Annotated in this window: 41 protein-coding genes; 3 read left to right on the forward strand and 38 right to left on the reverse strand. The window is 39.6% G+C overall.

The annotated features are described in order from the left end of the window. From N178_RS22610 to N178_RS22680, 15 genes are all read right to left on the reverse strand, one after another. On the reverse strand, positions 1–747 hold a 747-nt coding region (locus N178_RS22610; protein WP_045295065.1), incomplete at its 3' end, for an amino acid ABC transporter ATP-binding protein. After that, positions 740–1,399 carry an amino acid ABC transporter permease gene (locus N178_RS22615; RefSeq protein ID WP_013059114.1) on the reverse strand — a complete coding sequence of 220 codons (660 nt, stop codon included), beginning with the start codon at positions 1,397–1,399 and terminating at the stop codon, positions 740–742. The genes N178_RS22615 and N178_RS22610, both read right to left, overlap by 8 nt. A gap of 31 nt (positions 1,400–1,430) precedes the next feature. Further along, the gene (locus N178_RS22620; protein ID WP_372451795.1) at positions 1,431–2,234 is read right to left on the reverse strand and encodes a transporter substrate-binding domain-containing protein; all 804 of its coding nucleotides are present in this window, start codon (positions 2,232–2,234) and stop codon (positions 1,431–1,433) included. 281 nt (positions 2,235–2,515) lie between these two features. Then, positions 2,516–2,953, reverse strand: coding sequence for a BrxA/BrxB family bacilliredoxin (locus tag N178_RS22625; RefSeq protein WP_013084970.1), 438 nt, complete (start codon positions 2,951–2,953; stop codon positions 2,516–2,518). A 193-nt stretch (positions 2,954–3,146) separates the two neighbouring features. Next, on the reverse strand, positions 3,147–4,142 hold the full coding sequence (gene meaB / locus N178_RS22630; protein ID WP_045295069.1) for a methylmalonyl Co-A mutase-associated GTPase MeaB: 996 nt from the start codon (positions 4,140–4,142) through the stop codon (positions 3,147–3,149). 16 nt (positions 4,143–4,158) lie between these two features. Continuing rightward, positions 4,159–6,309 (reverse strand): methylmalonyl-CoA mutase, encoded by a 2,151-nt coding sequence (gene scpA, locus N178_RS22635; protein ID WP_045295071.1) that lies wholly within the window; start codon positions 6,307–6,309, stop codon positions 4,159–4,161. Then, complete coding sequence (locus N178_RS22640; protein WP_045295073.1) at positions 6,302–8,338, reverse strand: acyl-CoA mutase large subunit family protein; 2,037 nt, start codon at positions 8,336–8,338, stop codon at positions 6,302–6,304. Before N178_RS22640 ends, scpA begins: the two co-directional genes overlap by 8 nt. Before the next feature lie 158 nt (positions 8,339–8,496). Continuing rightward, the gene (locus N178_RS22645) at positions 8,497–9,756 is read right to left on the reverse strand and encodes a dihydrolipoamide acetyltransferase family protein (protein ID WP_045295075.1); all 1,260 of its coding nucleotides are present in this window, start codon (positions 9,754–9,756) and stop codon (positions 8,497–8,499) included. A 15-nt stretch (positions 9,757–9,771) separates the two neighbouring features. Further along, entirely contained in the window at positions 9,772–10,755 is a 984-nt protein-coding gene (locus N178_RS22650) for an alpha-ketoacid dehydrogenase subunit beta (RefSeq protein WP_045295076.1), read from the reverse strand. A 12-nt stretch (positions 10,756–10,767) separates the two neighbouring features. Continuing rightward, on the reverse strand, positions 10,768–11,760 hold the full coding sequence (locus tag N178_RS22655) for a thiamine pyrophosphate-dependent dehydrogenase E1 component subunit alpha (RefSeq protein WP_013084976.1): 993 nt from the start codon (positions 11,758–11,760) through the stop codon (positions 10,768–10,770). A gap of 20 nt (positions 11,761–11,780) precedes the next feature. After that, entirely contained in the window at positions 11,781–13,202 is a 1,422-nt protein-coding gene (gene lpdA / locus N178_RS22660) for a dihydrolipoyl dehydrogenase (protein ID WP_045295077.1), read from the reverse strand. 28 nt (positions 13,203–13,230) lie between these two features. After that, positions 13,231–14,310 carry a butyrate kinase gene (gene buk, locus N178_RS22665; RefSeq protein ID WP_375156313.1) on the reverse strand — a complete coding sequence of 360 codons (1,080 nt, stop codon included), beginning with the start codon at positions 14,308–14,310 and terminating at the stop codon, positions 13,231–13,233. Between the two features lie 96 nt (positions 14,311–14,406). After that, positions 14,407–15,510, reverse strand: coding sequence for a branched-chain amino acid dehydrogenase (gene bcd, locus N178_RS22670; protein ID WP_013059125.1), 1,104 nt, complete (start codon positions 15,508–15,510; stop codon positions 14,407–14,409). Between the two features lie 12 nt (positions 15,511–15,522). After that, positions 15,523–16,434: a phosphate butyryltransferase gene (gene yqiS / locus N178_RS22675; protein WP_045295079.1), complete on the reverse strand. Its 912-nt coding sequence runs from the start codon at positions 16,432–16,434 to the stop codon at positions 15,523–15,525. 238 nt (positions 16,435–16,672) lie between these two features. After that, entirely contained in the window at positions 16,673–18,742 is a 2,070-nt protein-coding gene (locus N178_RS22680) for a sigma-54 interaction domain-containing protein (protein WP_045295080.1), read from the reverse strand. 176 nt (positions 18,743–18,918) lie between these two features. On the opposite strand from N178_RS22680, the gene N178_RS22685 reads away from it, so the two are divergent. Next, positions 18,919–19,170: a DUF2627 domain-containing protein gene (locus N178_RS22685; RefSeq protein ID WP_045295081.1), complete on the forward strand. Its 252-nt coding sequence runs from the start codon at positions 18,919–18,921 to the stop codon at positions 19,168–19,170. A gap of 12 nt (positions 19,171–19,182) precedes the next feature. On the opposite strand, the gene N178_RS22690 is transcribed toward N178_RS22685, so the two are convergent. Next, on the reverse strand, positions 19,183–19,911 hold the full coding sequence (locus tag N178_RS22690; RefSeq protein WP_045295082.1) for a glycerophosphodiester phosphodiesterase: 729 nt from the start codon (positions 19,909–19,911) through the stop codon (positions 19,183–19,185). A 124-nt stretch (positions 19,912–20,035) separates the two neighbouring features. On the opposite strand from N178_RS22690, the gene N178_RS26420 reads away from it, so the two are divergent. Together N178_RS26420 and N178_RS22695 are read left to right on the forward strand one after the other, a co-directional pair. Then, positions 20,036–20,188 (forward strand): YycC family protein, encoded by a 153-nt coding sequence (locus tag N178_RS26420; RefSeq protein WP_080564743.1) that lies wholly within the window; start codon positions 20,036–20,038, stop codon positions 20,186–20,188. Between the two features lie 313 nt (positions 20,189–20,501). Then, positions 20,502–21,833, forward strand: a complete 1,332-nt coding sequence (locus N178_RS22695; protein WP_045295083.1) for a peptide MFS transporter — start codon at positions 20,502–20,504, stop codon at positions 21,831–21,833. A 390-nt stretch (positions 21,834–22,223) separates the two neighbouring features. Here the strand turns inward: N178_RS22695 and spo0A are convergent, their stop codons facing one another. From spo0A to N178_RS22805, 22 genes are all read right to left on the reverse strand, one after another. Next, entirely contained in the window at positions 22,224–23,012 is a 789-nt protein-coding gene (gene spo0A, locus N178_RS22700) for a sporulation transcription factor Spo0A (protein WP_013084985.1), read from the reverse strand. A 228-nt stretch (positions 23,013–23,240) separates the two neighbouring features. Continuing rightward, the gene (spoIVB, locus tag N178_RS22705) at positions 23,241–24,521 is read right to left on the reverse strand and encodes a SpoIVB peptidase (RefSeq protein ID WP_028411587.1); all 1,281 of its coding nucleotides are present in this window, start codon (positions 24,519–24,521) and stop codon (positions 23,241–23,243) included. A 182-nt stretch (positions 24,522–24,703) separates the two neighbouring features. After that, positions 24,704–26,431 (reverse strand): DNA repair protein RecN, encoded by a 1,728-nt coding sequence (recN, locus tag N178_RS22710; protein ID WP_045295084.1) that lies wholly within the window; start codon positions 26,429–26,431, stop codon positions 24,704–24,706. A gap of 16 nt (positions 26,432–26,447) precedes the next feature. Then, complete coding sequence (ahrC, locus tag N178_RS22715; RefSeq protein ID WP_013059136.1) at positions 26,448–26,897, reverse strand: transcriptional regulator AhrC/ArgR; 450 nt, start codon at positions 26,895–26,897, stop codon at positions 26,448–26,450. Between the two features lie 161 nt (positions 26,898–27,058). After that, positions 27,059–27,886 carry a TlyA family RNA methyltransferase gene (locus N178_RS22720; RefSeq protein WP_029714773.1) on the reverse strand — a complete coding sequence of 276 codons (828 nt, stop codon included), beginning with the start codon at positions 27,884–27,886 and terminating at the stop codon, positions 27,059–27,061. Then, positions 27,883–29,784, reverse strand: a complete 1,902-nt coding sequence (dxs, locus tag N178_RS22725; RefSeq protein ID WP_045295086.1) for a 1-deoxy-D-xylulose-5-phosphate synthase — start codon at positions 29,782–29,784, stop codon at positions 27,883–27,885. The genes N178_RS22720 and dxs overlap by 4 nt, the downstream gene beginning before the upstream one ends. A 320-nt stretch (positions 29,785–30,104) precedes the next feature. Next, positions 30,105–31,001, reverse strand: a complete 897-nt coding sequence (locus tag N178_RS22730; protein WP_045295088.1) for a polyprenyl synthetase family protein — start codon at positions 30,999–31,001, stop codon at positions 30,105–30,107. Next, a complete protein-coding gene (locus N178_RS22735) occupies positions 31,001–31,234 on the reverse strand; it encodes an exodeoxyribonuclease VII small subunit (RefSeq protein ID WP_045295090.1) in 234 nt (77 codons plus the stop codon). The genes N178_RS22730 and N178_RS22735 overlap by 1 nt, the downstream gene beginning before the upstream one ends. A gap of 3 nt (positions 31,235–31,237) precedes the next feature. Continuing rightward, positions 31,238–32,578, reverse strand: coding sequence for an exodeoxyribonuclease VII large subunit (gene xseA, locus N178_RS22740; protein ID WP_045295092.1), 1,341 nt, complete (start codon positions 32,576–32,578; stop codon positions 31,238–31,240). 84 nt (positions 32,579–32,662) lie between these two features. Next, a complete protein-coding gene (gene nusB / locus N178_RS22745) occupies positions 32,663–33,055 on the reverse strand; it encodes a transcription antitermination factor NusB (RefSeq protein ID WP_045295094.1) in 393 nt (130 codons plus the stop codon). Positions 33,056–33,276: 221 nt separating this feature from the next. Next, positions 33,277–33,678 carry an Asp23/Gls24 family envelope stress response protein gene (locus N178_RS22750; RefSeq protein WP_045295095.1) on the reverse strand — a complete coding sequence of 134 codons (402 nt, stop codon included), beginning with the start codon at positions 33,676–33,678 and terminating at the stop codon, positions 33,277–33,279. Positions 33,679–33,707: 29 nt separating this feature from the next. Continuing rightward, on the reverse strand, positions 33,708–35,060 hold the full coding sequence (gene accC / locus N178_RS22755; protein WP_045295097.1) for an acetyl-CoA carboxylase biotin carboxylase subunit: 1,353 nt from the start codon (positions 35,058–35,060) through the stop codon (positions 33,708–33,710). A gap of 12 nt (positions 35,061–35,072) precedes the next feature. Next, positions 35,073–35,579, reverse strand: a complete 507-nt coding sequence (gene accB, locus N178_RS22760; protein WP_029714777.1) for an acetyl-CoA carboxylase biotin carboxyl carrier protein — start codon at positions 35,577–35,579, stop codon at positions 35,073–35,075. Positions 35,580–35,931: 352 nt separating this feature from the next. After that, positions 35,932–36,582, reverse strand: coding sequence for a SpoIIIAH-like family protein (locus N178_RS22765; RefSeq protein ID WP_224357768.1), 651 nt, complete (start codon positions 36,580–36,582; stop codon positions 35,932–35,934). A gap of 7 nt (positions 36,583–36,589) precedes the next feature. Further along, positions 36,590–37,252: a stage III sporulation protein AG gene (gene spoIIIAG, locus N178_RS22770; RefSeq protein ID WP_013084996.1), complete on the reverse strand. Its 663-nt coding sequence runs from the start codon at positions 37,250–37,252 to the stop codon at positions 36,590–36,592. After that, the gene (spoIIIAF, locus tag N178_RS22775) at positions 37,249–37,869 is read right to left on the reverse strand and encodes a stage III sporulation protein AF (RefSeq protein ID WP_045295099.1); all 621 of its coding nucleotides are present in this window, start codon (positions 37,867–37,869) and stop codon (positions 37,249–37,251) included. Before spoIIIAF ends, spoIIIAG begins: the two co-directional genes overlap by 4 nt. 5 nt (positions 37,870–37,874) lie before the next feature. Then, on the reverse strand, positions 37,875–39,059 hold the full coding sequence (gene spoIIIAE / locus N178_RS22780) for a stage III sporulation protein AE (RefSeq protein WP_013059149.1): 1,185 nt from the start codon (positions 39,057–39,059) through the stop codon (positions 37,875–37,877). A 24-nt stretch (positions 39,060–39,083) separates the two neighbouring features. Continuing rightward, the gene (gene spoIIIAD / locus N178_RS22785; protein ID WP_013059150.1) at positions 39,084–39,467 is read right to left on the reverse strand and encodes a stage III sporulation protein AD; all 384 of its coding nucleotides are present in this window, start codon (positions 39,465–39,467) and stop codon (positions 39,084–39,086) included. A 20-nt stretch (positions 39,468–39,487) separates the two neighbouring features. Beyond that, positions 39,488–39,694 carry a stage III sporulation protein AC gene (spoIIIAC, locus tag N178_RS22790; RefSeq protein ID WP_013059151.1) on the reverse strand — a complete coding sequence of 69 codons (207 nt, stop codon included), beginning with the start codon at positions 39,692–39,694 and terminating at the stop codon, positions 39,488–39,490. Positions 39,695–39,713: 19 nt separating this feature from the next. After that, a complete protein-coding gene (gene spoIIIAB / locus N178_RS22795) occupies positions 39,714–40,226 on the reverse strand; it encodes a stage III sporulation protein SpoIIIAB (protein WP_028411597.1) in 513 nt (170 codons plus the stop codon). A gap of 6 nt (positions 40,227–40,232) precedes the next feature. After that, positions 40,233–41,180, reverse strand: a complete 948-nt coding sequence (gene spoIIIAA / locus N178_RS22800) for a stage III sporulation protein AA (protein WP_045295101.1) — start codon at positions 41,178–41,180, stop codon at positions 40,233–40,235. Between the two features lie 65 nt (positions 41,181–41,245). After that, positions 41,246–41,527: a YqhV family protein gene (locus N178_RS22805; RefSeq protein WP_028411599.1), complete on the reverse strand. Its 282-nt coding sequence runs from the start codon at positions 41,525–41,527 to the stop codon at positions 41,246–41,248. Positions 41,528–41,624 lie beyond the last annotated feature (97 nt).

Raw genomic sequence — 41,624 nt, forward strand, 5'->3', positions numbered from 1 at the left:
ACTTCTTTCTGCACTTTTTTTTATTATAAAAATCTTTTCTAAGAAATCTTTAGCACGCTTGCTTTTAGGCGCTGAGAAAAATTCCGCCGGAGGCGCATCTTCAACAAGCACACCGCCGTCTAAAAACAGCACACGATCCGCTACTTCTCGTGCAAATCCCATTTCATGCGTTACAATGACCATCGTCATTCCTGTTTCCGTTAGCGACTTCATTACATCTAGTACTTCTTTTACCATCTCTGGATCCAATGCTGAGGTTGGTTCGTCAAACAGCATCACTTTCGGCTCCATTGCCAATGCTCTTGCAATAGCTACACGCTGCTTTTGACCGCCCGATAAGCGATTTGGAAACTCGTTGGCTTTTTGAGCAAGTCCAACTTTTTGAAGTAATTCTTTGCCTTTAGCAACAGCTGTTTCTCTTGACACGCCTTTTACCGTCATCGGAGCATACGTCAAATTTTCAAGCACGGTCATATGTGGAAACAAGTGAAAATGCTGAAATACCATTCCTACATTTTCACGCACACGCATAATGTTTGTTTTTTTATCTGTAATCACTTGACCGTTAATTGAAACTAATCCGCTCGTCGGTTCTTCAAGCAGGTTCATACAGCGTAAAAAAGTAGATTTACCAGAACCAGAAGGGCCAATAACGGCTACGACTTCTTTTTCCTTAATCGTAGTTGAAATACCTTTTAAAACTTCATTCTTACCAAATGATTTGTGTAAATTTTCAACGTTAATCACCTTTTCTCATTCTCCTCTCGACTGCTTTACCAAGGAGCGTTAAGCCCATTACCATTACATAATAAATCAACCCTGCAAAAATTAACGGTTCAAGGTAGGCGAATTTTTCTCCCCCTACAATGTAAGCACGGCGCATAATGTCGAGTGCTCCAATAACTGTAACGATAGCTGATTCCTTTGTTAATGTAATGAACTCATTCATTAAAGCAGGTAAAATATTTTTAAGTGCCTGTGGCAAAATAATTTGTCCCATCATGCGGCGATAAGGAATTCCTAACGCTAATGCCGCTTCACGCTGTCCTTTATCAACAGCTAAAATACCAGCGCGAATAATTTCAGATATATATGCTGCAGAGTTTAGCCCGAACGCAGCAACGGCCGCTGGAAACGGGGCAATATCAAACCCAAGCAGCTGAGGCAACCCAAAGTATATTAATAATAATTGCAGTACAAGCGGTGTTCCGCGAAACACGGACGTATATGCATCCGCAAACCATTGAAGAGGTTTATTGCGGCTGATTTTACATAATGATAAAATAACTCCCAGCACAAACCCTAAAATTGCTGAAGCTAGGACTATCTGTATCGTTACCCCTATCCCTTTTAAAATATAAGGCATAGAAGGCACGATTTGCGAAAAATCCAAATTCATGCCTAGTTCCATTCCTCTCTAACTGTCATTCTTATTTTTGATCGTCAAACCACTTAACGATTAATTTATCTAATTCACCATTTTCTTTCATTTTCTTTAATTCACGGTTAAAGTCATTCGTTAGCTTGCTGTCTTTAGGAAACGCAATTGCTGATCCTTTGTTTGAATCTGAGCGTCCTGTCTCAGACATTTGCAAGCTTTTGTCTTTGTTCACATACCCTTTTGCTACTGTATCTTCAATAATCGCTGCATCAATACGATTTGATTTCATTTCTTGAATTAGTTCTGGAATACGGTCACGCGTTGTTACATTTACTCCGTCAACTTCTTTTGCAATTTCTTTTGCTTCGTCTGCTTGAATAGAAGAAGTTTGTACACCGACTGTTTTTCCTTTTAGTTCTTCTGCATTTTTAATTGGCGCATCTTTCTTCGATACAATCATGTTTTTTGCTTCATAGTATACGTCTGAGAAGTCCACGTTCTTTTTACGTTTTTCAGTTGGCGTCATACCGGCTAAAACTAAATCGACTTTATTAGATTGTAAAGCTGGAATTAATCCGCCAAATTCCATATCCTTTACCTGTACGTCATAGCCTAACTTTTTACCGATTGTTTTTGCTAAATCTACGTCAAATCCGATTGCTTCACTATCACCTTTTGCCGTATCAATATATTCAAATGGTGGGTAATCCGCTGATGTTCCCATTACGAGTACTTTTTTATCTTTGCCGTCGCTGCTTGCTCCGCCGTTAGACGTTCCTTCTCCTGCTCCGCATGCAGCTAAAACGCCTGCTGTTAAGAGACCAATTGCCGTTACTGATAACCACTTCTTCAATTTCATCTTCGTTCCCCCTAGTTTATTCTTTACGTTATTTTTTAAAAATTAATAATATTATGAAATAAGTTTTTTGCTATTGCAAGTAAATGTCGAAATTTAAATATATATTCATATAAATGTATTTTAACACAACATTATAAATATGCAATATCTTTTTTAAATATAAGTTTCACTATTTGAAAATACCTTTTCTCAACATTTTCCACTCGTTAGAAAGTCTGCATAAAAATAGGTAAAAAAATGCATAAAAAAAGAAGCCGTTCAAAACGGCTTCTCTCTTACACTTCTTCACAGTGCTGTTCGAATGCTTCTTGCAGCTTCATCACAACTGACATTGGCTCATGGCCTTCAATTTCGTGACGCTCTACCATTGTGATAATTTTTCCGTCTTTTAATAAGGCGAAAGACGGCGATGAAGGCGGATAACCTTCAAAGTATTCGCGTGCACGTGCAGTTGCTTCTTTATCTTGCCCAGCAAATACTGTAACCAAGTTTGTTGGACGTTTATCATAATGTACAGCGTGCGCTGCAGCAGGTCTTGCAATACCTCCTGCACAACCGCAAACTGAATTCACCATTACAAGCGTTGTACCAGGCTGTTTAAACGTTTCATCTACCGCTTCAGCCGTCGTTAATTCTGTATAACCAGCAGCTGTAATTTCTTTGCGGGCTTGACGAACAACGTCGTTCATAAACAAGTTAAAATCGATATTCATTTTCATACCTCCCTTTTGCTATCTATTCTTTATCATAGCAAACGAAAACTAAAAAGGCGATTGCTTTGACTCATTTTTTCTTGGTAATCAAGATTAAACAAGAAAAGAAATGGCAATACTATTTTTACAGCTAGAAAACCATACTCTTAACTCCCTAGTGTAGAAGGATCCGTATAAAGTGCAGGATCCTTTTTTATATTTCTTTCATCGCCTGCTGATAGATTTTAATCAAGTGTTCGAAAGCTTCAGCCATTGTGGCATCTCCCGTCATCATTTGTTTTTCAACATCCCCTAATGTTTGCTTAACTAAAGGATGTTCATAAAATGATTCTTGCAAATATTCATTAACACTTGCCTGTAACCATGCCTTCATTTGCTTTTGTCTTACTGCATAAAACAGATCTTTTTTATTCATCCATTCCTTATAGTCACAAATTATCTTCCACAAGTTTTGAAAGGATGCTTCTTCATAAGCAGAAGTTGTGATGACCTGTGGTTTCCATCCTCCGGAATGACCATGAAGAAAACCGATGACACTTTTGTATTCTTTTGCAGTCACTTCTGCTTTTAGGCGGTTATCTCCGTCTGCTTTATTTACACAAATCAAATTAACCCATTCAAGCAGCCCTTTTTTAATTCCTTGCAAATCATCTCCTGCTCCGGTTAAAGCAAGCAGAACAAAGAAGTCTACCATCTCTTTTACTATCATTTCACCTTGGCCAACACCCATCGTTTCGACAAATATGATGTTATACCCAGCCGCTTCACAAAGAAAAATGGCTTCTCTCGTTTTAAGATGAACACCTCCAAGCGTCCCTTGAGAAGGTGAAGGACGGACAAAAGCGTTCTCTTGTTTGGCAAGCAGCTCCATTCTGGTTTTATCTCCTAAAATACTTCCTCCAGACAAGGTACTGCTTGGATCGACTGCCAAAACTGCAACGGAATAGCCATTTTTGCATAGGTACGATCCAAATTTGTCAATCAGCGTACTTTTTCCTGCTCCTGGTACACCTGTAAAACCAATGCGCACTGAATGCCCCGTATGAGGATAGATTTCTTTAATCAGCTGTTGTGCTATTGCTTTATGCTTCAGCGCTTTACTTTCAATTAAAGTAATGGCTTGAGCTAACGCTGTTCTTTTCCCTTCAAGCAGCCCTTGTTTATAATCTTGTACCGTTTTTAATTTCACCAATTGTCTTCACCAACTATTCTTCTAACCGTTTCTTTATTTCATGTAAGACGGAAACGGCCGCTTTTGGGATTACTGTTCCAGGTCCAAAGATTGCAGAAGCGCCGTGTTCTAAAAGAAATGAATAGTCTTGTTTAGGAATAACGCCTCCGACAATAACAACGATATCGTCGCGCTCTAATTTCTTTAACTCATCAACAAGCTGCGGCAGTAACGTTTTATGCCCGGCTGCCAAAGAACTTATGCCAATCACATGTACGTCGTTTTCTACAGCTTGCCTTGCTGTCTCTTCAGGCGTTTGAAATAAAGGACCAATATCCACATCAAATCCAAGGTCAGCAAAGGCTGTTGAAATCACTTTCGATCCTCTATCATGACCGTCTTGCCCCATTTTCGCAACTAAAATTCTTGGGCGTCTTCCTTCTTCCTCTAAAAATTCAGCCGTGAGCTCTCGAACTTCTTCGATTTGATCTCGATGCACAAACTCCGCACTGTATACACCGCTCACTGACTTAGAAGTAGCCTGATGTCTTCCAGCCACTTTCTCAATAGCTTCTGAAATTTCACCTAGTGTAGCTCTAGCTCTTGCAGCTTCAACCGCAAAAGCAAGGAGATTTCCTTCACCTGTTTTGGCACAAGTGGTCAGTCGATTAAGCGCTTCGATTACCGCTTGTTCGTTACGTTCACTGCGTATTTTCTTTAACTTTTCCAGCTGCTTCATTCGAACTGCTGTGTTATCAATATCAAGAATATCAAGCGGTTCTTCTTGCTCCGGCTGAAACTGATTCACACCTACAATAATTTCTGCCTGGGAGTCTATTCTTGCTTGTCTGCGCGCAGCTGCTTCTTCTATTTTCATTTTAGGTACGCCTGCTTCTATTGCTTTTGTCATTCCGCCGAGCTGCTCTATTTCTTCAAGGTGCTTCCACGCTTTTATCATTAATTCATTCGTTAATGATTCCACGTAATAAGAGCCTCCCCAAGGATCAATAACGGAACAAATCTCCGTTTCATTTTGCAAATAAAGCTGCGTATTTCGGGCAATTCTAGCTGAAAAATCAGTTGGAAGAGCAATTGCCTCATCCAATGCGTTTGTGTGAAGCGACTGCGTATGACCTGACACTGCAGCCAAAGCTTCTACGCATGTTCTAATAATATTATTAAATGGATCCTGTTCCGTTAAGCTCCATCCGGACGTTTGAGAATGCGTTCTAAGAGCTAGAGATTTAGGATTATCCGGCTCAAACTGCTTCATTAGTTTTGCCCACAGCAGCCTCCCTGCTCTCATTTTCGCTACTTCCATAAAATAGTTCATTCCAATTGCCCAGAAAAAGGATAGCCTCGGAGCAAATGCGTCGATTGTAATTCCCGCTTTCAAGCCGGTTCGTACATATTCAAGTCCGTCTGCAAGCGTATAAGCAAGCTCTAAGTCTGCTGGAGCACCTGCTTCTTGCATATGATAGCCTGATATACTGATACTGTTAAATTTCGGCATGTACTCCGCTGTATATTTAAAAATATCCGCAATGATTCGCATTGACATCTCAGGAGGATAAATATACGTATTGCGCACCATATATTCTTTTAAAATATCGTTTTGAATGGTTCCAGCCAGCTTTTCTTTTTTTACGCCTTGTTCTTCAGCTGTTACGATGTAGAAAGCTAAAATAGGAAGCACCGCCCCGTTCATCGTCATTGACACGGACATTTGATCAAGCGGAATCCCTTCAAACAGCTGCTTCATATCAATCATTGAATCAATTGCCACGCCTGCTTTCCCTACATCTCCCACAACTCTTGGATGATCAGAGTCATAGCCGCGGTGGGTAGCGAGGTCAAAAGCAACAGACAGCCCTTTCTGTCCAGCAGCTAGGTTTCGGCGGTAAAAGGCATTGCTTTCCTCCGCCGTTGAGTACCCTGCATACTGTCTAATAGTCCAAGGCCGATTCACATACATCGTTGCATACGGTCCTCTCACAAAAGGCGGAATACCAGGTGCAAAGTGAATAAAGTCGAGGTTATCTCTGTCTTTTTTTGTATATAATGATTTTAATTCAATTTGTTCATTTGTTTGAAAAGCAGTGAATGAACTTTGAGTCACGTCATCTTCTCTTTGCTGCTTTGAAAATGATAATGGAATATTAGAAAAAGAAGGCTTTTTATACATGAACTTCTACCTCCAAAGCACATAATAACTTCTTAACGCATTGAATAACATTCGTCTTAGGATGTATGACGCTCATTACACCTTTTTGCTGCCACTGCGTTTTGCGTGATACATGTTCTTCTCCCACTACGTACACATAAACCGAATCTTCCTCAAAATAAGCCATCGCTTTTGTTAAGAGCTTTTCTACGAGTTCATCACTTCCACAGATCACATATGCTTCGTGCTTTTGTTCATTCATCCAATCTGCTATCTCGACATAGGAATCTATGTTTTTAATTGTTTCACACGCAAAGCCTGCGCTTTCAAATAAAGACCGGGCAATCTCAGATTTTTTACGGCTGCTAGGATCGGTGAGCTCCATAATGCCAATGCTCATTCCCTTTGTATAAACCCGTATTTTTTCAAACTTCTCTGCTGCTCTCCACTTAGTGAGCGGCACAACACTGTCAGGCTGTGACTGCTTCGCCATTTGTTTTAGCATCCATCCTGCTGTTACCCCTTTGGATGCTAGCTTTGTATAGTCCTCTAGCAAAAGATTTGATGAGAATTCCGAAGCGTTCTGGTCGCTGTATTTGTTCATTTTTCTTTCTTCTTTTTTAGACAGAGTGTTTTTTATCTCTTCGGATGCAACGTGTTGCTTAGGAGCATAGTGGGTGACTCCGATCAAGCGCTCAATTCGGCACTCTATATCTCCTTGTCTTTTTACTCTCATTTGTTCAACTTCATCTTGAATTCGCCCTTGTTTTAAAGCTTCTTCCATTCCGCCGTGGTCTTCAATGTTGCCAAATAACTCCCAAGCTTTTGTCATTAATTCATGTGTGTAAGCTTCAACGTACCAAGAGCCTCCGGCAGGATCCATTACTTTTGATATATGTGTTTCGTGCTGCAAAATTAAGTGAGTATTACGAGCAAGGCGATGAGCGAACTGAGAAGATGAGGATGTGACGGAATCATATGGTTCAATATGCAGACTATCCGCTCCTCCTACAATAGAAGCAAATGCTTGAACCGTGCTCCTTAATGCATTTGTATACATGTCTTCTTTAGACTGTGTAAGATGTGACGTTTCCGTATGAATAAACGGCACTGAAACGGCCGTGTCATCAAAAGCACGAACCACATTTGCCCAAAGCATACGAAAAGCACGAAGTTTTGATATTTCCATAAATAAATGTGAACTAACTGAAAAAGAAAAGGTCATGTGAGGTAAAACTTGATGCAAGGACAAACCGCGTTTCATGCATTCATCAATATACTGCACTCCTGTAGCAAGCATATAAGCTAGTTCTTGAACAGCATTTGCCCCGCTGTTATGGTAAGGAATGCTTGATACAATGATTGTTTTGAGCTCTGGAACATTACTGTGAGCCAAACGTGTTGCGTAAGCTAAATGATCGTATAAATCTCGAGTAGAAAGTGGAACTCTCCCGTATTCAGCAAGGGTGCCGAGCGGATCCATTCCAACTGTACCTGTTAGCTGTCTCATATCAAAGTTATGATCAACACAGTATGCTTTTAGAAACGAAAGAAGTGGAACAGATGTACATCCCGTATTTAAAAATAAAGGCACAGCTTCAAGAGCTACATGCTGAAACAAATGAGCAACATCCTCTAAAGTAGAAATTGTAGCGCCTGAGGCTACTTCAGCTTCAGTTGCTTCATCCACGTCTTTTCCTTGCCTCATTGCTTCACTGCACGTAAAAGCGGCCGTATTTTGTCCATTTTTCAAACTGTGTAAAAGAAGTTTATTGCTTTCTTTAATAGAAGGTAAGTCGATTTTTTGGGTGATTTCCCATTCCCCTAGTATGTATGATTCTTTACCGGCTCCTCTTAAATAATCTATTCCCGTCGGACTCTGCTGCAAGTAGTCTAAATGTGCCGTATCACTTTCAAAATAAAGCGGTTTCAAAAAGATGTTTTCTAACGTTTCTTTTGAGCCGAGCGCGGTGTTTTTGCTAACTTCCTGTGCCCAATCTTCTTTAGGTGTACGTGTAAATTCATGAAATGATAATGTATTTGTTTTCATTTCCATGCCCCTTTACAGTTAATAGCTGCCTGCTAGACCTAGATGATTACACTTTGAAGTTTGATGATTCTTCTTTTATTTTAATACATCTTTTACAAATTGTTCAATCATTGCTTCAAAATAAAAAAGCAAATGGAGAAAGCTCCATTTGCTTTTTTTTAATAGACGGACGTATTCTCTTTAGACGTAGATTCTAAAATCTCTTTAACTCTTGCCAAGAATCTGCCGCACACCAAGCCGTCTAACACGCGGTGATCAAGTGATAAACATAAATTAACCATATCTCGAACAGCAATCATGTTATCAATAATAACCGGGCGTTTTACAATAGATTCTACTTGTAAAATAGCCGCTTGCGGGTAATTAATAATCCCCATTGATTGCACGGAACCAAATGAGCCTGTGTTGTTAACAGTAAACGTTCCGCCCTGCATGTCTTCAGACTTCAATGAACCCGTACGAACTTTTTGCGCGAGCTCTGTAATTTCACGCGCAATGCCTTTGATTGTCTTTTCATCGGCTTGTTTAATAACCGGCACAAATAAAGCATCATCTGTTGCAACAGCAATGGATACATTAATATCTTTTTTCTGGACAATACGGTCTCCTGCCCACATTGAATTCATTTGAGGGAATTCTTTTAAAGCTTGAGCCACTGCTTTTACGAAGAACGCAAAATACGTTAAGTTAAAACCTTCTTTTTGTTTAAACTCCGCCTTTAATGAATCACGATAAGAAACTAAGTTCGTTACATCAACTTCAACCATTGTCCATGCATGCGGAATTTCATGTTTACTTCGAAGCATATTTGCTGCAATAGCTTTACGCACGCCTGAAACAGGGATTTCTTGATCTCCTGCTGCAGACACAACCGGCGCGGGCTGCTTCGTTTTCGGAGCAGCTGCCGCTACGGGTGCTTCTGGCTGAACTGTTGATGCAGGTGTTTCTTTCACTTCAGCAGCTCCACCTTTTTCAATAACAGCTAAAATATCTTTTCTTGTAATGCGGCCGCCCGCACCTGTTCCTGTCACGGTATCTAAATTAATATTATGCTCTTGTGACAGACGCATAACAGCTGGAGAGTATCGGCTTTTATTGGATTGACTGTCCGCTGTTTTTGGCGCTGATTCTTCTACGGTCTTATCAGACGTTTCCTGTTCTTTTTGAAGTACAGTTCCTTCTACTTCAATTAAACAAATCACTTCTCCCACGGGTAAAGTATCATCTTCACCTGCAATTAACTCTTTAATTGTTCCACTAAAAGAAGAAGGCACTTCAGCATTTACTTTATCCGTCATGACTTCAGCTAAAGGGTCGTACTTATTTACGTGATCTCCAACAGAAACGAGCCATTTGCTAATTGTACCTTCTGTTACACTTTCACCGAGCTGCGGCATCGTAATTTTTTCAATAGCCAATTGATACAACTCCTTTTAAAATTCAGCTAATTCTCTCATTGCTTTTTCTACTTTATCTGGATTCACCATAAAATATTTTTCCATTGTTGGTGCATACGGCATAGCTGGAACATCAGGGCCAGCAAGGCGCTGAATTGGCGCGTCTAAATCGAATAAGCAGTGTTCAGCAATAATAGCTGCTACTTCGCTCATGATGCTGCCTTCTTTGTTGTCTTCCGTTAAAAGCAGTACTTTACCTGTTTTAGAGGCTGCTTCAATAATAGCTTCTTTATCAAGCGGATAGACCGTTCTTAAATCTAAGATGTGTGCTGAAATACCGTCTGCTTCCAGTTTTTCAGCAGCTTGAAGAGCAAAGTGTACACAAAGACCATATGTAATAACCGTGATGTCGTCTCCTTCTCTCTTTACGTCTGCTTTGCCAATCGGAAGTACATAATCATCTTCAGGGACTTCTCCTTTAATCAAACGGTAAGCACGCTTATGCTCAAAGAAAAGAACTGGATCATCATCACGAATAGCTGCTTTTAATAATCCTTTTACGTCATAAGGCGTAGAAGGCATCACAATCTTTAACCCTGGCGTATTGGCAAATAGTGCTTCAACAGATTGAGAATGATAAAGAGCACCGTGAACTCCGCCGCCGTAAGGAGCTCGAATTGTAATCGGACAACTCCAATCATTATTAGAACGATAGCGAATTTTTGCTGCTTCTGACACAATTTGATTGACTGCAGGCATAATAAAATCAGCAAACTGCATTTCAGCAATCGGACGCATACCGTACATTGCTGCTCCGATTCCTACCCCCGCAATGGCCGACTCTGCAAGAGGTGTGTCAATAACTCTTTCTTCTCCGAACTGCTCGTACAGCCCGTTGGTTGCTTTAAATACGCCGCCTTTTTTCCCTACGTCTTCTCCTAATACAAACACGCGGGAATCTCTTTCCATTTCTTCACGAATGGCCATTGTTACTGCATCAATATATGAAATAACCGGCATATGTTCTCCTCCTTACTCACCGTACACGTATTTTAAAGCTGATTCCGCTTCTGCATAAGGAGCGTTTTCAGCATAATCTGTTGCATCATTAACGATATTCATAATATCATCAAGCATTTGTTTTTCTCGTTCATCGGTTAACACGTTAACCTCTTTTAAATAAGTCGCAAAGTACGCAAGCGGATCGCTCTTTTTAGCTTCAGACAATTCTTCTGCTCCGCGATATGCACGATCATCGTCATCACTTGAATGGGCAGTCAAACGTTCTGAAACAGTTTCAATAAGAGTAGGTCCTTCTCCTCTGGATGCACGATCTCTTGCTTCTTTTACCACTCGGTATACTTCAAGTACGTCGTTTCCATCGATTGTGTAGCCTGGCATGCCATATCCAATCGCACGATCAGATACTTTTGCGCATCCTAGCTGTTTTTCAACCGGAACAGAAATCGCATACTTGTTATTTTCACACATAAAGATAACAGGAAGCTTATGAACACCTGCAAAGTTCGCGCCTTCGTGGAAATCTCCTTGGTTAGAAGATCCTTCTCCAAACGTGACAAACGTGACTAAGTCTTTTTTCTCCAATCGTCCTGCTAAAGCGATTCCTACTGCATGAGGCACCTGTGTTGTAACTGGAGAAGATCCTGTTACAATTCGCTTTTCCTTATGGCCAAAGTGACCTGGCATTTGACGACCTCCTGAGTTTGGATCTTCTGCTTTAGCAAACCCAGAAAGCATTAAATCGCGGGCGGTCATTCCAAATGCTAGCACAACACCCAGATCGCGGTAATAAGGTAATATGTAATCATTCTCTCTGTTTAAGGCAAAAGCTGCGCCAACCTGAGCGGCTTCTTGACCTTGACATGAAATAACAAAAGGCACCTTCCCTGCACGGTTTAACAGCCACATACGCTCATCAATTTTTCGTGCAAGCAGCATAGTGCGGTACATTTCAAGTACTTGTTCATCAGTTAATCCTAATGATTCATGACGGTTTTTTGTCATGTTTAAACCTCCTTTAATCATCAAAAATGAATCGCTTTTCCATCTACAGCTAATGAAGCTTCTCCCATCGCTTCTGAAAGGCTAGGGTGAGGATGAATGGTATGAGCAATTTCCCATGGTGTAGCATCCAATACCTTTGCAAGACCCGCTTCAGAGATCATATCCGTCACGTGAGGTCCAATCATATGCACACCAAGGACATCATTTGTGTTGGCATCAGCAATAATTTTAACAAATCCCTCTGCCTCTCCATACACAAGAGCTTTTCCAACGGCCTTAAACGGAAACTTTCCAACCTTCAGCTGAAACCCTTGCTGTTTGGCTTCTTGTTCTGTTAATCCTACACTTGCTGCCTCCGGGCTGCTGTATACGCATTTAGAGATTGTTCTATAATCAATCTTCAAAGGCTTTTCACCGTGTAAATGCTCAACAGCTACAATTCCTTCGTGAGAAGCTACATGTGCAAGCTGCAGTCCGCCAATCACATCTCCAATTGCGTAGATATGAGATTCTTTCGTTTGATAGAAATCATTCGTGGCAATCACACCGTTTTCTACTACAATATCGGTATTCTCGAGACCAATTCCTTCGACATTCGCTTGACGCCCTACAGATACAAGCAGCTTTTCTGCTTCATATTCTTGCATATCGTCTCCTACTTGAGCCGAAATTTTTACCTGACCATCAATAGACAGTGTATCAGCCATTACTTTAGCAGAAGTAATAATAGTAACTCCTTTTGCTTTTAAAAGCTTCGTCATTTCACGGGAGATATCTTGATCTTCTGTTGGTAAAATTCGATCGCTGTATTCAACAACCGTTACATCAACATCAAAATCTGTGAGCATTGACGCCCATTCAATTCCGATGACGCCGCCTCCCACAATAATAATAGAAGCAGGAAGTGTTTCCATCTTTAATGCTTCGTCTGAAGTGATTACTTTCTCTCCGTCAATCGTTAAACCAGGTAATGTTCTAGGACGAGACCCTGTTGCGACAATTACATTCTTTGGAATAAGCATTTCGTTTTCTTCACCGCTTTTTAATTCGACGGAGATGGTTCCTGGCATAGGAGAAAAGATAGAAGGTCCTAAAATACGTCCAATCCCTTCATATACGTCAATTTTACCTTTTTTCATTAGCTGTTTGACACCATTATGTAACTGTGAAACAATTTCTGACTTTCGTTCTTGTACACGTGCATAGTTCAATAGTACATTGGACGTTTCTACGCCAAATTCACTGCTTTTCTTAGCCGTTTGATAGACTTCTGCACTTCTTAGTAAAGCTTTGCTTGGGATACAACCTGCGTGCAGGCATGTGCCGCCTAACTTATTTTTTTCCACAACCGCTACTGATAGACCTAACTGAGAGGCACGAATAGCTGCTACGTACCCTCCGGTTCCACCGCCGAGAATGACCAAATCATATTCTTTTGCCACACTGCTTCACACCTTTCTGCAAACGCTATTAAGCGCCTTTATATTCCTTCACTTCTTCTTCACCTGTAAGCACTCGGAGAGCCCCTTCTGCTAGCGCTTGAAGCTCATTTTCTCCAGGATAAACAATGACATCTGCAATCCACTTTACATGATTAATAATCAGCTCAACAAAAGCCTTTGAATAAGCAATGCCTCCCGTTAAAATAATGGCATCTACTTTTCCATACAAAACCGTACTGGCAGCTCCAATTTCCTTCGAAATTTGATAAGCCATTGCTTCGTAGATAAGCTTAGCTTTTTCGTTTCCATTTTTCACTAACTCTTCGACTTTCTGCACGTCAGATGTGCCCAAATAACCGACAAGCCCGCCTTTTCCTACAAGCATTTTCATAATCTCCTCACGGTAATACTGACCTGAAAAGCAAAGACGAACTAATTCACCAACCGGTACACCGCCAGCGCGCTCTGGACTAAAAGGACCGTCACCGTGCAGACCATTGTTCACATCAATTACTTTTCCGCGTTGATGGACTCCAACTGTAATGCCTCCGCCCATATGGGTAACAATAACGTTCATTTGTTCATATGTGCTGTTCATTTCTTTAGCCACTTTTCGAGCAACCGATTTTTGATTCAGCGCGTGAAAGATGCTTTTCCTTTCCATAAAAGGAGTTCCAGAGATACGAGCGATGTCACTTAGCTCATCTACCACCACTGGATCAACAATGTACGCTGGAATATTTAATCCAGACCCAATCTCAAACGCTAAAATCCCGCCTAAATTTGAAGCATGATGGCCGGCATAACCGTCTTTTAAATCTTTGAGCATGGCTTGATTTACTTCGTATGTGCCGCCTTCAATGGGGCGTAAAAGCCCTCCTCTTCCACATACTGCACTTAATTTAGATAAATTAATCCCTTCTTCATCAAGTGCCTCTAAAATCGAATTTTTACGGAACTCATACTGTGCATATATCGTCTCAAACTGATTCATTTGCTGTGAATCGTAGCGGATTGTTCGATCAAAAATTGGTTTATCGTTGTGAAACACGCCAATTTTTGTGGACGTTGAACCCGGATTTATTATCAGCATTCGATATTCGTGCATATCCAACACATGTCCTCCTACCTTATCATTCTCATAAACGAAGGCTAGGTCGAAAGGATTTCATTTATTCCTTTTGCCCAGCCTTCAGCTCAAACATTAGCGCGTATGACGTCTACTTAAAATATGCTGTCCATTTTGTAAAAATTGACTGCGTGAACGACGCAGCTTTTCAATTCTTTCTTCAGCTAAGCGATCTGCTGCTAGATAGGTTGGAATGCCATCTCGTTTTGAGATTTCAACTACCTTTTCAATATTATCATAAATACCTTCAACTTTTTTCAGCGCACGCTCACGGTTATATCCAACTAGCTCATCAGCTACGTTAATAACGCCTCCTGCGTTAATAACGTAGTCCGGTGCATATACAATGCCTAATTCATGAATTAAATCACCATGACGCGTTTCTTTCAATTGATTATTAGCTGCCCCTGCAATAACTTTTGCTTTTATTTGAGGGATCGTTTCATCGTTAATCGTTGCTCCGAGTGCACAAGGAGCATAGATATCACATTCTACACCATAAATATCATTTGGGTCTACTGCTTGCGCACCAAATTCTTCTACCGCACGCTGAACAGCTTCTTTATTAATATCCGTTACAATAAGTTTCGCTCCTTCTTCGTGAAGGTGGCGGCATAAATTATATGCTACGTTTCCTACGCCTTGGACAGCTACTACTTTTCCTTCAAGCATATCTGTTCCAAATGCTTCTTTTGCTGCTGCTTTAATTCCTCGGTATACACCGTAGGCTGTGACAGGTGATGGATTGCCTGATGAACCAAAAGCAGGAGATACACCCGTTACATAATCCGTTTCCTCATATACAATATCCATATCCTCTACCGTTGTGCCCACATCTTCTGCTGTAATATATCGACCGTTTAATCCTTGAATAAAGCGACCAAATGCACGGAACATCGCTTCGTTTTTGTCTTTGCGAGGATCTCCGATAATAACCGTTTTCCCTCCGCCTAAATTCAAGCCTGCTGCTGCATTTTTATAAGTCATTCCGCGTGATAAACGAAGCGCATCTTCAATTGCAGCCTCTTCTGATTCATATGTCCACATTCTCGTACCGCCTAGAGCTGGTCCAATTGTTGTATCATGAATTGCAATAATGGCTTTTAAGCCTGAATCTTTATCTTGGCAAAATAATAACTGCTCATAATCGTATGTTTCCATATAGTCAAAAATTTTCATTGTTAGTGCCTCCTAAGAATTCTGTTGAGCGACGCTGATAGCGAGCGCCAGTGAGTATAATTTACTTTCTGATGAATCTGCTCTGGATGTTAAGACGACCGGAGCTTTTGCCCCCGCTAGAATAGCTCCAACTTTTGCTTTAGCAAAATAAATAAGGGATTTATATAAGACGTTCCCAGTTTCAATTGCTGGAACGAGTAATATATCTGCTTGACCGGCAACTTCGCTTTGAATGCCTTTTTGCTTGGCTGCTTCTATGTTAATGGCATTGTCGAGTGCTAAAGGTCCATCAATAACGCAGCCTTTAATTTGTCCTCTGCGGTTCATCTGTGTAAGAAGTGCAGCCTCTACTGTTGCAGGCATCAAAGGGTTCACAACTTCAACCGCTGCAATAGGAGCTACTTTGGGTACCTCTATCCCAATTGAGTGAGCAACGTTCACCGCGTTTTGAATGATTTGAACTTTCTCTTCCAGAGATGGCGTAATATTCATAGCTGCATCTGTTACAAGAATAGGGCGGTCATAGTAAGGAACGTCAAACACCGCTACATGTGATAAAACATTTCCCGTACGCAAACCATGCTCTTTATTTAACACAGCTTTTAAAATAAGCGATGTGGATAAATTCCCTTTCATTACGATATGAGCTTGACCTTGCTGAACTGAACGCACAGCCAATTGAGCCGCTTCTAAAACGGACTCCGTATGTACGACCGTCACAGCCTTATGAGTGAGTAAGGATGGGCGGTAATGCCTGAATAATTCATTAATTGTCGTTTCGTTGCCAAACAAAATAAATTCAGAAACTTCCCTTGACACAGCTTCATACACTGCCTCAATTGTTTCTAAGTCTTCAGCTGCAGCAACAGCAACAGTCAAAGAAGACTGCTTAGCAACCCGAGATAAGATGGTAGCAAGAGTCATGGAATGTTCGACCTCTCCTTTTTCATTCTTTCTTTTGCCCCTTTTTAAAGAGCATACTGCGCATTTATGCAGTCATCTAAAATACATGCAAGATTTGTGCCATCCCCTGCATATATTACATAATATAGCTGCTTATATCCGTTCTTACGCACAAAAAATTTTTTTTATTGATTCTAACAACAAACAGAAAAAAAGAATACCTCTCTATTTATATGCAATAAATTGCACACCATGCATTTTATTGCATGCTGTTATTTGCAAGATTGTATTTTTCCAACTTATAATACAGAGAACGCAGGGAAATATTGAGCTGTTTTGCTGTTTTCGTTCGGTTATACTCGTTTGCAAGCAACACTTTTTGAATAAGTTCAGCTTCATAATTTTCCATCATGTGCGCCAAAGTTTTCCCTTCGAATACTACCTCTTCGTTCATCTGATTTTTTTCTTTTTTGCCCTTGCCTTCAAGTGAAGGGAGATGAACAGAATCAATCATTGTTTCCGTATAGTGCATATAAATAATGGCTCTGCCTAATATGTTTTCAAGCTCTCTGACGTTTCCTGGCCAGTCGTATGATCTTAATGATTGTAAAGCCCGCTCTGTTACCCCTTCAACATGCCGGCCGTAATCTTGATTAATTTTTGTAATTAAATGCGTAACAAGTGCTCCAATATCCTCTTTTCTCTTCCGAAGAGGAGGTATGTGAATCGGAATTTTGTTTAGCCGATAATACAAGTCCTGCCTGATGCTTCCATCAGCCATTCCTTTTTCTAAATTCACATTCGTAGCTGCAATAACGCGAACATTCACCGGAACAGGAGTCGTTCCTCCAACGCGAATAAGCTCTTTTTCTTGAAGCACCCGAAGCAGCTTAGCCTGCATATGAGCTGAGAGCTCCCCGATTTCATCTAAAAAGATGCTACCGTTATTGGCTTCTTCAAAAACGCCTCGTTTCCCGCCTCGTTTTGCCCCGGAAAAAGCTCCTTCTTCATACCCAAAAAGTTCACTTTCAAGCAAAGACTCAGAAAGCGCAGCACAGTTGATCCGAACAAATTTATTAAACTTTCGGCTGCTCGCATTATGAATTGCATGTGCAAACAGCTCTTTACCCGTTCCAGATTCACCTCTAAGCAAAACAGTAGCTGGTGTTTTAGCAGCAAGTCTAGCCTGCTCAATTGCTAGCTGAAATTCTTCAGACTGACCAATGATATCAGCAAATGAATATTTCGCTTCAAGCGTTCGGATAATTTGACGCGCTCTTTTGAGTTCATTTGTAAGCTCTTGAATTTCAGACATATCATGAATAACGCCAACGCTGCCTTTTAATTTCCCATCGACAATAACGGGGGCAACATTCACAACTACGTCTCTTTTACTCGGACCAAGCCTCATTCTTACACCTCGAACAGGACGTCTTGTTTGCAGCACCTTCATGTGCATACTGTCTCCTTCAGAGATATCGGCAGTCGCGGGCTGACCAATAATATCCGTCTTTTTTAAACCCGTAATTCTCGTATAAGCAGGATTAATTAAAATCCCTCTTCCTTCTTCATCTACAACCGAAATAGCTTCTTCAGAAGATTGAATAATAGCTTGAAGCATAGTTTGTACTTCTTTTAAGTTCGTAACTTCTTCTGCCAACCCCACAACGTCCGTAATATCTTTAAAAATCGAAAAGGCCCCAAACAGCTCTCTATTCTCGTCGAGTATTGGTATTCTAGTCGTAATTACCTTCCGTCCGCTATCTAACACAAATTCACTATTTTGATCAATCGTTTTTGTATGAAGAACATCAACAAGTTTACTATTTGGAATGACTTCATGAAGATGCTTACCAATTACATCTCTGTGCGAAAAGTTCGTCAACCGCTCGGCACTTTGATTAAATAGCGTAATATATCCATTCCTATCAATCACGACCATCGCATCATGAGCCGCGTTAAAAATAAGATCATATTTATACGATTCTTGCTTTAACCGCTGAATTAACTCTTCTTTTTCCTCCATCAGATTGGCCATAATTTCAGCAACCAATCCCGGAACCACCAGTGCATCAGCAGGTTTGCTTCTCTGCAATTGTTGAAAAACGCCTTGTTTACCTGTTGTTTCAACAATGACGCCAAGCTGCTTTGTCATATAAGGCTCCCAATTCATTCCGGTTGAAATACCTTGTCCTTGCGCATGCAAAACAGCCGGCGCGTTAGCTCGTACGTCTACTACACCAATCACTTTCATAAATTCGGTTTCCAACAAGATTTTCAGAATAGCTAATCCGCCTTTTCCTCCTCCAACGATCAACACATTTTGCATATTTTTTCACCTTTTCTACTTAATATGTACATATTCCGTGCAAAATATTGCATATACCTATCATATAAAAAAAGAAACGCTCTTGACAATTTATTTAGTTCTTTTATGATTCAAGTATAACGGTTTCATAATGTAAACGCATTCATTTTTAAAAAAGAGAAGCGAAAGGAGCAGTTATGGTTCGAATTATCGCACTGCTAATCTTACTTATTCCTGGTATACTCGCTGGATATGGCATTAAACTGATGAGAGATATGCTTTTTGGCATCCTGCAATCCCCGTTCCCTTCTTTATTTTTGCAATTTTCAGTCGGCCTTCTGTTATTTGTAATCGGCCTTGGATTTGTTGCTGGCTTTATTCTGCACAGAGACCGCAAGCGAAACAAAGTTCAAAACAGATTTCAAAAAGATAAAAAAACATCGCATTAATGCGATGTTTTTTTACGAAAAACGCCCTCCAAATTGCTTCACCATTTTTTCAGGATAATCAGTAATAATGGATTCACATCCATATTTCCGAAGCTGCTCGGCTACTTTTACATCATTTACTGTGTAAGGCCGCACTGGAATTTGACAATCTTTTGAAGCGGCTACATTTACTTCATTCACGGTACGCTGATTAGGGTGAAGAGCTTTTGCGCCAAGATGCTGCGCATATACCCAAGGCTCATACATCGGATAAGAATATAAAATAGCTGTTTCAATCGTAGAATCCAAAGAACCAATTCGGGCTAAGCTGTTATGATTAAAAGATGAAATCATCGTTCGGTCCTTCATCTTGTATAAATAAATTAAATCCAGGACTTTCATTTCCAAGTATGGATAGTCAAATATATTGTTTTTTAACTCAATATTTACACTAATTCCTTCACTTGAAGCCCACTCCATTACTTCATTTAACGCGGGGATTTTACATACTCCATACTTTTTTTTGAATTTATAGCTCGCATCTAATTTTTGTAACTCTTGATACGTAAAATCTTTTACATACCCTTTTCCATTCGTCGTTCGATCTACTTTTTCATCATGAATTACAGCAAGTTCTCCATCCTTTGTCATATGCACATCAAGTTCAATTCCATGTGCTCCAACTCTCGCTGCTTCTTTGAAGGAAATCATCGTATTTTCAGGGAACGTTCCAGCTGCGCCGCGATGACCTATTACAAACATACTTGCTCAACTCCTCTATTATCACTTATTATTAACTTTAGCATTACTTAATAGTGAAAGCACGAATTTACTGTTTATACTTTTTCACTTTCATTACTTTATATGCAAAAGGAGGTTGTTGTGTATGAGACCACTGCAAATTTCACCGGATACAGCCGTAAAATTAGCCGAACAATTGAATATCCCTCTCGAGCAATTAATGCATATGCCTCAGCATATTTTACTGCAAAAACTCGCTGAACTAAATGCGGACGAAGATAAAAAAGGATCTGAATAACAGATCCTTTTTTCTTTCGAGTTTTCATTTCAAAAAATAGTATTACCTTCTCTTTTCATCCCCTATAACATATATTAGAATATTTAATAATATAAATGTATTTTTAAAAATGCTTTCAAATAAGTAATTTAATGCTTTTTTGTGTATATTTAATTATTTTTTGATTTTTCCATATAATTTCATTGACGAAATTATTGTTTTTCTACTAAAATAAAAATACATTATATTTATTCCAGTACTTATATTCTGATTTTTTGATCAATTCAAACAAAAGAATTAAATAGTATGAGAAAAATTTTAGGGGGACTTCATTATGCAAGCAGCTGTACAACACGAAAATCAGCAGCCAAAGGAGTCTAGGAAAAAACACCCTCCTGGACTGTACTTGTTATTCGCTACTGAGGCATGGGAAAGATTTAGTTATTATGGAATGAGAGCCATTCTGGTTCTTTATTTAACTGCTACCGCTGCTCAAGGTGGACTCGGGGTAGATAAAGCAACTGCACTGAGCTTATATGGAACATTCACTAGTGCTGTTTACATTACGCCGATGATTGGCGGATATTTAACAGACCGCTTCCTCGGAAGAAGGCTAGCCATCACGATCGGTGGTGTGATTATGGCGCTCGGGAATTTTTCCATCTTCATTCATCAAAGCGTAGCCGCTTTGTATATCGGACTTGCTTTATTAATTATCGGAAACGGATTTTTCAAACCAAATATCTCCACATTAGTGGGAGATCTGTATGAAGAAAATGATCCTCGCCGTGACGGTGCTTTCACTATTTTTTATATGGGTATTAACTTTGGTGCATTTTTCGCGCCGCTAGTTGTTGGATTAATGAGTTACAAATACGGATTTTTAACAGCAGCTATTGGAATGGTTGTTGGACAAATTTTATTTAACCTACTGGCTAATCGCTATTTAGGTGATATTGGGAAAGAACCTACAGGAAAAGTTCATGCAGCAGCATCTCAAACATCAGCTGCTCCTCTGACAGTACGAGAAAAGAAAAGAACGGTTGCTATCGTTATTCTAGCCTTTGTTGTTATTGCTTTCTGGACAGCTTTTGAACAGGCTGGAAGTTCTTTAACGCTATATGCTCAAGATCAAATTGATCGTCAAATAGGCGGTTTCACGGTTCCAACAGAGTGGTTCCAATCGTTGAATCCACTGTTTATCATGATTTTAGCACCAATTATGTCACTTGTTTGGTACAAGCTAGGAAATTCAAAACGCGGTGATTTCAAAACGCCAACAAAAATGGGTATGGGACTTGTAACAGTTGGATTAGGATTCTTAATTTTAATTCCAGCCGTTATGTATACTGGTAATGACCCAGCTTTAAAAGTAAATATCCTGTTCATGATTTTCACTTACTTTCTGCACACGCTGGCTGAGCTTATGATTTCGCCAGTAGGGTTGTCTATGGTAAGTAGACTGGCTCCATTAAAACTTGCTTCTCTGTTAATGGGCGTATGGATGGCAAGCTCTGCTGTTGCTAATAAACTAGCGGGTGTTCTGGCATCTTATACACAGTCGTTAGGTTATTTCGACATCTTCAGCTTAATCGGTGCTGTGACAATTGTACTTGGAATTATTGTTTTATTCCTTTCAAAACCGATTGCTAAATTAATGGATTAGAAAAAGCAGCCTTTTCTGAAGGCTGCTTTTTATCATTTACTTATGCATATCCCATTTAAGATATGTAGATAAATTTTTTTATGCATCTTCTAAATCTTTTTTCAAACACAAAGCCCTCATAACAATTAAATAAATTATCCCAATAAAATACCCCGCTACTGATATGAAGAGAAACAAGATGCACGTTCCCGTTAACCTCAATACCTTCATCTCTCAAACCAAAATAAAAGGACCCATGAATGATTAAAATTCATCGGCCCTGCAGTAAAAAGTTTATTGGTTTTCAGTTTAATATCTAGTGTAAATTCCAAAAGTTTATCGGCATGTACTCTGTATTACAAAAGGTATCAGTTCACTCAAAACCCCGTAATTCCAGCAGTCCTATCCCTTTCAACTCGCTTTATGTTCAAGGCGTAATTTATCCGCAACCATGGCGATAAATTCACTATTTGTCGGCTTCGCTTTTGACATGCTGACAGTATATCCGAATAATGAAGAAATGGAATCAATGTTTCCTCGGCTCCATGCTACTTCAATAGCATGACGAATGGCGCGCTCAACGCGGCTTGCTGTTGTATTATATTTTTTTGCAATATCAGGATACAGTACTTTTGTAATCGACCCAAGCAGCTCAATATCCTTATATACCATTGAAATGGCTTCTCTTAAATATAAATAGCCTTTGATATGAGCAGGCACGCCAATTTCGTGAATGATGCTCGTAATGCTTGCATCTAAATTTGCTGGTTTGCTGTCGCGATGTGAACGCATGGAAGAAGATGAACGTTGCATAAATGAAGATGTTTGTCCGCTAACTTGGCGAATATGATTCACTAAGTTTTCCATATCAAACGGTTTTAGAATAAAATAAGCAGCTCCTAAATCAACTGCTTTTTTCGTTACGTCTTCTTGCCCAAATGCTGTTAGCATAATGACATTTGGATAATTTTCTTTTTTCATTTCTTTTAACTGACCTAAAACTGCTAATCCATCTAGATGCGGCATAATAATGTCTAATACAAGAACATCCGGATCTTTATCTTTTAAAATGGATAAACACTCTTGTCCATTGTAAGCTACTCCGATTACTTCCATGTCTTCTTGCTCTGAAATATAATCTTCAAGCAAACCAATTAGTTCCCGATTATCATCAACCAAGCATACTTTAATTTTTTTCAATGCAGCTTCCTCCTCAGTCCTTTATGTTATACGTCGTTTCCTACGTGTCTCTATTCTTTATTCTAAAGGACAAATTCGACAATGCAACATTATTTCCTTTATTTTTTTAGAAAAAAGTCTTTTAAATGGAATTTATTCGATTTTCTCTTATTTTCTTTGTTTTTCGACGTTTTTCTCGTACATTTACGACAATAATTTTTATCAAAAAAAAGCGAACTAATGACAACATTAGCTCGCTTTTTTTCGATTATTTTTATAAATATCGATTCCTGCTTCGTTAAGCATCCATTCAATATGGACACCGTAACCCGAGGTAGGATCATTTACAAAAACATGGGTAACTGCTCCAACGACTTTACCGTTTTGAATAATCGGACTCCCGCTCATTCCTTGAACAATTCCACCTGTTTTCTTTAACAATTTAGGATCTGTAATTTTAATAACCATTCCTTTAGTAGCCGGAAACTTTTGAGGTATAGTACTCATAATTTCAATATCAAATTCTTCCACTTGATCATCATCTACTACCGTTAGAATTTTAGCCGGTCCTTCTTTTACTTGATGAGATAGAGCAATTGGCATCGCTTTATCCATTATTCCGTTTTCCATCGTTGAAGACAATTTTCCAAAAATACCAAAAGGACTATTTCGTGTAATATTTCCAATGATTTGTCTATCTTCAGAAAACCTCGCTAGCTTTTCACCGGGAACGCCGTTCGAACCTTTCTCAATTGATGTCACAGTCGAACGGACAATTTGTCCATCTTCTACTACGATTGGCTTTTTTGTATCCATATCCGAAATAACGTGGCCTAAAGCGCCGTATTTTTTAGATTTTGGATCATAAAAAGTCATTGTGCCAATTCCTGCAGCTGAATCACGGATGTATAAACCGATTCTGTAAGCATAATCCTGCTTATCTTTTAACGGATACAGCTTAGTGTCAAACTGCTTTTTTTCTCTTAAAATATGCAGATTTAATGGTTCACCCGTTTTCCCTGCCTGCTGAATAAACGGTGTAATATCACTCATTTTTTCAATGGTTTTACCATTAATCTTCGTAATCATATCTCCAACTTGAATACCCGCAATCTCGCCAGGAGATTTTTTACCTTTTGCTGTATCTACCTGATGATAGCCTACAACAAGAACACCCTTTGAATTTAATTTCACACCGATTGATTGTCCACCTGGAATGACTTTAAAATCAGATAATACCTGCACGTCTACACGCTTTACAGGAATACCGGCCAAATGAAGCATCAACTCTTCTTTGCCTACCTGTTTGCCTGCTACGGTCAGCTTCGCCTTGTTACTTGTTACATCGTAAACAGGTGATGAAGCTTCTACGCTAAGCGGTAATGTCGTATTAATTTTTTCTTTTTGCTGTTCAAATAAGACGATTTGTTTTGGAATGTGTATATATTGTTGCACAACTGGAATAAATCCTACAAAAATGAACGAAACAAGGAGAATCGCACCAATTATATGTCTGTATCGATTTTGCATGTTTTCACTCTCCTCGCTTCCTCGCCTAAATGGCTACACATTTAATTTAGCCTTCTTAGAGCGCATTTATAACAGAAGTTCCGAGAAAAATGAAAAGAAGTGCAAGGAAACATTTTCAGTTCCTTCATTTTGTATAAAAAAACACCTTTAACACATACTGTTACGTGTTAAAAGGTGTTTTGTTACATGGTCTGCTTCATCTTATCCGCTAAATCTAAAAGCTCTTTGGCATGTTCCTTCGTTAAGCTTGTAATTTCAGCTCCTGCAATCATTCGACCAATTTCTTTTACTTTTTCATCAAGAGTTAATGGCAGAACAGACGTCGTTGTACGATCACCTTTTATCTCTTTAGCGATAAAGAGGTGAGTATCTGCCATAGCTGCTACCTGCGGCAGATGAGATATACAGAGAACTTGTGAATCAACAGAAATGGCATGGATCTTTTCACCGATCGATTGAGCTACTCTTCCACTTACGCCTGTATCAACTTCATCAAAGATAATGGACGTCACACCTTGATGCTTAGAAAAAATGCTCTTTAACGCCAGCATAATTCTTGAAAGCTCTCCTCCTGAAGCTACTTTTGCAAGAGGCTTTAACGGTTCACCTGGATTGGTAGAAATATAAAATTCTACGCTGTCAATGCCGTCTTTTGTGAATTTTATTCTTTCTCCATTTACTTCAACGTCATTTTTACCTGCATTTACGACAGAGAATTTAATTTGAAATACGGTCTTAGCCATATAAAGTTCTTGAAGCTCATGATGGATGCTATCCGTTAACTCTTGAGCAAGTTTTCTTCGAATAGTTGAAACATTGTTAGCTTCTACTAATAAATCCTGCGCTACGCTGTCTAACTGTTCTTTGATCTTGCTCACATGCGTATCTCGATTTTCAATACGATCAATTTCATCTTCAATTTGTGCAGCATATTCTAGAATTTCATCTACGCTTTGACCGTATTTACGCTTTAAGTGATTAATTTCATTTAAACGCGCTTCAATAAAGTCTAAGCGTTTGGGATCAAATTCTAATAAATCAAGCTGCTGACGAATTTTATAAGACGCGTCTTCTAGCTGATAGAAACTCGATGAAATGATTTCAGAAATATCGGCATAGTTTTTTTCCAGTGACGAAATATCCTCCGTATGATTCATGGCTACGCCTACCCAATCTAAACCTTGATGCTCACCGTGCAGCGCATTGTACGCATCGTTTAATGACGTATAGATCTTTTCAAAGTTAGAAATCTTCAAACGCTCTTCATTTAGTTCCTCGTCTTCGTTCAGCTGCAAATTTGCCGCTTTGATTTCATCTAATTGAAATTGAATAAGATCTAGGCGGTGCGCCATCTGCTGCTCATTTTCAGTTAATTGATCCAACTGTTTTTTTAACGATGTATACCTCGAAAATACCTCTCGATACTCCGTCAAAGCCTCTTCTACTTGTTCTCCTCCATACTGATCAAGAAGAGTTAAATGACGATCTTGATTCATTAAGTCTTGGTGCTCGTGCTGTCCATGTATATCAATTAACGTTTGTCCGACTTCACGTAGGATAGCTAACGTGACGAGCTTACCGTTGATCCGGCAAATACTTTTCCCATTTGTGGTAATGTCTCGGCGAAGCACAATCATTCCATCTTCCACTTCTAAACCGACTTGTTTAGCTTTTTCATGACTTGGATGCTGTTCTTCATCAAATAAGAAAAGCCCTTCGATTTCGGCTCTGTCTGTTCCGTGGCGGACGAACTCCGAAGAGCCTCTTCCACCTACTAACAATGAAATGGCATCAATAATAATTGACTTTCCCGCTCCTGTTTCACCTGTTAATACCGTTAAGCCTTTTTCAAATGAAACAGAAAGTTCATCAATAATCGCAAAATTTTTAATGGATAATTCAGCTAACAACCTGCTTCACTCACCTTTATAACATTTCTAAGAATCGGTCTGATATAATTTGCGTATCTTCAGGAGTACGGCAAATAATCAAACATGTATCGTCTCCACAAATTGTTCCTAATATTTCGTCCCAGTCCAAATGATCAATTAATGCGCCAATCGCATTTGCATTTCCCGGTAATGTTTTCATCACCAACATATGCCCGGCTGAATCAATTTTTACAAATGCGTCCATAAGAGAGCGCTTTAACTTTTGTAAGGGATTAAAACGCTGATCTGCAGGCAAACTGTATTTGTATCGACCGTCCATCAAAGGCACTTTGACTAAGTGCAGTTCTTTAATATCACGAGAGATTGTTGCCTGTGTTACATTAAAACCTTGGTTTTTTAAAATATCTACCAATTCATCCTGTGTTTCAATATCATTATTCGTGATAATATCACGAATTTTAATATGTCTTTGCCCTTTATTCATGTTGGCACCTCACATTAATATGTAATCTTCTTTTTGTTTTGTTGTTTATAAGTCTTTCACTAATTAAGTATCATAATGTGTTCAACTTGATTATGCACCTTTTGTATAAAGAGTCATAATCAAATCGCCAATGCTAAGTCTTTGCTTAACATTGGCCATTATTACTTTTTCTCTTTTAACGTTTTATGTGCTTCTTCGACCACTTCACGCACAGTAAGCGGAGCTTGATTGTCACCAAGTTCACGCTCGCCTTTCCAGCGAAGGTGAAGAAGAAATTCGATATTTCCATCTCCTCCTGTTATCGGTGAATACGACATGTTATATACATCGTATCCTTGACGAAGGGAGAAATCCACCATGCCTTGAAGGACTTCTTCATGCACTTTTGAGTCACGCACGATTCCTTTTTTCCCAACTTGCTCTCTTCCAGCCTCAAACTGGGGCTTAACAAGCGCAACAACATCGCTGTGTGGAACAAGAAGTGTTTTTAACACAGGGAGAATGAGTCTTAAGGAAATAAATGATACATCGATAGAAGCGAATTCAGGCAAGCCTCTTGATAAATCAGCTGGGGTCACATAACGGAAATTTGTTCGTTCCATTACTTCTACTCGCTCATCCTGACGAAGCTTCCAAGCTAGCTGATTATAGCCTACGTCTAGCGCATAGGACATCTTCGCTCCATTTTGAAGCGCACAATCGGTAAAGCCTCCAGTAGAAGAACCAATATCAATCATGATTTTATCCGCTACATGGACATTAAATTCTTTAATTGCTTTTTCAAGCTTAAAGCCGCCTCTGCTGACATAAGGCATCACTGCACCTTTAATTGTCAGCGGCGTATCACGTTCAATTTTCTCTCCCGGCTTATCCAAACGGACTTCATTCGCATAAACAAGTCCTGCCATCACTGTACGCTTTGCTTTTTCTCTTGTTTCAATCAAACCTCTTTCTACTAATAATACATCTACTCGTTCTTTTTTTGTCACTTAACTTCAAGCCTCTTTTGTATTGGTGTTACGAGTTTTTTAACTCGATTTATAATCTCTTCTTTGGTTAAGCCAATTTCTTCTAAAAGTTTTGTTACGCTGCCGTGCTCGATAAAGCGATCTGGAATCCCCATACGTTCAACGCGCGTATCATAATAGCCGTGCTCTGATGCAAACTCTAACACCGAGCTTCCAAAACCGCCTTGAAGTACCGCTTCTTCCACCGTAATCACAGGCTTATTAGTTTGGAAAATTTCGTGAAGCATTTTTTCATCCAGCGGTTTAATAAAACGAGCATTGACCACTTTGACGCTGATTCCTTGCTTCTCAAGTTCTGCTGCTGCATCCATCGCCATTGAAATCGTTGTACCAAACGTTAAAATGGTTGTATCTGAACCTTCTTTTAATACGTCCCATGTACCGATCGGAATGTTTTTCAGTTCTGAATCTAGTTCAACACCTAATCCGTTTCCTCTCGCATAGCGCATGGCAATCGGACCTTCTTCATAAGTCAAAGCAGTATGAACCATGTGCTGGCCTTCATTCTCATCTTTTGGCATCATAATAACAAGGTTAGGCAAATGACGTAAGAATGCAATATCAAACACGCCTTGATGCGTTTCACCATCAGCACCTACTAGCCCAGCGCGATCAATCCCAATAAATACATTTAGCTTCTGGCGGCAAATATCATGAACCACTTGATCGTATGCACGCTGTAAAAACGTAGAATAAATAGCTAAAAAGGGCTTCATATTTTGAGTTGCAAGACCCGCTGCCATTGTTGTAGCATGCTGCTCTGCAATCCCAACATCAAACATGCGATGCGGAAACTCTTTTTGAAACGCTTCAAGTTTTGAACCTACAGGCATTGCTGGCGTTACTGCTACGATACGCTCATCTTCTCTAGCCATTTTCAATACCGTATCACTTACTAATTTACTCCAAGCAATCGGAACATTTTTGTCTTTAATAAAGTCACCGGACTCAATTTTATATGGGCCTGTACCATGCCACGCTCCGCTTTTATCGCTTTCCGCTGGCAAGTACCCTTTCCCTTTTTTCGTAATCACATGGATCAGTACCGGTCCTTTTGTTTTCTTTGCATATTGTAACGTTTCCAATAAATCGTCATAGCTATGGCCGTCAACCGGCCCTAAATACGTAAAGCCAAGATCTTCAAAGAACATGCCTGACACAACCATGTACTTTAGGCCATCTTTTACACGTTCTGCCGTTGCCGCAAGCTTACCGCCTACCGCAGGCACTTTTTTCAGTAAGACTTCAAGCTCATCTTTTACCCAGTTGTATTTGCCCGCCGTGCGCAAACGTCCCAGAATGCTGTGTACAGCCCCCACATTAGGAGCGATAGACATTTCATTGTCATTTAAAATAACGGTCATATCCGTTTGCTCGTGCCCGATGTGGTTAAGCGCTTCAAGAGCCATACCACCTGTTAAAGCTCCGTCACCAATGATAGGAACAATGTGCGCTTTTGTTTTTTGCAAATCTCTTGCTGCAGCCATTCCCATTGCGGCTGAAAGAGATGTAGAACTATGTCCCGTTTCCCATACATCATGCTCACTTTCATCTCGCTTCGGAAAACCGCATAACCCTTTATATTGACGGATTGTATCAAACTCTCCCGCTCGTCCTGTTAAAATTTTATGGACATATGACTGATGCCCGACGTCCCATAAAAATTTATCTTTTGGACTGTCGAACACTTTATGGAGTGCAAGCGTTAACTCAACAACCCCCAAATTTGGCCCTATATGACCACCAGTTGCAGAAAGCTTTGTAATTAAAAAACGACGAATCTCTTCACTTAGTTCTTCTAATTGTGTTACTGACATCTTCTTTAAAAACTCAGGATTTTTTATCGTTGTAAGATCCAAGGTGGATCACTCACTTTCGTACTTGTTATAAAGTTACCTTAATACATTGTCTATTGTTTTATACGTATAGTCAATTTTTAGTATTTCCTTATTACTTACAATACCTTTGATATTCTATCAGTAAACCAGTGATATTCAAAGGAAAACAGTGAAAAAATAGCCGCTAACACAAATGTGATAACGGCCACCAAGATATTGTATATGTCTTTCAAACCTATGCACTACGCTTTTATACAGTAGTAAAATCATTATAGCATAGCCCCTATGGGGACTCAATCTTATTTTACTGTATCACTCAAAAAACCTGACAGAAATCGTCATTAACTATCACGTTTTGCTATATATAAACAAATTTCTTCTAGTAATCCGTGCTTAATTTGAGCTTGACGTAACGAAAGAAGTGCTTGTTCAACATGATACTGTAACTTTTCTTTGGCCGCTTCCATACCTAATAAAGAAGGATATGTCGTTTTTTCATTTTCTGTATCACTGCCAATTGGCTTTCCTAACTTTTCTTCAGACCCTTCCACATCCAAGATATCATCTTGAATTTGAAACGCTAACCCTACATGCTTACTGAATTCTTCTAATAATTCTTGCTGTAGAGGCGTAGCTTTTGCAAGAATTGCTCCTGCTTTTACACAAAATCCTAGCAGCTTCCCCGTTTTATGAAGGTGAATATATTCAAGCTCGTCTAGCGTGAGCTGCTTTTTTTCGCCTTCCATATCTGCAACCTGTCCGCTGATCATACCTTCTGTTCCGCTTGCTTTTACCAGTTCTGTAATGAGTTCAAGTTTCATATGTGATGTAATTTCAGGGTGTGCCGCCTCAGAAATGAGCTGAAAGCTATTTGTTAAAAGAGCATCTCCAGCTAATATAGCCGTTGCTTCGCCGTACACTTTGTGATTGGTCGGTTTTCCTCTTCTTAAGTCGTCATCATCCATACTAGGTAAATCATCGTGAATGAGCGAATATGTATGAATCATTTCCACTGCACAGGCTGTTTCTAATCCCATGCTCTCGTCTTTTCCAAATGCATGTAGCGTTGCAAACAACAGCACTGGGCGAAGTCGCTTTCCTCCTGCCGTAAGCGAGTAAAGCATGGATTCCTTTAAGTTAACCGGAGCATGTAATGCTTTTACGACTTCAGGCAAGCGTGTTTCTACTCGATCTTTTGTAAAAGAAATATACTCTTTTAAATTCATTTCATTCACCATCACTCTTCCTCCTGTACCGAGAATGGCTCAAGCGTTCCGTCTTCACGTAAAATAGTTTCCATTTGTTTTTCAATATGCTGAAGACGATCGTGACAGAATTTTGAAAGAGTCATTCCTTCTTGGAATTGTTGAATTGCTTCTTCTAAAGGCACGTCGCCTTCTTCTAGCTTATTTACGATGGTTTCTAACTTCTCCATCGCCTCTTCAAACGTATACTCTTTATTTGTCGCCATTTTTCATCGCTCCTCTATTTTCGAAACTTCACACTGCAACTGTCCATCGGTCAAACGAACGTTTACTACATCACCTTTGGATACTTGTTTGGTTGATTTAATTAACTCTTTTTCTTTATCGTATACCAAGCTGTAGCCTCTTTCCATTGTTTTTAATGGACTAAGCGTATGTAATTTTGACGTTGCCGTGGCAAATAAAAGCTGTTTTTGCTTTAGCAGCTGCTGCATCTCTTTTGTCAGCATTTTCGTCAACTGCTGTTGACGGTCTGCGGCTTTCGTTAACTGATGCGCGGGGTGATTTCGCAACAAAGCGGCTGTTAGCTGCTCGTAGTTCGTCCGTTTATGCTCAATGTACCTTCTACCTTCACGATAAAAACGCTCCATCAGCTGATCTAACTGCTGCTCTTTTTGCTCGACCAACTTTTGGGGATAACGAAAAGCATATGATTTCTGAGATCGTTCAAGCCTGCGGCTACTAGACTGAAGCATCTCTTTCATCGAACGAAGAAGACGGATATTTCGCTGAGTCAACCTTTCCGTAATTTCACTGATATGAGGTACAGCCAACTCCGCAGCACCCGTTGGAGTAGGGGCTCGCAGATCTGCTACAAAGTCTGCAATTGTAAAATCGGTTTCATGTCCAACCGCTGAAATAACGGGAATAGTAGAAGTGAAAATTGCGCGAGCAACGCTTTCTTCGTTAAACGCCCAAAGCTCTTCAATTGACCCGCCACCGCGGCCGACAATTAATACGTCTGCTTCTTTACGACGGTTCGCTTCTTCAATTGCCTTTATGATAGACGGTGCCGCATTCACTCCTTGAACAAGAGCGGGCATAACAATAATGTTCGCGTTATATCTGCGCTTTAATGTCGTAATAATATCACGTACGGCGGCTCCAGTAGGAGATGTAATCACACCTATTGTTGTTGGATACTTCGGAAGTTTTCGTTTTCTGGCAGGATCAAACAAGCCTTCTTTTTCCAGCTTTTTTTTCAGCTGTTCGTAGGCCAAGTATAAGTTTCCAACGCCGTCAGGCTGCATTTCTTTTACGTACATTTGATAATTTCCGCTTGGTTCATAAACCGAAATTTCAGCTCGAATAAGTACATTCATTCCTTCTTCAGGCTGAAAATTAAGCTGACGGTTATGCCCAGCAAACATAACGGCTGCGATACGAGCATTTTGATCTTTTAAGGTGAAATACATATGTCCTCGACTATGACGTTTAAAGTTAGAAATTTCTCCTTTAATCCATACATCTTGCATGTGAGGGTCTACGTCAAACTTGCGCTTGATGTATCGCGTAAGAGCCGTAACGGTTAGATAACGCACTTCACTCATCATTTCGCCTCCTTTGCAGTCACCCTCTCCCCTTTATATAAAGGAGAGAAGCATGTTAGTCACTTGATTTGGCAAGATGAACGTTTATTTAGATAAAGCTGTTAACACTTTAGACAATACGCCATTGATAAACTTGCTTGATTGATCATCGCCAAATGTTTTTGCTAATTCAATCGCTTCATTTAACGTAACGCTCGTAGGAATTTCTTCTTCATACTTCATTTCGTATACGGCAATACGCAGGATAACGCGGTCTACAGTAGCTACGCGATCTAACGTCCACTTTTCTAAGTGATTGCGTAAAAGTTCATCAATTTCTTGCTGATGCTCAACCACACCTAGCACGAGACTTTCTAAAAATTGATCAGACTTTTCATTTTGTACAACATTTCCGATTGCCTCCATTGGCTCGGTTTGCCCTAAATCATGCTGAAATAGTGCTTGTAGTGCTTTTTGGCGTGCTGTATGTCTTTTCATTATTTTTGCTCCTTTATTTATCTTCTTCAACTAGTATACCTAGATAATAGCATAGTTTATGAAACGATACTTCATTGTTCTTATACGAAGTTTGTAGAACACGAAAAAGACCGTCTTTATGACGAGACAGTCTTTTTCACTTTACCATAGCTTGTGTTGAAAAGGAACAAGTAATCATACGTTATTCCATTTTAGCAACAGCCGTTAGGTAAACGTTTGTTTTATTCAACTTCTTCAATATCAGTTCTTTGCGTATCAAACTGAATCCCTACGATATGAATGTTTACTTCATCGAGATCAATAGCTGTCATATTTTTAAGGGCTTGACGAATGTTATCTTGTACTTGCTGCGCTACATTTGGAATAGACACACCAAACTTCATCATACAAAATACGTCTACTTTTATCCCGTTTTCTGTTAAGTCCACTTTTACACCTTTACCGTGGTTTTTCTTTCCTAGTTTCTCCACAACGCCAGCTGCAAAATTTCCTCTCATTGCAGAAACGCCTTCTACTTCAGAAGCAGCAATACCCGCAATGACTTCAATAACCTCAGGAGCAATTTCTACTTTGCCAAGAGAATTTGGGTGTTCTTCCATTTCTAATACATGATTTTCATTCATGTACAGCACCTCCTATAGTTTATATTATACTAAGAATTCATTACGTCATATAGCTCAAGAAACTTCGTGTTGAATTCACCGCTAACAAATTTTTCATGATTTAATAGCTTTTGGTGAAAAGGAATAGTGGTCGCAACGCCATCGATAACAAATTCATCTAACGCGCGCTTCATTCGTTCAATAGCTTCCTCACGAGTTGGCGCATGAACAATCAATTTAGCCACCATTGAATCATAGTAAGGTGGGATTGCATAGCCCGGGTATGCAGCAGAGTCTACGCGCACTCCGTAGCCGCCTGGCGGCAAGTACATTTGAATCGTACCTGGTGATGGCATAAAGTTTTTCTCTGGGTTTTCTGCGTTGATTCGGCACTCAATTGCCCATCCGTTAAATGTCACTTCTTCTTGCGTAAACGGTAAAGTTTCACCATTTGCCACTTTGATTTGTTCTTTAATTAAGTCAACTCCTGTCACCATCTCTGTAACAGGATGTTCTACTTGGATACGCGTATTCATTTCCATGAAGTAAAATTTGTTTTCACGGTAATCATAAATGAATTCCACGGTTCCGGCTCCTGTGTAATTAACGGCTTGCGCGGCTTTAACAGCAGCGTCGCCCATTAATTCACGCGTTTTTTCGTCTAACGCTGGAGAAGGTGTTTCTTCAATTAATTTTTGAAGACGGCGTTGAATCGAGCAATCACGCTCTCCTAAATGTACAGTATTTCCATGAGAATCAGCCAACACTTGGATCTCAACGTGACGGAAATCCTCAATGAACTTCTCAATGTACACACCAGGGTTACCGAAAGCTGTAGCAGCTTCTTGCTGCGTAATTGTAATACCTTTAATAAGCTCTTGTTCATTTTTCGCAACGCGGATTCCTTTTCCTCCGCCTCCTGCCGTTGCTTTAATAATAACAGGATAGCCAATGTCATTAGCGATTGACATACCGTCTTCTACTGACTCTACAATTCCAGTTGAACCAGGAACAATTGGGACACCGGCTTCACGCATCGTTTCTCTCGCTACGTCTTTTGTTCCCATTTTGTTAATGGCTTCAGGACTTGGTCCTACAAATGTAACGTTACACTCTCTGCATAGCTCTGCAAAATCAGCGTTTTCAGCTAAAAAGCCGTATCCAGGGTGAATGGCGTCACAGCCCGTTAGCATCGCAACGCTCATGATGTTTGTAAAGTTTAAATAGCTGTCTTTAGATGACGTTGGTCCAATACAATACGCTTCGTCTGCTAATTGTACATGCAAAGATTCGCGATCAGCTTGAGAATGAACAGCTACTGATTCTACACCTAACTCTTTACACGCTCGAATAATTCGAACCGCAATTTCTCCTCGATTCGCAATTAATAGCTTTTTAATCATATTTACCGCTCCTTATTCAGGCTTTACTAAGAAAAGAGGTTGACCGTATTCTACAAGTTGTCCATTTTCAACTAATACGTCAACGATTTCACCTTTAACTTCTGCTTCGATTTCATTAAATAATTTCATTGCTTCTACGATACATACAACCGAATCTTTTTGTACTTTATCTCCAGGCGTTACGTATACATCTGTTTCTGGCGATGATGACGCATAGAATGTCCCTACCATTGGAGATGTAATTTTATGTAAGCTTTCATCAACCGCTGGGGCCGCTTGTTCTTCTTTTGGCTGTGCAGACTGTGCTGCCGGGGCTGGCGCTGGAGCCGCTGCTGCCTGCGGTGCAGGTGCTGCCACTTGTTCAGGTGCCGAAACCACTACTTGTTGCGCTTGTTTGGAAACAATTGCGTCTTTTTTCTTCATCTTGATTTTGGAGCCTTCGTGCTCATAGGTGAACTCCTCGATTGATGATTGATCAACTAGTTTAATGATCTCACGGATCTCTTGAATTTTTAACATATTGAACACTCCTACCTCATGAAAATAGAATTCTCTACAATGTTAATAATACGATAAATGGCTACAGCCATTCAATTCGTTTGGCAAACATTAAAAAGAAGTTCCACTTACTCTATAATAACTTTTTAGCGTTATCGTTTTATAAATGGAAACATAGCTTTACAGATGACAATACGTATGAAAACATTTGTCACCTAGTACTAATATAAGATTATGAAACCTATTATAACCGAAGTAAAAAAAGAAAGCCATGTTAAAATTTTTACCGTCTCGCTTAGATTTTAGTCATTTCATAAAAAAAGAAGTGTAAACAACCCCAATTTGCGGCTGTTCTACACTTCTTTTATTCCCTTTATTTAGTTGGCTGAAACTCTACCGCTACTTCTTTTGGCCCCATTTCTTTTTTGACTAGCTGAATGATTTGATTTGCTTTTGTTTTTGAGTGTTTTTCTGTCTTAACGGTAATTTGCACTTGTTTTCCATCTGCTCTTACTAGCGCGTCGCTGTATCCTTTTGCTTTAATTAATGTTTCCAGCGTTGCTTCTTTTTCACCAAGCTTTGATAATTCATCGATTTTATCCATCGCTTTGCTTACTTCTGCAGGCGTCACATTTTTTGATGCCGCTACTTCCTGATACTCTTCTTTCAGCTGACTTCTTTCATCATTTAATTCCAAGCGAAGCGCCGTAAATAGCTCATCGCTATCTGTACTTGATACAACCGCTGATTCTTTTGCATTTTTAGCCGTTTCCTTCTTTACATCTTCTGCTGAGCCTTCAGTTTTTGAATCTTCTTTTGTTCCTGATTTCTCATCTGCCTGTTGTTTTGTATCTTCTGCAGGAGCCTTGTCATCAGCCTGCTTTTCGTTTTGTTTTTCATTGTCTACTAGCGCAACATTACTCTGAGGATTTTCTGGCGTTGTCATATAGTACACCGATAACACAACAACTAAACTTAACATTGTTAATAACCAAACCGTTTGCTTTTTTAATAACATATTCATTTCCCCCTCATCCTTTTTTCGCTAATACTGCTACTCTATGACTTGGTATATCGAGCGCTCTTGTCACGGCTTCAATAATAGATTTCTTTACCTCGATATTATCAGCTCCTTTAGCGACAACTAACACACCTCTTACTTTTGGCTTTTCGGTTTTAACTACAACAGGCTTTTCTTGTTCTCCACTTCTTACAATGACCAGCTGTTCATCTGTTGAGGAATCTTCAACTTTACGAGTCCCTCCTTCACGGTCCGTTTCGTTGGTGGTTTGCGATTTTGTCACGCTGTTTTTTTCATATATTTTGGATTCTGTTGCATCTAGGTTCACAATTACTTTTACCTTACTTACGCCTCTAACTTGATCCAAAATATCTTTCAATTCTTCCTCATACCGCTCTTCATAACCTGTCATCGTTGTTGTCTTTTTGGAGCTAAAAGCGGGAACATCCTGTGATACCGGTGGTGCGCTGGTTTCTTTGCTTGCACTCTTTAATAATCCGCCTGAATTCATAGATGTTGTGAGTGAGTTGCTAAATACCATAAAGATAACGCCTGCTGCTAGTAAAATGCCTATATACATTAACTTTGAAGGTTTCTTCGTAGTTGATGACTGTTTAAGTGAAAAGAACCGCTGAAAAAATGATGGGTCACCTTTTTCTGGTTTTTGACTCATTTCGTGTCTCCCTCCTCCATATTCACAACAACTTGGCCTTGTTTTACATCCCATTTTGCTGCTAAATAGTTGGATAATTTCTTGGATTCTGTTGGTTTGTTTGTTTCGATCGGTGTGGAGGTATCAATAGAAATAATTTTCACAGCTGAAACAACCTCGGAATCATCCGATGCTTTTTTACTTACGGCAACTGAAATGGATTTAATATTATCAGCGGTAGGTTCGTCGTTCGGCTTTTTTGTTTCAATGTGAATTCGATCAATTGCTACACCATACTGATCCATCAACTCCTCTTTTACATCTGCCTCCATTTGGACAGCCATTTGTTCTAAAATATATGCACGTTGTGAAGCTTGTATTTCTTTTTTCTGATTTTCTATTGAATTTTCTACCTGCTGATCGGATCGAATAGATGATAAGCTAAGTGATTTCAGCATTTGATTAACATCCACTTTAAAAATTTGAAAAACGGGTGTAATAATAATCAGCATCAAAAGAAGTCCAACCACCAGCTTCGTATACTTTTGAAAACTAGAATTGGGCAACAGTAAATTAATAATGGTAGCTAATAAGATAAAAAGAACGATATTAGTAATCCACGTCGTTAAGGCCTGCAATTTCTTCACCTCACCATCATTGTGACGTTGCTCGCTGTAATGATGACCGTTAAACATAAGAAAAACATGAGCGAGACAACCGCAAGCGCCGCAAAAATATAGATGACGCTTTTGCTGATAATGCTCAAGCAGGAAATAACCGGTCCTCCTCCAATGGGTTGAAGAAGAGCTGCTGCTAGCTTATAGATAAAAGCGAGCGTTAACACTTTAATAGCCGGAAACGCGACGATTAACAGTAAGACTGCTACTCCAGCAATCCCTACTGAATTCTTTAATAGAAGCGAGGCACTGATGACTGTATCAGCCGCATCTGTGAACACACGCCCTACAACAGGTATAAAGTTCCCTGTGACAAACTTTGCCGTTCGAATCGTAATACCGTCAGCAACAGCTGATGTGGCACCTTGAACGGACAGCACACCTAAAAAGACGGTTAAGAATATTCCAAGCACGCCAATGCTTATATTTCTTAACAGCTGAGCAAGCTGTGTAACCTTATGCTCATCTGAAATCGTACTCACAATGCTAAGCAGTGCTGAAAGAAAAAGTAACGGCATCACTACGTATTGAATAAGCAAACCGCTTGTGTTCATTAAAAACAAAATCATCGGATGAAAAAAGGCTGCCGATACAACTCCTCCTGATGATGCCATTAAGGCAAGCAGCAGCGGCACCAGAGCTAAAATAAATTTAGTCATGGTCTCAATCGCTCCCGTTGCATAAGAGATAGCAATCTGAAAGCTATTAAGAGCAATGATGATCAAAACCATATATACAAGCGCATACGCTACTTTACTTACGGTTTGCTGATTAAACGCACTTTGGAGCGTTTGCAAAAACACGCTAAAAACCGTTAGCATAATGAGCGTACCGAGGAGCTTTCCATTCGCTAATACTTCGTGAAATAAAAACTTTACAAGACCTCCTAGCCATTCTTTAAGAGAGAACTCTTTTTCTCCTTTTAAAAAATCGACTAAACTTCCCTTCTGACTCTCGGGTAAAAAGCCGCCGTATTGGGTAATAATATCGTCCCAAAACTGTTTGACTTCATCGATACCGAGCTTATCAATTTGTTCATTGACAAGTTCTTGCTGCTTCGGGGGTTCGGAAGCTTGTACATTTTCTGGAAAGAAAAAAAAGAGGAACAAAAGAAGAGCGAGTATATTCACTTTAAACGTCCACCGCTTCATTTCGTCACCTCATATTAAGTAAAATTAATTGGGCAGCATTGAAATAATCGTTTCAATAATGACCGTCAAAATAGGAATTGCCATGGAGAGAATCAGCACTTTTCCACCTAATTCAATTTTGGAAGCAATGGCACCTTGTCCTGCATCTTTCGTAATTTGAGCACCAAATTCGGCGATATAGGCAATACCAATGATTTTCAAAATGGTTTCCACATAAATCATGTTAACGTGGGCATTGATCGACAGCCGCTCAACCATCTTAATAATCTCGTAGATTTGATCAATTAAAAAAAGAAAGATCACGGATCCCACGAATACGACAAGTAAAAAAGCAATAGGTGATTTATGTTCTTTTAAAATAAGTGCCAAAAATGTCGCTACTAATCCTAAGCCCACAATTTGAAGCATTTCAATGGCAAATCACCCCTCTACCCTTGAAATAAAAAAACCGATTTGATTTTTTGAAATAAGTCCTCCACAATCGAAGCAACCATAAATAAAATATAAATAAAACCGATGAGGGTAACCCAATTCGCGTAATCTTTTTTTCCCATCTGTTCGAGTACGGTGACTAAAAAAGCTACGACGATACCAATCCCAGCAATCTGAAAAATGGTGTTCATATCAATTCCCACATTCAATCCTCCTCCATCGCTACATCAATAGGATGACCAGTAGCAATCCAGATAGAAAGCCCAAACTTTTAACCATTTTTTCATAGCGATTCTGCTTATCAACTGCATCTTGTTCTTCGCGTTCGAGATGGTTCAGCGTCAGCAAGATATGCTTTTGCTGCGAATAACGATCATGCTGACCAAGCGTTTCACCAAATTGTTTTAAGATTTCTAGTTCTCCTGTTTTAAGTGCGGTTTGTTTCCAAAATTGATCCAACGTCTTTTCCCAAGCTTCCTTGACACTTTCAGTACCTTCTTTTAATTTCATTGAAAACTCGCTAAATAAAGAAGCTAAAGGGTTAGGAAGCTGTAAAGATAACAAATGAGCAACTTCTTGAAGAGGCCGGTTGCTGTACATAATTTCTGCTTCTAACGACCGAAGAGCCGTTTTTAATTGCCTGAGCTGCCTAGGTCTTTCGCTAAGCTGCTTTGCAAACTCAAATCCTGTGTAAGTGGAAGCAAATAAGATAAAGATGGCACCAAACAGTTTCATACACCATCATCCTTTACTATTTTCAATAAGCGACTTTTCAGCGGTCGTTTTCATGGAGTTATAATGCTCATCATAGATAGCCTGAAGTGTTCCAGGACCTCGGCTGTTCGATAGCACAACATACCTTTTAAATACGTGAAGTTTCATTAAAGCTTGCAAAGTGGGACGCTTCATTAAATCGTCAATGTCATACCCATGAACAGTCATAATGACACGAACGCCAGCATTAACGGCTTCAAGTACGGCCTTACAATCTTCTTCACTTCCAACTTCATCCACGATCAGTACATCGGGACTCATGGAGCGAATCATCATCATCATGCCTTCAGCTTTTGGACAGCTATCTAATAAATCCATTCTAGATCCAAATGTATGCTGAGGAACTCCTTTAACAGCCCCAGCAATTTCTGATCGTTCATCTACAATCCCTACTTTAAACGGAGGAATCTTAGAGCGCTCTATGCCAGTACTTATTACTCTGGCTAAATCACGAATCATGGTTGTTTTTCCTGTTTGCGGAGGTCCTATAATGACCGTACTTTGCCAATAACGATTGTATAAAAAAGGAATAAGCTGATTCGAAATGCCAATCTTTTGTTTAGCAATCCGGATATTAAAGGATGATACATCTCGAATCACACGAACCTGTCCATTTTCCGTTACAACTTTTCCCGCTAGTCCAACCCGGTGTCCGCCTTCAATGGTGACATATCCTTTTTTTAATTCTTCTTCAATCATATAAATCGAAAACTGGCTTAATTTATTTAAGATAAATAAAGCATCTTCTGCACTTGGAAGATACGATTCGAAATAAGGCTGATTGTTGATTGTAAATTCGATAGGTCTTCCTATGCGCACTCGAATTTCTTCTAGTACATGAGAATGGTTTGTGACATAAAATTCAACAGTCTTTTTTAAATTAGGCGGAAAAATTGCAAGTATTTCGTTTAACATATTCATCCCCTCATATTTGAACTCATTTCAATGTATTATGAGCTTGACCATTTTATGCCTACCTTTTATTTAAAAACACCGATTAAAATGAAGAGCACCCCTATTACAATCATGATTAATTTTCCAAAAGATAATTGATCTGCTACGGACACTAAACCAATGGTGAAAGAACTCACCATCACAATCGGACCAACAAGCGCTAGCATTCCATTAATCATTAATGCTTTTTTCACATCATTGTTTGTTACAATTAAAATAGCGGCAATAAACTCAATAAATGAAGAAATAAATCGAAGGCACGCCATCGTTAATACCGTACCGTTTAAATGATCCAACCACTGCTTCATAAGCCCCTCCTATATCTCTGCGTTGTTTAGTACAACCTATGCAAAATAAGGAAGGGTTAGCACCAAAAAAACACACAAAAAAAAGGCAGAGAATAGA

The organism is Priestia aryabhattai B8W22 (assembly GCF_000956595.1).
Classification (GTDB): domain Bacteria; phylum Bacillota; class Bacilli; order Bacillales; family Bacillaceae_H; genus Priestia; species Priestia aryabhattai.

Coding starts and splice junctions, on each gene's coding strand:
- accB (WP_029714777.1), bottom strand. CDS start 35,579: ATGTTAAAAATTCAAGAGATCCGTGAGATCATTAAACTAGTTGATCAA.
- spoIIIAE (WP_013059149.1), bottom strand. CDS start 39,059: ATGAAGCGGTGGACGTTTAAAGTGAATATACTCGCTCTTCTTTTGTTC.
- xseA (WP_045295092.1), bottom strand. CDS start 32,578: ATGAGTGAAGTGCGTTATCTAACCGTTACGGCTCTTACGCGATACATC.
- N178_RS22615 (WP_013059114.1), bottom strand. CDS start 1,399: ATGAATTTGGATTTTTCGCAAATCGTGCCTTCTATGCCTTATATTTTA.
- nusB (WP_045295094.1), bottom strand. CDS start 33,055: ATGAAAAGACATACAGCACGCCAAAAAGCACTACAAGCACTATTTCAG.
- N178_RS26420 (WP_080564743.1), top strand. CDS start 20,036: ATGAGACCACTGCAAATTTCACCGGATACAGCCGTAAAATTAGCCGAA.
- N178_RS22695 (WP_045295083.1), top strand. CDS start 20,502: ATGCAAGCAGCTGTACAACACGAAAATCAGCAGCCAAAGGAGTCTAGG.
- accC (WP_045295097.1), bottom strand. CDS start 35,060: ATGATTAAAAAGCTATTAATTGCGAATCGAGGAGAAATTGCGGTTCGA.
- spoIIIAA (WP_045295101.1), bottom strand. CDS start 41,180: ATGTTAAACGAAATACTTGCAATTTTTCCGCCTAATTTAAAAAAGACT.
- N178_RS22640 (WP_045295073.1), bottom strand. CDS start 8,338: ATGAAAACAAATACATTATCATTTCATGAATTTACACGTACACCTAAA.
- N178_RS22735 (WP_045295090.1), bottom strand. CDS start 31,234: ATGGCGACAAATAAAGAGTATACGTTTGAAGAGGCGATGGAGAAGTTA.
- N178_RS22750 (WP_045295095.1), bottom strand. CDS start 33,678: ATGAATGAAAATCATGTATTAGAAATGGAAGAACACCCAAATTCTCTT.
- yqiS (WP_045295079.1), bottom strand. CDS start 16,434: ATGACTCTTGCTACCATCTTATCTCGGGTTGCTAAGCAGTCTTCTTTG.
- spoIIIAB (WP_028411597.1), bottom strand. CDS start 40,226: ATGAAACTGTTTGGTGCCATCTTTATCTTATTTGCTTCCACTTACACA.
- N178_RS22625 (WP_013084970.1), bottom strand. CDS start 2,953: ATGAATATCGATTTTAACTTGTTTATGAACGACGTTGTTCGTCAAGCC.
- spoIVB (WP_028411587.1), bottom strand. CDS start 24,521: ATGCAAAATCGATACAGACATATAATTGGTGCGATTCTCCTTGTTTCG.
- N178_RS22680 (WP_045295080.1), bottom strand. CDS start 18,742: ATGCAAAATGTGTTGATCGTTGGAGGAGGAAAAGGCGGATTAGCTATT.
- spoIIIAG (WP_013084996.1), bottom strand. CDS start 37,252: ATGAGTCAAAAACCAGAAAAAGGTGACCCATCATTTTTTCAGCGGTTC.
- N178_RS22655 (WP_013084976.1), bottom strand. CDS start 11,760: ATGACAAAAAACCGTCATGAATCATTAGGATTAACTGATGAACAAGTA.
- N178_RS22690 (WP_045295082.1), bottom strand. CDS start 19,911: ATGTTTGTAATAGGTCATCGCGGCGCAGCTGGAACGTTCCCTGAAAAT.
- N178_RS22685 (WP_045295081.1), top strand. CDS start 18,919: ATGGTTCGAATTATCGCACTGCTAATCTTACTTATTCCTGGTATACTC.
- N178_RS22765 (WP_224357768.1), bottom strand. CDS start 36,582: ATGAATATGTTATTAAAAAAGCAAACGGTTTGGTTATTAACAATGTTA.
- N178_RS22805 (WP_028411599.1), bottom strand. CDS start 41,527: ATGAAGCAGTGGTTGGATCATTTAAACGGTACGGTATTAACGATGGCG.
- buk (WP_375156313.1), bottom strand. CDS start 14,310: ATGCACGAATATCGAATGCTGATAATAAATCCGGGTTCAACGTCCACA.
- N178_RS22650 (WP_045295076.1), bottom strand. CDS start 10,755: ATGCCGGTTATTTCATATATTGATGCAGTAACAATGGCCATTCGTGAA.
- ahrC (WP_013059136.1), bottom strand. CDS start 26,897: ATGAATAAAGGGCAAAGACATATTAAAATTCGTGATATTATCACGAAT.
- spoIIIAD (WP_013059150.1), bottom strand. CDS start 39,467: ATGCTTCAAATTGTGGGCTTAGGATTAGTAGCGACATTTTTGGCACTT.
- N178_RS22730 (WP_045295088.1), bottom strand. CDS start 31,001: ATGGTGAATGAAATGAATTTAAAAGAGTATATTTCTTTTACAAAAGAT.
- scpA (WP_045295071.1), bottom strand. CDS start 6,309: ATGTATAAAAAGCCTTCTTTTTCTAATATTCCATTATCATTTTCAAAG.
- bcd (WP_013059125.1), bottom strand. CDS start 15,510: ATGAAAATTTTTGACTATATGGAAACATACGATTATGAGCAGTTATTA.